Raw genomic sequence first — 48,303 nt, 5'->3', positions numbered from 1 at the left:
GTGGACCGTGACGGCGTTGAGCGTGGCCAGGTTCTGTGTAAGCCGGGTTCGGTGACACCGCACACCAAGTTCGAAGCCGAAGCCTATATCCTGACCAAGGAAGAAGGCGGCCGTCACACCCCGTTCTTCGCGAACTACCGTCCGCAGTTCTACTTCCGGACCACGGACGTGACCGGCACCGTGACCCTGGCGGAAGGCACCGAGATGGTTATGCCCGGCGACAACGTGTCGTTCGGCGTTGAGCTGATCGCCCCGATCGCGATGGAAAACGGCCTGCGTTTCGCCATCCGCGAAGGCGGCCGCACCGTCGGCGCCGGCGTCGTGTCGAAGATCGTAGAATAATCCGTAGGCCAGGCTTCAGCCCGGCACATCGGTGAACAAACGAAGGCCGCTCCATAAAGGGGCGGCCTTTTGCTATACGCGATATAGGCTACTGCGAGGTCACTGGCATTGGCTACCCAAATGAAATTCAAAGAATGGAAAAATTGGAATGGAAATATGGCGGACAGTAAGAAAAAGACTTTGCATAATTTCGGTTTTTCACATGCTGGGTTGCTACAACCTTTTCTTCAGTCACTTTGAATTGTCCGACCGTGCCTATTTGGTAAACGTTTTGCTAGTTACGTTTTGGCCGATTGCATTTGTCATCGAGACAACTTTATTTGTGAAGAAGCGTGAGATCAGGAAAGAAGAAACGCGAGCCTAATTTCGGACGTGTGACTATCTTGTCTTGGCGTAAGGTTATTTCCCCCTTGCCAAACCCCGCCAACCCCACTAATACGCGCGAGTTCTCAACAAGAACGTCAAGGCGGGGTGATTCCCGCCTTTTGGGTTCGATGAGGGTTGGCGATGCGCGTCTGTCCTCCTCTCAACCCCAACGCCTGATAAAAGGCTGTTATTATGCAAAGCCAAAATATCCGTATTCGGCTGAAGGCATTTGACTATCGCGTTCTGGATGCCAGCACGCAAGAGATCGTCAACACTGCCAAGCGGACCGGCGCGAATGTGCGCGGCCCAATCCCGCTGCCGAACAAGATCGAGAAGTTCACGGTTCTCCGTGGCCCTCACGTTGACAAGAAATCCCGCGACCAGTTCGAGATCCGCACGCACAAGCGTCTTCTCGACATCGTTGATCCGACCCCCCAGACCGTGGACGCGCTGATGAAGCTCGACCTGGCTGCTGGTGTGGACGTCGAGATCAAGCTGCAGTCGTAAGATCGGAGGGTATAGATTATGCGCTCTGGTATTATCGCAAAAAAAGTTGGCATGACCCGCCTGTTCATGGAAGACGGCAAGCAGATCCCTGTGACCGTTCTTCACCTGGACAACCTGCAGGTCGTTGCACAGCGGACCGCTGAAAAAGACGGCTACACCGCCGTTCAGCTGGGCGCTGGTGCTGCCAAGGCAAAACGCACCTCGAAGGCCATGCGCGGTCACTATGCCGCTGCCAAGGTCGAGCCCAAGCGTAAGCTGGCCGAGTTCCGCGTCTCCGAAGATGGCCTGATCGAAGTGGGTGCCGAAATCTCGGCAGAGCATTTCCTGGCCGGTCAGAAGGTTGACGTTTCGGGCACCTCGATCGGTAAAGGCTTTGCCGGTGCGATGAAGCGCCACAACTTCGGTGGTCTGCGCGCCTCGCACGGTGTTTCGATCAGCCACCGTTCGCACGGTTCGACCGGTCAGTGTCAGGACCCGGGCAAGGTGTTCAAAGGCAAGAAGATGGCCGGTCACATGGGTGCTGCCCGTGTTACCACCCAGAACCTCGAGGTTGTCAAAACCGACGCCGACCGTGGTCTGGTCTTCATCAAAGGCGCCGTTCCCGGACCGAAATCGGGCTGGGTCACCGTCAAGGACGCCGTGAAGAAGAAAGCACCGGAAGGCTTGCCTTTCCCGGCTGCTGTGAAATCGGCTGCAACCGAAGCACCTGCGGAAGAAGTATCCGCGGAAGGTGGTGAAGCATGAAACTTGATGTAATCAAACTGGACGGCGGCAAGGCCGGCGACATCGAGCTGGATGCAGACCTGTTCGGCCTCGAGCCGCGCGCGGACATCCTGCACCGTGTGGTCCGTTGGCAGCGCAACAACGCGCAGGCCGGCACCCACAAGGTCAAGACCCGCTCGGAAACCAGCTACTCGACCAAGAAGATCTATCGCCAGAAGGGCACCGGTGGTGCACGCCATGGTGACCGTAACGCACCGATCTTCCGCAAGGGTGGTATCTACAAGGGCCCGACCCCTCGTTCGCACGGCCACGACCTGCCGAAAAAGTTCCGCAAGCTTGGCCTGCGCCACGCTCTGTCGGCCAAAGCCAAAGCAGGTGAACTGGTTGTGATCGAGAACGCCGAAGCCGAAGGCAAGACCGCCGCACTGGCCAAACAGGTTGCAAACCTGGGCTGGAAACGCGCTCTGGTCATCGACGGCGCGACCGTGAACGAAGGGTTCCTGAAGGCGTCGCGCAACATCGAAGGTCTGGATATCCTGCCGTCGATGGGTGCAAACGTTTATGACATCCTCAAGCGTGACACCCTGGTGCTCACCAAAGCGGCTGTCGAAGCACTGGAGGCTCGTCTGAAATGAGCGCGAAGGCAGAACACTACGACGTGATCCGCAAGCCGATCATCACCGAAAAGTCGACCATGGCGTCCGAAAATGGCGCGGTTGTCTTTGAAGTGGCGATCGAAAGCAACAAGCCGCAGATCAAAGAGGCCGTTGAGGCGCTGTTTGGTGTGAAGGTCAAGGCAGTGAACACCACCGTGACCAAAGGCAAGGTCAAGCGGTTCCGCGGCCAGCTGGGCCGTCGGAAAGACGTCAAGAAAGCATATGTGACCCTGGAAGAGGGTAACACAATCGACGTAAGCACCGGTCTCTGATCCAACGCTTACAGCGACACTTTTCGGCCCCGGTGGATCACTCCTCCGGGGTCGATTTCGTTTCAGACGTCAAAGCTCTGGGTTTGCGCGTCAGGGCAGGGCGGTCACACGTCCTCTAGCGGCCGCTCAGGGCGGTTCTGGCGTCACCGGCACAATGGGGGGGGCCCATCAACAGCTATCGCACCCTCTGACGGCCGCTGAGCGGCCTGCTCGCGGGGCAGGGCCTGCACTGGACACAGAAAAGGCGCCCTAAGGCGCCTTTGGGTCGTTTCAATTGTATGAGTGGTTACGAGCAATATACGTGCCGGTGCGCGATATCTGCGATGTCGCAGCGGCGGATGCCGATATCGTCCAGCTCACGGTTGCTCAGACGCTGCAACTCGGTATAGGTGCGCTGATACTCAGCAGCACGTGCGCGGGCTGTTTTGATCCGTGTGATCATTTCAGCGATCCGGGTGCCGAAGTTGAAGCCGGTATGGGTCAGTGTCGCAGTTGTCATCTCTGTATTCCTTTCTCGTATCAGGGCGTATTCCCTGACGTTTCCTTTTGAGTTCCTTCATTGGACAAGGCAGAGATAGGAGCGTTTGCTATCGCTAACAACGCAGATTTTGGTCTAGCCGATATGCATCTGTTGAATGGCTATACATGTCGTGGGCCACGTCAATCACACGCCGCTTTCATTTCTCTCGCGCGTTTTATTGCGGGCGGCCATCGCCCGACCATCACGTATGCTCAGCCCCATCAGTGTCAGATTGGTCGCTCCGGCAATCAGTTCGATGATCTGTACAATATAGAAGCTGGTATCAAACGAGCCCGCGTTTGCCTTTGCGCTCAGGTAGACGGCGGCTGGAACAAGGACGATGAGCCCGTTCATAGCAATGATCGGCATCCTTTTCTTTTTGGCGAGCGCAGGGGCATCTTTTCGGCGACGCCCAAGTGTCGCCCCGGATGCACCGACAATCACCATTGCAGGCACCAGAACAAAGAGCCCGCTGACGATCATGGACTTTACTGCCGCGACGGTCTCATGGTTTGCAAATAACTCACTGTACAAAGTGGATGTCCAGAATACGAGTATCGTAAGAAAGCCTACTACTCCGGCGATGGGGTGGATGGTTCTTAACATGTTGCTACTCCCAAATGAGGGTCAGGCGACGCAGTGGTTTTCGACTGCGAGCTTGCGAAGAAGATGTGGCCGGGCCACTGCGCTTGCTGGATAGTCCGCGATCCGACGCTGGAACTCGGGATGAGTGAATGCGTCGCGAAAGCTTTGCACGTTCTGCCAGATCGCGTAGTTCACAAAGGTCGAACTGCCCGCGATACCCTGATGGAGCTGGGTCGAGATATATCCCGGTTGCGATTTCATGAAATCCGCATCATGCGCCCATGCCCGAAGCAGCGCCTTTTCGTCTTCGGCGTCCACCGTAAACAGGTTGATCAGCACCACCGGTCCTTCCTCGGTCTGCATCTGATCTGCCAGCGTGACGATCGTGTCCAACTCTTTGATACGAGCCATTTCGGTTCCCTTCGATTCTGAAATATAGCAAGCTATATAAAATTGCATAGCATGCTATTCAAGTGTAAATCCAGGACATGGACTTCGAAAAAGAAAACTCGGCCGGGTATCTGGTTAATCACATGGCACGATTGTTCGCAAAGGAGTTGCAGCAACGCATTGCGCCCTTTGGCATCGTCGTCGGGCAATTCCCAATCTTGCTGGAACTCTGGCTCAGGGACGGTGTGACGCAAAAGGATCTGCTGACCAAAATTGACGTCGAACAGGCGACATTGGCCAACACGCTTAACCGTATGGAACGTGATGGCTTGATCAAAAGAACGAAGAACCCTGCTGACGCCAGGGCTCAATTGATTTGGCTGACCGAGAAGGCCGCAGCACTTCGCAACAGCGCCTACGAGGCAGCTCAGAACGTGAATGCTGATGCATTACAGGTCTTGAATGACCCTGAGCGCGCACAATTCATGAACTATATGCGTCGAGTCATAGGCGGCATGCGCTCAAGGTGAATTGACGGAGGATCAGTTCACGGCACCGGCAGGCAAGCCATTAAACAAAAAACGCCCCCGACCGAGGTCGGAGGCGTTTCTAAGTCTTCGAAGCTGCGGGCTTAGCCGCGCTCTTCGATGATCTCTACCAGATGCGGGATCTTGCGGATCATGCCGCGCACCGAAGGAGTATCCTCCAGCTCACGGGTTCTGTGCATCTTGTTCAGGCCCAGGCCGATCAGGGTTGCGCGCTGTTCGGCGGGGCGACGGATCGGCGAACCGATCTGTTTGACGACGATGGTTTTTGCCATGACGTGCTCTCCTTATGCTTCTGCTTCAGCAGCAGCCGGTGCATCGTCCCGCTTGGGCAGGATGTCAGCAACCTTTTTGCCACGACGTGCGGCAACCGAACGCGGGCTCTGCTCTTTCTGCAGGCCGTCGATGGTGGCGCGGATCATGTTGTAGGGGTTCTGCGAGCCCAGCGACTTGGAGACAACGTCCTTGACGCCCAGCATTTCGAACACGGCACGCATCGGACCACCGGCGATGATACCGGTACCTTCAGGCGCGGCGCGCATAACCACTTTACCGGCGCCGTGACGGCCCTCGATGTCGTGGTGCAGGGTCCGACCTTCGCGCAACTGTACGCGGATCATCTGACGCTTGGCTTGCTCAGTCGCCTTGCGGATGGCTTCAGGTACTTCTTTCGCTTTACCCTTGCCAAAGCCGACGCGGCCTTTCTGATCGCCGACAACCACCAGAGCGGCGAAGCCAAAGCGCTTACCACCTTTTACGGTTTTCGACACGCGGTTGATTGCGACCAGGCGATCTGCAAATTCCGGCGTTTCTTCACGGTCGCGGCCACGGCCCCGACGGTTTTCACGTTCTGCCATTTGGCATCCCTTTTCCTCTAGAGGCGCTTGCGGCGCCAATTGCTCAATCGAAGTGAACCCGTGAATGACATTCTGGGGCTCCCCGATCATCGAGGCGGGCGGACCCGCCTTCAAAGTGCCGGTGCCGGGCTGAAGCCCGGCCTACGGCGTCGATCAGGTAGGCCGGGCTTCAGCCCGGCGCACCATCAGATCTTCAGGCCACCTTCACGCGCAGCGTCGGCGACAGCCTTCACTTTGCCGTGGAACAGGAAGCCGCCACGATCGAAATAGGCCTCTTCGACGCCTGCCTTCTTGGCACGCTCGGCGATGGCCGCGCCGACTTTCGTCGCCGCTTCGACGTTGTTCTTGCCAACAACACCCAGGTCTTTTTCCAGGGTCGAGGCCGAGGCCAGGGTCACGCCACGTACGTCGTCGATCAGCTGAACAGAGATGTTCTTGTTCGAACGGTGTACGGACAGGCGCGGACGACCCGCGTTGACCTTGCGAAGTTTGTTCCGAACGCGCAGGCGGCGCTTCAGAAACAGGGTTCTTTTGCTGTTTGCCATTGTCTGCGTCCTTACTTCTTCTTGCCTTCCTTGCGGAAGATGAACTCGCCCTTATAGCGGATACCCTTGCCTTTGTACGGCTCGGGGCGGCGCCACTCGCGGATTTTGGCCGCGGTTTCGCCCACCAGCTGCTGGTCGATACCTTCCACAACGATCTCGGTCTGCTTCGGTGCGGTGATGGTGACACCTTCCGGAGCTGTGAAATCAACATCGTGGCTATAGCCCAGGTTCAGCTTCAGGGTGTTGCCCTGCATCTGCGCCCGGTAACCAACACCCTGGATCTCCAGCTCTTTTTTGAAGCCTGTGGTCACACCGGTTACTAGGTTGGCAACCATGGTGCGGCTCATGCCCCACTGCTGGCGGGCACGCTTGGACATGCCACGAGGGTCGATCTTGACCACGTTGTCTTCAACCGACAGCGTTACGTCGTCGGTGGCGGTGAAGCTGCGGGTGCCTTTCGGACCTTTGACTTCGATGGTCTGACCCGACACAGAGGCGGTTACGCCGCTGGGCAGCTCGACCGGTTTTTTACCAATACGAGACATTGCAGACCTCCTTAGAAGACGGTGCAGAGCACTTCGCCGCCAACATTGTTGGAGCGAGCGTTTGCGTCCGACATCACACCTTTCGGAGTGCTGACAATCGACACGCCCAGACCCTGACGGACCTGTGGGATGTCATTGACGCCCATGTATACGCGGCGACCGGGTTTCGAAACCCGCTTCAGTTCGCGAATGACAGGGGTGCCTTCGTAGTATTTCAGGCTGATTTCGATGGCCGGATGACCGTTTTCACCGGTCGTCTTTTCATAGCCACGGATGTAGCCTTCGTCCGCCAGCACGTCCAGAACCCAAACACGCAGCTTTGACGCCGGAGTGGAAACGGTGGACTTGCCGCGCATTTGCGCGTTGCGGATACGGGTGAGCATATCGCCGATAGGATCATTCATATCTATGTCTCCCTTACCAGCTCGATTTCACCATGCCGGGGATCTGACCAGCAGAACCCAGCTCGCGCAGCGCGATACGGCTGACCTTCAGCTTACGATAGTAAGCGTGGGGACGACCGGTCAGCTGACAACGGTTGTGCAGACGGGTAGCCGAGCTGTTGCGCGGCAGTTTCGCCAGTTTCAGACGCGCCTTGAAGCGCTCTTCCATCGGCTTGCTCTCGTCATTCGCGATTTCTTTCAGCTCGGCACGCTTTGCGGCATATTTGGCCACCAGGCGTTCGCGCTTCTTCTCGCGTTCGATCATTGCTTTCTTAGCCATGTCTCAATCCTCCCGGCGCTTACGCGTTGAACGGCATGTTGAATGCTTTCAACAGTGCCTTTGCTTCAGCGTCGGTTTTCGCTGTGGTGGCAATTACGATATCCAGGCCCCAGACCTCGTCGACCTTGTCGAAGTCGATTTCCGGGAACACGATGTGCTCTTTCATGCCCATGGCAAAGTTGCCACGACCGTCGAAAGAAGGCTTAACACCGCGGAAGTCACGAATACGCGGCATCGCGATCGTGATCAGACGATCCAGGAATTCGTACATCCGGTCACCGCGCAGGGTCACTTTCGCACCCAGCGGCATGTCTTCACGGACGCGGAAACCCGCGATCGACTTCTTCGCCTTGGTTGCAACGGCCTGTTGACCGGCAATCGCAGTTAGGTCCTCGACAGCGGCTTTCGCTTTCTTCGAGTCTTTGACAGCCTCAGCACCACAACCGATGTTCAGAACGATTTTTTCCAGCTTGGGCAGCTGCATGTCGTTCTTGTAGCCGAACTCTTCTTTCAGAGCGGCACGGATGGTCTCGGCGTACTGCGCTTTCAGGCGCGGGGTGTAGGTTGCGTTATCAAGCATCGATCACGTCCCCTGTGGTCTTGGCGAAACGCACCTTCTTGTCACCTTCCATGCGGAAGCCAACGCGGGTTGCTTTGCCGTTCTTGTCCAGCAGTGCCAGGTTCGACAGCTCGATCGGGTTAGCCTGAGGCAGGCGACCACCTTGCGAGGTTTGCGACTGGCGGGTGTGGCGGATGGCGATGTTGATGCCATCGACAACAGCTTTACCGGCTTTGGGGTCAACCGAGGTGATAGTTCCCTCTTTGCCCTTGTCCTTGCCGGCCAGCACGACGACCTTGTCGCCTTTGCGGAGTTTAGCAGCCATGATTACAGCACCTCCGGAGCCAGCGAGATGATTTTCATGAAGTTCTTCGCGCGCAGCTCACGAACAACGGGGCCAAAGATACGGGTACCTACGGGCTCGTTGTTGTTGTTCAGGATGACGGCGGCGTTGCGATCGAAACGGATCGCGGTGCCGTCTTCGCGACGGACTTCCTTGGCGGTGCGTACGACGACGGCCTTGCGGACGTCACCTTTCTTTACGCGGCCGCGCGGGATGGCTTCCTTCACCGAGACGACAATGATGTCGCCGACGGAGGCGTATTTACGCTTGGAACCACCCAGGACCTTGATGCACTGAACTCGGCGTGCGCCAGAGTTGTCAGCGACATCCAGATTGGTCTGCATCTGGATCATGTGGTTTCTCCCGACCTGTGGGGGCTGGTCTGATTAAATCCCCCAGGGTTTCGACAAATGAAAAATCCCGGAAGCTTACGCTTCCAGAACTTCCCAACGTTTCGTCTTCGATTTCGGCGCGCATTCGATGATGCGTACAGAGTCGCCGACCTTGAAGGCGTTCTTTTCGTCATGAGCCCGGTATTTCTTGGACTTACGAACGGTTTTGTGCAGCAGCGGGTGCTTGAAACGGCGCTCGACCAGCACGGTGATGGTCTGTTCGTTGGCGTCGCTGGTCACGGTGCCTTGCAGGATACGCTTGGGCATCTGATTACTCCTCGGATGCCGCGGCAGCGGCCTTTTCGTTCAGGATGGTTTTGACGCGGGCAGCGTTGCGGCGGGCCGCTTTAATGCCAGCAGTGTTTTCCAGCTGACCGGTTGCCTGTTGAAAGCGCAGGTTAAAGCTTTCTTTCTTCAGGTTGACCAGTTCCTCGCGGAGCTGATCAGGGGTCTTGTCACGCAGTTCTTGGGCGTTCATCGCCTTTTTCCTTTGCTCAAAACACCAGAAGGCCCCGTACACGGGTCACCTTTGACCTGGTGGATGAATGATAGACATACGAATCGCCCGACAACGCCGGGAGACCGCAAGATGCCGCTCTATAGGGGGTTAGGGGTGGGGTGGCAAGGAAAATTTTAAAGAATATCGCCGCTCCGCAATATGCCTGCACACCTCCCCATCGCCAGGAGGACAGCAGGTTTCCAACAAACCAACACGTAACGAAATTCCAGGTAATTCCCCGACATTAGGGCGCAACTTGAGGCTCTATCGCGAGAGCAACAACGGACCTCAGCAAATGAATTGGTAATCCCTCTGAACTATATGGAAGTCATGTAGGAATGACTGCTCGAAGAAATCATATGTGCCGGTGGGTACGCCACGCATTTGTTCTCAGGCTCCCAAGCCAGTTTTTCCAAAGTCATTTGAGCTTTCTGGCGATGGCAGATCGTATGTATTTCCAAGGGTATTTTACAGCATGATCACGCTCTGCAATGATATGATCACGCTCTGCAATGATGCCCTCGGCAGTGGTGGCACCGCCAACGCTGCTGTGTTTTATCCGGCTTAGACCATCCATCGAAAGGCCGTGCGCCCGGGCGAGAGACACTAGAACATCGTCGCTAACCGCCTTTTGGCCGTCTTTTTCGAAGTAACCAAAGAATTCTCGAAGCTTTCTTTTGGCTTCGTCTGTCGTTGCGGTATTCAACACCTTCATGGATCCCGGCGAAAATCGATCGACCGAGGCCTGACTACCGGCGTACTCCAATACATTATGACCAACGGCCGTTGGATTTTGGACCATGTCTTCATATTTTACTTCAAAATAGTCTGTCTCTGTACGCTGCAGGAACGCGGTTAAAAAAGCGTTCTGGCGATCGCAAAGCTGTATCAACTTTATCAGGAATTCCGGATCAAAACCTTCGAGAACTTCTTCAACCGATTCAGGTTTGCTCAGATTTATTTTGTTCTCCATCCCATTGTTCATCACGTGATACAGCCCTGTCCGACTAGCGAAATACTGCGATAGCGCCTGCCCAAGAGGATTTCGAATAAGGTAAAAGCACGCCGCTTCACTGAAACGATCACGGAAACTCGCCCAGAACTTTTCGGCGTAAGGAAGCGAACGATCTTCGAGGGAGTAAGGTTCATTGAAGTAGGCTTTTGCAACGGCTGTAAGGTAGCTCTCCATGATGGTTACCGCGGTTGCTCCAGAGCCATCGCGACCATACTCAAGCTTTTCAAGCAAAAGGTCTCGATCCCAAGTTTTTTTGGGAATAGTTTGGATTTCGGCCCAGGGTTCGCCATGTTGGCCAAGGTCGCCTGCCCTGCTCAAACTGGTCTCGAACATGGTACTGCCAACCCGTTGGCTGGCAAAAACAACGCACAGCTTGCCCATTCTAGACTTCCATAAAAGACAATCCGGACATTAAGCAACCTAACGCTCGCCCTGGGTATCAGCCAAGTTTAAAAGTTCGTTCTCAAACGTCTACTGCGGTTCGGCAATGTTAGACCCACTTATAGTTGAAACTCACCGAAATCCGCTCTTCCTCGGCCAGGTTCATCGGCACCTCGTGGCGCAGCCAGCTTTCCCACAGCAGCACATCGCCCACCTGCGGCTTAATATAGATGAAGGGTTGCAAATCGCGTCGCCCGCCTTTCAGCCGTGTCGGCGCGGCCATCATACGGCCTGAGCGCGGGTCTTCCAGTTTCAGCGCACTCGCGCCTTCGGGCATCGCCACATAGGTGGTGCCGGAAATCACACTGTGCGGGTGCAGATGGCTGGAATGCATGCCACCCTCGGGCAGGATGTTGATCCACAGGTCTTCCAGCTTCAGCTCACCTTCACCCAGATCAAACTCCAGATCCTTGGCAAAAGCCGCCACATGGCTGTCCAGCGCCTTGACCAGATCGGCGAATATCGGAAACCGCCAGGGCAGGTCGGTCAGCGAGGCATAGCTGGTGTAACCGGGATAGCCGTTTTCTTCGCACCAGTCCTGCCCGGCCTCGTCATCCTCGGCGATGACAAGGCACGAGCTTTCCAACTCCTCCGCATCGATCGGGGGACCGAACTCGGACAAGGAGGCACGATAGAGGCGGGTGACGAAGAGTGATTCAATCTGTGGCATGGGGCCGTCTTAACCCAGCCGCGCGGTGAAGGCGATGGCTGTTTTGCGAGGCTCTGCCTCGCGCGACGGGGGCAGAGCCCCCTATAGAAAAACCCCCGCCGGTGTTCCGACGGGGGTCAATCTTGTCACGAGCGGGGGTGCCCCCGGATCGCTTACCAGTCTTCGCGAACCACGACGCGGGTCTTGATCGGCAGCTTCATCGCAGCCAGGCGCAGGGCCTCGCGGGCGATGTCGTCATTGACGCCGTCGATCTCGAACATCACGCGACCGGGCTTGACCTTGCAAACCCAGCGGTCGACCGAACCCTTACCTTTACCCATACGAACTTCGATCGGCTTTGCAGTGACCGGAGTGTCGGGGAAGATGCGGATCCAGACACGGCCCTGACGCTTCATGTGACGCGTCATGGCACGACGTGCAGCTTCGATCTGGCGTGCGGTTACACGCTCAGGCTCGATCGCTTTCAGGCCGTAGGTGCCAAAGTTCAGATCAGAGCCGCCCTTGGCTTCGCCCTTGATCCGGCCTTTGTGCAACTTGCGGAATTTTGTACGCTTTGGTTGAAGCATATCTTTCCCTCCTTAGCGACGACCGCCACCAGCACCACGAGGTGCAGGGCCGTCCTGGAGTTCCTGTGCTTTACGATCACGTGCCTGCGGATCGTGCTCCATGATCTCCCCTTTGAAGATCCAGACCTTGATCCCGATGATCCCGTAGGGGGTCATCGCTTCGGCATGTGCGTAATCGATGTCGGCGCGCAGCGTGTGCAGCGGCACACGGCCTTCGCGGTACCATTCGGTCCGTGCGATTTCGGCACCACCCAGACGGCCAGCGACGTTCACCCGGATACCCAGGGCGCCCATGCGCATGGCGTTCTGTACGGCACGCTTCATCGCGCGGCGGAACGAAACACGGCGTTCCAGCTGCTGAGCGATCGACTCGGCAACCAGCTGACCGTCAAGCTCGGGCTTGCGCACTTCGACGATGTTCAGGTGCAGTTCGCTGTCGGTCATCGCGGCCAGCTTCTTGCGCAGAACTTCGATGTCCGCACCTTTCTTGCCGATGATGACACCCGGACGTGCGGTGTGGATCGTAACGCGGCACTTCTTGTGCGGACGTTCGATGATCACACGGGCAACACCGGCCTGCTTGCACTCTTTCTGGATGAACTCACGGATCTTGAGGTCTTCCAGCAGAAGATCACCGTAGTCCTTGGTATCTGCGTACCAGCGGCTGTCCCAGGTGCGGTTGACCTGAAGGCGCATGCCGATCGGATTGACTTTATGTCCCATTAGGCTTGCTCCTCAACTTGACGCACCTTGATGGTGATCTCCGAGAACGGCTTCATGATCTTGCCGAAACGGCCACGCGCACGCGGGCGACCGCGCTTCATGACCAGGTTCTTGCCAACCCAGGCTTCGGCGACGATCAGCTCGTCAACGTCCAGGTTGTGGTTGTTTTCGGCATTCGCGATTGCGGACTGCAGGCACTTCTTGACGTCCTGCGCGACGCGCTTGTTCGAGAAAGTCAGGTCGGTCAGGGCCTTCTCGACTTTCTTGCCGCGGATCATTTGCGCTACCAGGTTCAGTTTCTGCGGGCTGGTGCGAAGCATGCGCGTTTTCGCCATTGCTTCGTTTTCAGCCACGCGGCGGGGGTTCTTTTCCTTGCCCATGACTTACTTCCGCTTCGCTTTTTTGTCTGCGGCGTGGCCATAATAGGTCCGTGTCGGCGAATATTCACCGAACTTCTGACCGATCATGTCTTCCGAGACGTTTACCGGGATATGCTTCTGGCCGTTGTACACACCAAAGGTCAGACCCACGAACTGGGGCAGGATGGTGGAACGACGCGACCAGATCTTGATGACTTCGTTGCGGCCCGACTCGCGCGCTGCTTCGGCTTTTTTCAGCACGTAAGCATCGACGAAAGGACCCTTCCAAACAGAGCGAGACATGGATTAACGTCCCTTCTTCTTGGCGTGCCGCGAGCGGATGATCAGCTTCTGGGACGCTTTGTTCTTGTTGCGGGTACGCTTACCCTTGGTGTCCTTACCCCACGGCGTAACCGGCGTACGGCCACCCGAGGTACGACCCTCACCACCACCATGCGGGTGATCGATCGGGTTCATAGCAACACCACGAACCGACGGACGCACGCCCTTGTGGCGCATACGACCGGCTTTACCAAGGTTCTGGTTGCTGTTGTCGGGGTTGGACACGGCACCGATGGTGGCCATGCATTCCTGACGGACCATGCGCAGCTCGCCCGAGCTCAGACGGATCTGAGCGTAACCGCCATCGCGGCCCACGAATTGCGCGTAAGTACCGGCCGCACGTGCGATCTGACCGCCTTTGCCAGGCTTCATCTCGATGTTGTGGACGATGGTACCGATGGGCATGCCCGAGAACGGCATTGCGTTGCCCGGCTTGATATCGGCCTTTGCCGACGCGATGACCTTGTCACCAACAGCCAGACGCTGCGGAGCCAGGATATACGCCTGCTCGCCGTCTTCGTATTTTACCAGTGCGATGAACGCGGTCCGGTTCGGGTCATATTCGATCCGTTCGACGGTTGCCGCGACATCAAATTTATTCCGTTTGAAGTCAACGATCCGGTAGAGACGCTTTGCGCCACCGCCGCGGCGGCGTGAAGTGATCCGTCCGGTGTTGTTCCGGCCGCCCGATTTGGTCAAACCCTCTGTAAGAGACTTGACCGGACGTCCTTTCCAAAGCTCCGAACGGTCGATCAGCACCAGCCCGCGCTGGCCCGGCGTCGTCGGCTTGTACGACTTGAGTGCCATGCTTTCTGTCTTCCGTTTAGCAAGTGCGGGGATTTCCCCGCTATGTGATAGGCCCCCGTAGGTGCCAAGGGTATAGGGCCCCGAAGGTCCCCGGTTACAAATATCAGAGGCCCCGGAACGAATCCGAGGCCGTAAGATTGGGAGCGTTTAGCAGTGTTGGGGGTGGGTGTCTATAGAAGAAACCCGAATTTCATCTTCCAAACATGCGATCGCCTCAAGCTGCAACTACTGCCAGCTTGAAAACACTTCGCGGGCCTTTTCACTCTCGGGCCGCAGGTTTTCGATCCCCCCATAGGGCACACCTTTGCCCAGTGGCAGGTGAGGATACTTTTCGATCATCTTCTGGTGCCGTTTCATCATGTCCTGAAAGGACGCGCCGGACCAGAGTGAGCCACCGATATCGGGCGTGGATTCACGAGGGTCACGCAACACGTTATAAACCGGCGCTGCAGCGCCGGGCACACCGGGCGGCGGTAAGTGCATTTTGAATTCCTGCTTAACAATCGAACGCAGAACAGGACCCTCGTAGATATAGACGTAGTCTCGGCGTGAGTTCCCCTCGCCCTCCAAAAGCAATGCGGTCTGGTCTATCCCATCTATCACACGATCGCGCGGAATATGTTCACTGCCTCCCGCGATCCGAGCCAGCGTGGTGTATAGATCTGAGACGTGAATAATGTCACCGGCATAGCTTCCGGCTTCGACGGCGGCTGGCCATCTGACAAAAGCATCAACCCGCACACCACCTTCAAGGTGTTCGGCTTTACCACCGCGATATATTAACTCCATCATCCCCGAATCCGGCGAGTATTGTTTGAATATCCCGTTATCCGCCATAAAAATGACCAGTGAGTTCTCGGATATACCGAGGTCATCAATCTTGGCCAGCAATTCGCCAAACCATGTATCTACAACTTCCAACTTGTCCGCCATGAAGCCACCATTCCGACTCGTTTGCTGATCGGAATAGGTGAAGTTCAACGGATAGAGCGGCCAATATTGCAGGAAGAAGGGAGAGTCTTCTTTCGATAACAGTTCGAGCTGTTCCAGGGCTTGGGATTGATAGCGCTCATTCATTCGCTCGTAATGCGCCTGCGTCCATTCTTCACCCGGAGCGAGGTCAACTTCTCGGGCCAATCCCCCCGCCATAGCCTCCAACCCCGTCACAAGCCCATAGGGTTTAAACAGTTGGTCAATGGCAAATTCACCGGACTGGGTAGATCGGTGCCAACCGTTTAGATTGCTCGCTGCTGCGGCTTCAGGTGTCATCAAACTCAGCTGCACTTGCTGATGGACAGAAAAAAGGCGTTATCGAACCCCTGATTGTGCGGGAACGACTGCTCAATATCTCCCTGATGCCACTTACCTACATGGGCAGTATTGTAACCGGATTGCTTTAAAACCTCGGCCAGCGTCACCTCATCTGCCGACAGTCCTTCGCCAACCAGGGCAACTTTCACTTCTTCCTGCCCGGCACGAACCGGGTGGCGACCCGTCAAAAAAGCCGTTCTCGTCGGAGTGCAAGAGGGCTCTGTGTACATGCGCATAAGAGAAAGGCTCTCTGCGGCAAAATCGTTGATTTCCGGGGTATCAAAGCCCGTCACATAGTTCATTGGCCGACTGCCCATCAGGCCGAAACTCACATCGTCTATCAGGACAAAGAATATGTTTGGTGGGCGGTCATTATTGGCAGATCGAATAGCTGCAAGCTTTGCATCGACTTCGAGATCCTGCGCGTCCCATTGATCACCGAATTGCGCCCGAAGGAATTCGTACTCGCCGTCATGTACAATCGGTTGGCCTTGTGCATGCAGAGTTGTTGCAGCGGCCAACCCGGCAAAAATGGTTCGAAAAAGCATCAAATCCCCCCAATTGACTATCGTCTCAAGGATAGCGGTTTGAGCCCACCAGTCAAACATTCAACAATTTGAAGGAGAGAGCCCCGTCAATCAAAAAAAAGGGCCCCCGCCTTCGCGGGGGCCCTTATCTCTCTCCAAAGACGGATCCGATCAGAGACCGGTAGAACGTTAATGGTGTTACCCTCTTCCAGGGTCACATTTGCTTTTTTGACGTCTTTCAGACGGCCCAGCTGGCCGCGGAACCTACCCCTCACCCATACAGCGCGCGGGCCTCGGCGAAGGACAGCAGTCGGCGGCTTTGCTCGTCCCACAGGTGCAGGCGCGCGTTGGCGAGGCTTTCGCGGATGGTCATCCGGTTGCTGTTGGCCAGCTCATCATGGTCGCGCAGCACTTCGGTCAGGCGATAGAACGGAATGCGGCTGTACAGGTGATGCACGTGGTGGATGCCGATATTGGCGGTGAACCACTGCAACACGGACGGCAAAATATAATGAGAGCTTCCGTGCAGCGCCGCTTCGTGCAACTGCCAGTCTTCATCGGCGTCCCAATGCGTGTCCTCGAACTGGTGTTGCACATAGAACAGCCATACCCCGGCGGTGGCGGCAATCAGGGTCGAGGGCAGGAAGATCAGAACCATCGGCATCAGCCCGCCAAAATAGTAAATGGCCACAAGCGCAACCAGAATGGCAAGATTGGTGGCCATGGCGCTGACCCAGAACCGGACGCTGTCGGTCAGGCCCAGTGGAAGGCGGTTCTGAAACAGGAACAGATAACCGGGGCCAAAGACGAACAGGGTGATCGGGTTTCGATACACGCGATACCAGAACCGGCTCATCGGGGTTTTTGCCTGATATTCGGCCACGGTCAGGGTGTGGATATCGCCCATCCCGCGCTTGCCCAGATTGCCGGAACTGTTGTGATGTGTGGAATGCGTGCGGCGCCAGACATCATACGGTGTCAGCGTCAGAACTCCGATCGCGCGTCCAACCCAGTCGCTGACCGTCCGGTTCTTGAAGAACGCGCCGTGCCCGCAATCATGCTGGATGGCAAACAGACGCAACAGAAAGGCCGCGTTGAGAACGGAGATCGCAAAAGCCAGCCAATAGCTGACCGACAGCGACATCCAGGACAAGGCCCAAAGCGCGAAGAAGGGGATGATACTGACGCCCAGTTCAAACGCGCTGCGCAGCTGATCGGGTTCGCGATATTTGGCAAGCGTTGTGACCCAGTCACGTGCAGCGGTAGCCCCAGGCTGTGTCCGGGTCGAAAGAGTGGTTTCAGTCATGCGCCTGCCAAGTTCTTGTTTGTGGCAATCCGGATAGACTACCGCCCGGTCATGGCAAGCGATATTTGCCAAAATCGCCATATTTCGTGCTCAATTTTCGGTCAGACCCCGGTGAAGGTGTCCTTTTGGGTTCACCTTGCGGGGCCGGTCCCGGGGCTTTGGCCGATCAGGCCAAGCGGCTGGCGATCTACAGGCTTGCCAAGGGGGATCATCGGGCCTATACGCCTGCGGTGGCTTTTTGGCCGCGAGAATCAAAACCAAGAAATGCCGTGTTTGGCCCATCACGCTTCGGGGGTCATATCCGGCTTAGGAGAAGCGAAATGAAACTGAACGAATTGCGCGACAATCCTGGCGCCGCCCCGAAACGCACCCGCGTTGGCCGTGGTCCGGGTTCCGGCAAAGGTAAAATGGGTGGCCGTGGTATCAAAGGCCAGAAATCCCGCTCGGGTGTGGCCATCAACGGCTATGAAGGCGGTCAGATGCCCTTGTACCAGCGTCTGCCCAAGCGTGGCTTCAACAAGCCCAACCGCAAGGCATTTGCCGTTATCAATCTGGGTCTGATCCAGAAATTCGTCGACGCCGGCAAGCTGGACGCCAAAGCTGCGATCACCGAGGATGCACTGGTTGCGTCCGGTCTGGTCCGTCGCAAACTGGACGGCATCCGCGTTCTGGCCAAAGGCGAGATCAGCGCCAAGGTGAACCTGGAAGTGACCGGTGCGTCGAAAGCTGCTGTCGAGGCAGTTGAAAAAGCGGGCGGTTCACTGAAAGTCACAAAAGCCGCTGCGGCAGAGTAAGCGCTTGTGAGCGGGCAAAGACCCGCTTACATAGACTTCAGAGTTTTCCAAGACGCCGTCCGAGCCGGAAAACGGTTCCGGGCGGCGTTTGCATAAGAGAGACCGACTTTATGGTATCAGCAGCAGAACAAATGGCAGCCAACACAAGCTGGGCTGCCCTTGGCAAGGCCACCGATCTGCGCAACCGCATCCTGTTCACGCTGGGTTTGCTGATCGTCTATCGTCTGGGCACCTTCATTCCGGTGCCGGGGATCGACGGAGCAGCATTGCGCGAGTTCATGGAACAAGCGGGGCAGGGCATCGGCGGCATGGTTTCGATGTTTACAGGCGGGGCGCTTGGCCGAATGGGCATCTTTGCCCTTGGCATCATGCCCTATATTTCGGCCTCGATCATCGTGCAGCTGCTGACATCGATGGTTCCCGCGCTCGAACAGCTCAAGAAAGAGGGCGAGCAGGGCCGCAAGAAGATCAACCAATACACCCGTTTCGGCACCGTGGCGCTGGCCACCGTTCAGGCCTATGGTCTGGCTGTGTCACTGGAATCGGGCGATCTGGCGACCGATCCGGGGCTGTATTTCCGCATGTCGACCATGATCACGCTGGTTGGCGGCACCATGTTCCTGATGTGGCTGGGTGAGCAGATCACCGCACGCGGCATCGGCAACGGTATCTCTCTGATCATTTTCGTCGGCATCATCGCCGAGGTCCCCGCCGCCCTGGCGCAGTTCTTCGCGTCGGGCCGTTCGGGCGCAATCAGCCCCGCCGTGATTGTTGGCGTGATCGTGATGGTGATTGCCGTCATCATGTTCGTGGTCTTCATGGAACGGGCGCTGCGAAAGATCCATATCCAGTACCCGCGCCGTCAGGCCGGGATGAAAATCTATGAAGGCGGCTCCAGCCACCTGCCGGTCAAGGTCAACCCCGCGGGCGTGATCCCGGCGATCTTTGCCAGCTCGCTGCTGCTGCTGCCGGTGACGATCTCGACCTTCTCGTCGGGCGCTGCAAACGGGCCGGTCATGTCGTGGCTGCTGGCCAATTTCGGCCCCGGACAGCCGCTGTATCTGCTGTTCTTCGCGTCGATGATCGTGTTCTTTGCGTATTTCTACACGTTCAACGTGTCGTTCAAACCGGATGATGTGGCGGACAACCTGAAAAAGCAGAACGGGTTCGTGCCCGGTATCCGCCCCGGCAAGAAAACCGCCGAGTATCTGGAATATGTGGTCAACCGCGTGCTGGTGCTGGGTTCGGCCTATCTGGCCGCCGTCTGTCTGCTGCCTGAAATCCTGCGGGGCCAATTTGCCATCCCGTTCTATTTCGGCGGCACCTCGGTTCTGATTATCGTCTCAGTGACCATGGACACGATCCAGCAGGTTCAGAGCCATCTTCTGGCGCATCAATACGAAGGGCTTATCGAAAAGTCTCAACTGCGCGGCAAAAGCAAGAAACGCGGCAGGAAGGGACCCTCTCGTCGATGAATATCATTCTGTTGGGCCCCCCGGGGGCCGGGAAAGGAACGCAGGCGCGTCACTTGGTTGAAACACGCGGCATGGTACAGCTCAGCACGGGCGACATGCTGCGCGAAGCCAAGACCTCGGGCACCGAGATGGGCCGGAAGGTTGCGGCGATCATGGATGCGGGCAAGCTGGTCACCGACGAAATCGTGATCGGCCTGATCGAAGAGAAACTGACCACCGAAACAGGCGCCGGTTTCATCTTTGACGGCTTTCCCCGCACGCTGGCGCAGGCCGATGCTCTGGCCGCTCTGCTGACCAAGCTGGGCCAGTCGCTGCACACCGTGATCGAGATGCGCGTCGATGACGACGCGCTGGTGGGCCGGATCACCGCACGCTCAACCTGCGGCGGATGTGGCGAGGTCTATAACGACAACACCAAGCCGATCCCGGCAGATGGCAAATGCACCAATTGCGGCAAGGAAAATGATTTCCAGCGCCGCGCCGATGACAACGAAGACAGCCTGCGCACGCGCCTGATGGAATACTACAAGAAGACGTCTCCGCTGATTGGCTATTACTACGCCAAGGGCGATCTGCGCCCAGTCAACGGGCTGGCGGATATCAAGGAAGTGACGGCGTCGATCGAGGCGATACTGGGTTGACCGAAAGTTGGGGCTTGACGGCCCCACCAAAAGCCCATATCGACCCCCATCCCTAAAGGGAATCAAGACCGCATGCGGGATTCGTCCCAAATGCCCCGACCACCTCGAGTAATACTGGACCCTCTGGCGTCACTGCCACGGTAAAGTGTTGTGAAAAAAGGTTCCGGAGTTACGGAACCGCAACAAAAAGGAAAGTGACACGTGGCACGTATTGCCGGCGTAAACATCCCGACTGCAAAGCGGGTTCCAATCGCCCTCACATATATCACCGGTATCGGCAACACCTCGGCCAACGCAATCTGCGAAGCCGTGGGCATTGAAGCGCACCGCCGCGTCAATGAACTGTCGGATGCCGAAGTTCTGGCCATCCGCGAACATATCGACGCCAACTACACCGTCGAAGGTGACCTGCGTCGCGAAGTTCAGATGAACGTCAAGCGTCTGATGGACCTGGGCTGCTATCGCGGTCTGCGTCACCGCCGCAACCTGCCGGTTCGCGGTCAGCGTACCCACACCAACGCTCGTACCCGCAAAGGCCCCGCAAAGGCCATTGCCGGTAAGAAGAAATAAGGGAGGGTCTGACCGATGGCACGCGATAAGACTCGCATCAAGCGCAAAGAGCGCAAGAACATCGCATCGGGCGTTGCCCATGTGAACTCGACCTTCAACAACACCAAGATCCTGATCTCGGACGTACAGGGCAACGCCATCTCGTGGTCGTCTGCCGGTACCATGGGCTTCAAGGGATCGCGGAAATCTACTCCGTATGCCGCGCAGATGGCTGCGGAAGACGCAGGCAAGAAAGCGCAGGAACATGGCGTCAAGACGCTGGAAGTCGAAGTTCAGGGCCCCGGTTCGGGTCGTGAATCGGCTCTGCGCGCACTGGCTGCCGTGGGCTTCAACATCACGTCGATCCGTGACGTGACCCCGATTGCTCACAACGGCTGCCGTCCGCCGAAGCGTCGTCGCGTCTAAGCGATCTGGAATTAAGCTGGGGCTGTGTTTTTGCACGGCCCCAGCACGTCATTTTGAACCTCGGGCGTCTGCACCTTGTTGGTCATGGGGCGCGGGCAGGAATGGAGGGATTACATGATCCACAAGAATTGGGCAGAATTGATCAAGCCGACCCAGCTGGAAGCCAAGCCGGGCAACGACCCTGCGCGTCAGGCGACCCTGGTTGCCGAACCGCTGGAACGTGGTTTTGGTCTGACCCTGGGCAACGCCCTGCGTCGCGTTTTGATGAGCTCGCTGCAAGGCGCGGCCATCACCAGCGTCCAGATCGACAACGTCCTGCACGAGTTCTCGAGCGTGGCGGGTGTGCGTGAAGACGTCACCGACATCATCCTGAACCTCAAGCAGGTTTCCCTGCGCATGGAAGTCGAAGGCCCCAAGCGCCTGTCGATCAATGCCAAAGGCCCGGCAATCGTTACGGCTGGTGACATCAGCGAAAGCGCAGGCATCGAGGTTCTGAACCGCGATCACGTCATCTGTCACCTGGACGACGGCGCCGACCTGTTCATGGAACTGACCGTCAACACCGGCAAGGGTTACGTTTCGGCTGAAAAGAACAAGCCGGAAGATGCGCCCATCGGTCTGATCCCGATCGACGCGATCTATTCGCCGGTCAAGAAAGTCGCCTATGACGTGCAGCCGACCCGCGAAGGTCAGGTTCTGGACTATGACAAGCTGACCCTGAAGATCGACACCGACGGTTCGATCACCCCCGATGACGCACTGGCCTATGCCGCGCGCATCCTGCAGGATCAGCTGTCGATCTTCGTCAACTTCGACGAGCCGGAATCGGCAAACCGTCAGGACGAGGACGATGGTCTGGAGTTCAACCCGCTGCTGCTCAAGAAAGTGGACGAGCTGGAACTGTCGGTCCGTTCGGCAAACTGCCTGAAGAACGACAACATCGTCTATATCGGCGACCTGATCCAGAAGACCGAAGCCGAGATGCTGCGCACCCCGAACTTCGGCCGCAAGTCGCTGAACGAGATCAAGGAAGTGCTGTCCGGCATGGGTCTGCACCTCGGCATGGATGTCGAGGACTGGCCGCCCGACAACATCGAAGATCTGGCAAAGAAATTCGAAGACGCGTTCTAAGTATCTTCGGCTGCGGCGGCGGGGCCAACCTGCCGTCGCAGGTTTTGTACATTTCGGACCAATGGGGTCCGAAAGCCGGTACAAAACGTACAATCCGGGCAATCCCGCCCCAAGGTGAGCCTCTGACACGCATCGGAGGCCGGACAAAGCAAAACGCGAAAGAAGGAATTGAAAAATGCGTCACGCACGTGGTTACCGCCGCCTGAACCGTACTCATGAGCACCGCAAGGCTCTGTTTGCAAACATGGCTGGCTCGCTCATCGAACATGAGCAGATCAAGACAACTCTGCCCAAGGCAAAAGAACTGCGCCCGATCATCGAAAAGCTGATTACCCTGGGCAAGCGCGGCGACCTGCACGCCCGCCGTCAGGCCGCAGCACAGCTGAAAGAAGACAAAGACGTCGCCAAGCTGTTCGAAGTTCTGGGCCCCCGCTATGCCGAGCGTCAGGGCGGTTACGTCCGCATCCTGAAAGCCGGCTTCCGCTATGGTGACATGGCTCCGATGGCGATCATCGAATTCGTCGATCGCGATGTTGATGCCAAAGGCGCCGCGGACAAAGCCCGTACTGCTGCCGAAGAAGCCGCAGCCGAAGAATAAGCACTAAGGTCATCGACCTAATGCGCCTGCCCGAGCAATCGGGCAGGCTTTTTTTGTGCCTCAGTCAGCCAATTGTCATCATGTGGATTGTCCATTAAGTTCAAACCGTTATGACAAATAAACCTGCTGCTGGATACTCGGGCAAACCGCTCTGGGCGAAACTGGGTTTCAAACCCGGATATGCGGTCCGTACGCTCAACGCTCCTGCCCATTATCCCAACCTGACTGCAGGTGCCGACGGTGTTCTGTTCGACCCTGCAGCCGATCCTGCGGATGCGGTTCACATGTTCCTGAACCATCCGGACCAGATCGCCGAATTGGCCGCTGAGCAAATCGCCCACATACGGAGCGGAGGAATGCTGTGGGTCTCCTGGGCCAAGAAATCTTCGCCCCTGCACGCAGGTGTGACCGAGGATATGCTGCGCAGTGAAATCCTGCCGCTGGGCTGGGTCGACGTGAAGGTTTGCGCGATTGACGCCGATTGGTCCGGGCTCAAGTTCCTGCGCCGCCGAAGCTGAGCGCGCGGCTTGCATTTATTGCCTTTGCCCCGCATATCCCAAGGATAATCAAATCCGGAGCCCCCATGATCCGCGCATCCTTCATCTCTCTTATGCTTGTCATGGCCCTGCCAGCATTTGCCGAAACCCGCATCCCGCAATCGCAGTCCGAAATCTCTCTGGGCTTTGCTCCGGTGGTCAAAAAGGCCTCGCCTGCGGTGGTGAATATCTACGCCAAGATCGTGCGGCAGGGGCGGGCCAGCCCGTTTTACTCGGACCCGTTCTTTCGGGATTTCTTTGGCGGCAGCTTGGGAACGCCGCAGCCGCGGGTTCAGAACTCGCTCGGTTCCGGGGTCATCCTGACTGAAGATGGCTACGTTGTTTCCAACTACCATGTTGTAGGCTCGGCGACCGAAATCAGGGTCGTGACAACCGACCGGCGCGAGTTTTCTGCCACGGTCGTACTGGGGCATGAAGAAAGCGACATTGCGATCCTGCGTCTGGAAGAGGCGCAAGACCTGCCCTATCTGACCCTGCGCGATTCCGATCAGGTCGAGGTTGGCGAACTGGCCCTTGCCATCGGCAACCCGTTCGGGGTGGGGCAAACGGTGTCCTCTGGTATCATCTCGGGCTTGGCGCGCACAGGTACTGCGACAGGCAATGCACGCGGGTATTTCATTCAGACAGATGCAGCGATCAACCCGGGCAACTCCGGTGGTGCTCTGATTGATGTGAACGGGGACCTGATCGGGATCAACACGTCAATTCTGACACGCTCGGGCGGGTCGAATGGCATCGGTTTTGCCATCCCCGCAAATCTTGTGGCCGAGTTTCTGAAACAGGCCCAGCAGGGCAATGACAGTTTTATCAGCCCCTGGGCAGGCATGACCGGTCAACATATGAGCGCGGATATTGCTGAATCCCTTGGTCTTGCCATCCCGCTGGGTGTTGTCATCTCGGACCTGCATGACCTTAGCCCGCTGCGTGAGGCGGGGCTTAAGGTGGGGGACGTCGTGACCCATGTGGACGGGGACGAAGTGAACTCGCCAGCCGAGATGAAGTTTCGCATGTCCGTAGCGGGGGTGGGGGGAACATCGGTTCTGACACGGCTGCGCGGCACCCAGAGCGAAGAGGTTGAGGTGGCACTGATCAAAGCGCCGGAAACCCCCGCCGCTGAAAAGACGACATTGGATGAAGACACTGTCCTGCCGGGGCTGGTGGTGTCCCGCGTCAATCCTGCGGTGATCTCCGATATGGGCTTGCCACTGTCCCAGACAGGTGTCGTTGTTGTTGATCCCGGCCCCTATGGTGGCCGCGCGGGTTTGCGATCGGGGGATATTCTTGAAAGCATCAATTCCAATGACATCGAACGTCCTGGGGATGTGGAGAATGCGCTGACAGATCCGGGTCGTCGTGTGCAGATGGGTCTTCTGCGCGGTGGCCGGTCAGTCTCATTGCGGTTCCGGCTGTAACCCGTGAGCGATCTGTTCGATACCGGGCCAACGGAACCCACCGCTGCGCCACACCGTCCCCTGGCGGACCGGTTGCGCCCGCAGTCACTGGCCGAGGTCATCGGTCAGGAACAGGTTCTTGGCCCGGATGCACCGCTGGGGGTCATGCTGGCGTCAGGCAGTCTGTCCAGCCTGATCTTCTGGGGGCCGCCCGGTGTCGGCAAGACAACGATCGCACGGTTGCTGGCGCAGGAAACCGATCTGCAATTCGTTCAGATCAGTGCGATTTTCACCGGTGTTCCGGATTTGAAGAAGGTTTTTGAAGCGGCCAAGATCAGGCGCCAGAACGGGCAGGGGACCTTGCTGTTCGTGGACGAGATCCACCGCTTCAACAAGGCGCAGCAGGACGGGTTTCTGCCGCATATGGAGGACGGCACGATCCTTCTGGTCGGGGCAACGACCGAGAACCCGTCCTTTGAGCTGAACGCCGCGGTTCTCAGCCGGTCGCAGGTTCTGGTGCTGGAACGGCTTGGCCTTTCCGATCTTGAACGCCTGACCCAGCGCGCCGAAAAAGAGCTGGACCGCGCGCTGCCGTTGACACCCGCAGCCCGCGATGCGTTGCAGGAAATGGCGGATGGTGACGGACGGGCGTTGCTGAACCTGATCGAACAGGTCTCGGCCTGGAAGGTGGATGCGCCACTGGACACGGACGCGCTGTCGACGCGGCTGATGCGGCGGGCGGCGAAATATGACAAGTCGGGTGATGAACATTACAACCTGATTTCAGCCCTGCACAAATCGGTGCGCGGGTCCGACCCGGACGCGGCGCTGTACTGGTTCGCGCGAATGCTGACAGGGGGCGAAGACCCGCGCTATCTGGCGCGTCGGATCACACGGATGGCGGTCGAGGATATCGGTCTGGCCGACCCGCAGGCGCAGGCCATCTGCCTGCAATCCTGGGAAACGTATGAGCGGCTCGGCTCTCCCGAAGGTGAGCTGGCGCTGGCGCAGGCGCTGGTTTATCTGGCCCTGGCCCCGAAATCCAACGGTGCCTATGTCGGCTATAAGGCAGCGATGCGGCTGGCCAAGCAATCAGGCAGTGAGCCACCGCCCAAGCATATCCTGAATGCCCCCACATCACTGATGAAGGATCAGGGATATGGTGCTGGCTATGCGTATGACCATGACGCCGAAGACGGGTTTTCTGGTCAGAACTATTTTCCCGAAACAATGAAACGCCCGGTTCTGTATCAACCGGTCGAGCGCGGATTCGAGCGTGAGCTGAAAAAGCGCCTCGATTACTTCGCCAAGCTTCGGACCCAGCGCAACAGCTAGGCTGGCTGGGAATGTATTGACCGCGCCGAGGAGTGGCGGGCGACGCTGAGCCCCCACGAACGCCAAACGTTCCTGTCTGATACCTTGACTCTTGCCGCGTTGCGCGCGAGAGACCCCCATGATTTCTGGGACACGGACAAAGACGCAATCCGGGCGGATCACCCGCGCGGCGCAAGGGGCAATGGCATGAGTGGCGTACAGATGATTACAGTCGCTGAAGGGGACGGCGATCAGCGTGTGGACCGCTGGTTGCGCCGCCTGTTCCCGCATGTCAGCCAGGGCCGCATCGAAAAGATGTGCCGCAAGGGAGAACTGCGTGTGGATGGCAGCCGGGCCAAGGCCTCGACCCGATTGGAGGTCGGGCAGGTGGTTCGTGTGCCGCCATTGCCAGGGCCTGATCACAAACCGGTTGAGGTCAAGCATCGTATCTCGGATGCGGATGCCAAGATGATCCAGTCCTGCGTGATCTACCGTGATGATCACATTCTGGCCCTGAACAAGCCGCAGGGCCTGCCGGTTCAGGGCGGCAGCGGGCAGACCCGGCATGTCGACAGCCTGTCTGAGGCGTTGCGGTTTGGGTATGACGAAAACCCGCGTCTGGTTCATCGCCTGGACAAGGACACGTCAGGTGTTCTGCTGCTGGCCCGTACGCGCGAAGCCGCGAAGGGGCTGACAGCCGCTTTCCGTCACCGCGACACGCGCAAGATTTACTGGGCGCTGGTTGCAGGCGTTCCCACGCCATATCTGGGTGAAATCAAGACGGGTCTTGTGAAAGCAGCCGGTCATGGCGCCCACGGCGAGGGTGAAAAGATGATCCCCGTCCATATGAACGAGATCGACAGCACCCCCGGTGCGAAACGGGCACATACACATTATGCGACCCTCTACCGGGTGGCCGGGCGCGCCGCTTGGGTGGCGATGGAGCCAATCACGGGCCGCACCCACCAACTGCGCGCGCATATGGCAGCGATCGGGCATCCGATCATCGGCGACGGAAAATACGGTGGCTCGGGGCAGGAAAACCTGGGTGACGGCTGGGGCGCACAATTGGGTGGGATCATCAGCAAAAAGCTGCATCTGCACGCGCGGCGACTGTCATTCCTGCATCCGATCACGCGCAAACCTGTGACCGTGACCGCGCCCTTGCCGGAACATATGAAACACAGCTGGGACACCTTCGGCTGGACCGAAGATCTGGCCGCAGACGACCCGTTTGAGGCGCTGCAATGAGCGCACCCCTGCGGTTGGTTCTGTTTGATGTCGATGGTACTCTGGTCGACAGCCAGGGCAGTATCGTTCACGCCATGACCACCAGCTTTCAGGCAGCGTCGGTACCTGTACCGACGCGAGAGGTGATCCTGTCCATTGTCGGGCTGTCCCTGCCACATGCCATCGCACGATTGGTGCCGGACCAACCTTCCTCGGTACAGAACGATCTCGTTGAAGGGTACAAGGAAGCTTATCACGCGCATCGCTTGGATTTGGGCGCTGCCAGCTCTCCACTCTATCCCGGCGCGCGAGAGGCGATTGAAGCCTTGCACGCCGTACCCGAAGTGCTTCTTGGGGTGGCAACCGGCAAATCCCAGCGCGGGCTTGATGCGTTGATCGAAGTGCATGGGCTTGAGCGCTACTTCGTCACCCGGCAGGTCGCCGACCACCATCCGTCGAAGCCGCATCCGTCCATGGTGCAGGCCGCGTTGGCCGAGACCGGTGTCGAACCCGACTGCGCGGTGATGGTTGGCGATACAAGCTATGACATGGACATGGCCGCTGCTGCCGGAGTGCGCGGCATCGGCGTGGCATGGGGGTACCATGATCGGTCTGCTTTGACCTCGGCCACCTGCATGATTGAGACCTTTGACCAGTTGCCCACTGCGCTGGCCGGGATATGGAACTGAAACATGAGTGACTGGAAACCGAAACGCTTCTGGAAAGAAAGCCGGATTACCGAGGTCGACGGTGGGTTTACGGTTGAACTGGATGGCCGCCGCGTCAAGTCCCCTGCCAAAGCGGCGTTGATCCTGCCGACCCGCGCCATGGCCGAAGCGGTTGCGGCAGAATGGGATGCCCAGCAGAAAGAGGTAGATCCGTCGACGATGCCATGCACCCGTTCGGCGAATGCGGCAATCGACAAGGTTCGGCCCCAGCACGGGGAAGTTGCCGATATGCTTGCGGATTACGGCGATTCTGATCTGCTGTGCTATCAAGCGACACATCCAACAGAGTTGCAGGAACGTCAAAGCGCCGAATGGGATCCGGCACTGGACTGGGCCGAGGCTGCGCTGTCTGCTCGCTTGCAGCCGGTTATCGGTGTGTTGCACAAGCCGCAATCTGCCGCTGCCCTGTCGGCTCTGCGCGCTCGCGTCCACGCGCTGGATGCGTTTCAACTGGCGGCGTTCCACGATCTGGTCAGCTTGTCAGGGTCATTGATTCTCGGGTTTGCGGCGGCCATGGATTGGCGCGAACCGGCCGAAATATGGCGCATTTCGAGGCTGGACGAAACCTGGCAGATCGAACAATGGGGTCACGATGACGAGGCCCATGCGGTTGCCGAAACGAAGAAAGCCGCATTTCTGCATGCTAAACGCTTCTTTGATATGTCGGTTTGATCCTTATTTTCCGATTTTTGGCCAAATGTTCAAATTGGTTGGGGTCTGATCCATCGTTTTCGATGATCCGACCCTTGACGTTTGTTTATGAATACGCCCAAACTCAGTGCCACTAAAGGGGAGACACCTTTGGAGTAACCTATCCGGCATCCACTTGCCGGGCAGAGCCGCCTCTGATGGGGCGGGAAATCAGGAAGAGGTAAAAATGAAAAAATCCGTAATCTTGGGCGCGGCAACGATTGCCGGTCTTGCTGCTGGCGCAGCCGTGGCAGGGACCGTTGACGACGTTAAAGCGCGCGGCAAGCTGAACTGTGGTGTGACCACCGGTCTGGTTGGCTTTGCTGCTCCTGACGCCAATGGCGAATGGCAGGGCTTTGACGTATCGCTGTGCCGTGCCGTTGCTGCTGCTGTTCTGGGCGATGCAAGCGCGGTAGAATTCGTTCCGACCACCGGTAAAACACGTTTTACCGCTCTGGCCTCGGGCGAGATCGACATGCTGGCGCGTAACACCACCTGGACCTTCAGCCGCGACGTCGACCTGAAGTTCGAATTTACCGGTGTGAACTACTATGACGGTCAGGGCTTTATGGTTCCCAAGGCACTGGGCGTAAGCTCGGCCAAGGAACTGGACGGCGCAACCGTTTGTATCCAGACCGGCACCACAACCGAGCTGAACCTGGCGGACTTCTTCCGTTCGAACAACATCAGCTACGAACCGGTTCCGATCGAAACCAACGCCGAGGCACAGCAGCAGTATCTGGCTGGCGCATGTGACGTATACACCACCGACGCTTCGGGTCTGGCGGCAACCCGCGCCACATTCGAAAACCCCGGTGATCACATCCTGCTGCCCGAAATCATCTCGAAAGAACCGCTGGGCCCGCTGGTCCGTCACGGCGACCACGAGTGGGGCGACGTTGTGCGCTGGACTCTGAACGCGCTGATCTCGGCTGAAGAGCTGGGCGTAACTTCGGCCAATATTGATGAACTGGCCGCTGGAACTGATAACCCGGAAATCAACCGCCTGCTGGGTACCGAAGGCACCCTGGGCGAAATGCTGGGTCTGGACGCTGACTGGGCAGCCAAGGCGATCAAAGCCGGTGGCAACTATGGCGAAGTGTTTGCCAAGAACATCGGTGAAGAAACCCCGATTGGTCTGGCACGCGGCCTGAACGCACAGTGGACCGAAGGCGGCCTGCTGTACTCGCCGCCGTTCCGCTAATATCGACGGAGAAGGGCGCAGGGCAACCTGCGCCCTTTTTCCATCCATAAGAATCACGCCCGTACGGTTTTGAGCAGGGATCAACTCTGCCGACATATTTACGGGATGCACGGGGATATACATAGGTCATGACGACTCTCACTGACCCGCCGAAGGAGCAGTTCCGGCTGTCCATGCTCCTTTATGATACGCGGTACCGATCTGCGACCATTCAGGTCATTGCAATGATCGGCTTTATGCTTCTGGCAGCCTGGATCATTTCCAATACCATCCAAAACCTCGAAGCGCTTGGAAAACCGGTTGAGTTCGGCTTTTTCGCAGAACCGGCCAGTTACGATATCAACCAGCGCTTGCTTGAATACGATTCGCGCGACAGTCACTTGCGCGCGGCCTTTATCGGCTTGCTGAACACGCTGGTTGTGGCGGTTCTTGGTTGTATCACAGCAACGATAGTCGGTGTTTTGGTTGGTGTTCTGCGCCTGTCCAACAACTGGCTGGTTGCGCGGATCATGACCGTCTATGTTGAGATGTTCCGCAACGTACCTGTGCTGCTGTGGATTGTTCTGGCCATGGCCATTCTGATCGAAAGCCTGCCAGCACCAAGGGCGTTCCGCGGAGAAAACCCAGAAGCCACGATGAATCTGTTCGATTCTGTCGCGGTGACCAATCGCGGGGTCTATATCCCGGAGTTCCTGTTCTCGCGCAGCTTGGGTGATATCCACATATTCGGCACGTCGAGCCTGCGGTTCGATATCTCGCTGGACCTGATCGCCATTCTGATCGTGCTTGGCGGCAGCATCTTTGCGATGCGCAAGGTGTCCGCCTGGGCACAAGCCAAGCAAGAGGCATCCGGTGATCGTCCGACTATCTGGCACATCCAGCTGGGTATTCTGTTTGTGCCGATGATTGTCCTTCTCACCATCTTGGGGTTTCACCTTGGTTTCCCTGAGCTGAAAGGCTTCAACTTTACCGGTGGCACACATTTGCGTAACTCGTTGATCGCGCTGTGGCTGGCCTTGTCGCTTTACACGGCGGCCTTCATCGCCGAGATCGTTCGTGCGGGTATCTTGGCCATCTCAAAAGGCCAAACCGAAGCCGCATCGGCGCTGGGTCTGCGCCCGGGCCGGACCATGCGCCTTGTGATCCTGCCGCAGGCATTGCGGGTGATCATTCCGCCCATGATCTCGAATTATCTGAACCTGACCAAGAACTCGTCACTGGCGATCGCGGTCGGATATATGGACATCACGGGGACTCTTGGCGGCATCACCATGAACCAGACCGGTCGCGAGCTGGAATGTGTTCTGCTGTTGATGCTGGTCTATCTGTCCATCTCGCTGAGCATCTCGGCGGTGATGAACTGGTACAACAACCGTGTAAAACTGGTGGAGCGGTAATATGAGTGATGTTTCATTTGTCCGCACGGAAATGCTGCCCGAGCAGGCACCGCCTGCTTCCGAGGTCGGTGCGCTGGGATGGGTCAAGCACAACCTGTTCTCAAGTTGGTTTAACACGATCCTGACGGTGGTTTCGCTTTATGCGATCTACTACGTGCTGTCAGGTGTTCTGCCATGGATTTTCCAGTCCGTGTGGAATGCCGACTCTCTCAACGAGTGCCGCGAGATCATGATGGCCACCTGGGGGTCGACCCATGGGCACGCCTGCTGGGCGGTTATCAATGACCGTTGGTTACAGTTGCTGTTCGGCTTCTATCCAAGCCATCTGTACTGGAGACCGATCCTAGCGCTGGTTCTGTTGCTGGTCGCATTGGCGCCGGTTCTGTATTCGGACCGCGTCCCAACCAAGATGCTGATCTTCACGGCAATCTACCCGTTCCTGATGCCGTTCCTGATGTGGGGCGGAACCATCTGGGGGCCAATCTCGGCCGCGCTTGGGTTTGTCGTCGGTTGGTTTGCGTATTCGGTTCTCAGCAAACAGGTGAGTGAACTGGTGGGTATGATCGGTGCGGTCGTTGCCGCAGTGATCTGGTGGCTGGTGCTATCCAGCTATTTCACGGGCGCGTTGGACTCGGTTCTGCCGATTGGCATCGAAGCTGTCGAAAGCCGTCAGTTCGGTGGTTTCATGCTGGCGATCCTGCTGGGCGTTGTGGCCATTGGTGTCTCACTTCCGATCGGTATCGTTCTGGCGCTGGGGCGTCAGTCGGACCTGCTGATCGTCAAATACCTGTGCGTGGGCTTTATCGAGTTCATTCGCGGTGTGCCGCTGATCACCTTGTTGTTCGTGGCGTCGCTTCTTCTGAACCTGTTCCTGCCGCCAGGCACCAACTTTGACATCATCTTGCGGGTGATGATCATGATGACCCTGTTCTCGGCGGCCTACATGGCCGAGGTGATCCGGGGTGGTCTGGCTGCCCTGCCACGAGGACAGTACGAAGGCGCCGACAGTCTGGGCCTGAACTACTGGCAGGCGCAAAGGCTGATCATCATGCCGCAAGCCCTGAAAATCTCAATTCCGGGCATCGTGAGCACATTCATCGGGATCTTCAAGGATACGACGCTGGTGTCGATTATTGGGTTGTTCGACGTGATCGGATTGGCATCTGCTATCCGCGCCGACACAGCCTGGAACGGCATCTATTGGGAACTGTTCGCGTTCATCGCGTTCCTGTTCTTCATCGTCTGCTTCTCTATGTCCCGTTATTCCATGTATCTGGAGCGCAAGCTTCAGACTGGCCACCGTTAAGGAGTTCAACACATGTCTGAACTTGCAATTGACCGCGAAATCGACCGTTCCAAAATGCAGGTGAGCGACGAGGTCGCCATCGAAATCACCAACATGAACAAGTGGTACGGTTCCTTTCACGTGCTGCGCGACATCAATCTGACCGTCAATCAGGGCGAGCGGATTGTTATTGCGGGTCCGTCCGGGTCAGGGAAATCTACCCTGATCCGCTGCCTGAACGCGCTGGAGGAACACCAGCAGGGCACGATCATCGTGGATGGGACCGAGCTGTCGAATGACCTCAAAAACATCGACAAGATCCGGTCCGAGGTTGGCATGGTGTTCCAGCACTTCAACCTGTTCCCGCACCTGACCATTTTGGAGAACTGCACGCTGGCCCCGATCTGGGTGCGCAAGACGCCCAAGAAAGAGGCCGAAGAGCGCGCGATGCATTTCCTTGAAAAGGTGAAAATCCCCGAGCAGGCCGACAAGTATCCTGGTCAGCTTTCGGGTGGTCAGCAGCAGCGTGTGGCAATTGCCCGCTCGCTGTGCATGATGCCGCGGATCATGTTGTTCGATGAACCGACATCGGCGTTGGACCCCGAGATGATCAAAGAGGTGCTCGACACCATGATCGAGCTTGCCGAGGAAGGCATGACCATGCTGTGCGTGACGCACGAGATGGGCTTTGCCCGTCAGGTTGCCAACCGTGTGATCTTTATGGATGCGGGCCAGATCGTGGAACAGAACGAACCGGAAGAGTTCTTCAATAATCCGCAAAGTGAGCGGACGAAACTGTTCCTCAGCCAGATTCTGGGACACTGAACGGCTCAAAATGGTGGAAAGGCGGGGTTTTGCCCCGCCTTTTTCTATTCCAGCAACTCTCGCGCGGTGGTGAAGCCCAGCACGGTGCCCATATGCCATCGCACGTCCGACCAGCTGTCGGCGTTGAATGTCATCACAGTGGTTGCACAAGTCGGATAATCGAAAAAGCGCATGTGATCCGGTGGCCGTTGCACAAGGCGGTTGGCGAATTCGGCGATTCCGGGGTTATGGCCCAGCATCAACACAGTCGGTTCCGTAGCGCTAGCCAACTCGAGCAACATGTCTTCGGCGTCGGCGTGGTAGAGCGCATTGTGAAAGCGGACCTTATCGGCCGTTAACCCCATCCGGTCCCATGTCTCGCGGGTGCGGGTTGACGTCGAGCTTAACACTTCATCCGGCAACCAGCCGTTATCTTGCAGCCATTCGCCAATGGCCGGGGCTGACCTGCGCCCACGCTTGCTCAGGGGGCGTTCATGATCGCCAAGTCCTGGGTTATCCCAGCTGGATTTGGCGTGACGCGTCAGGATCAGAGTGCGGGTCATGACGGGTGAAAAGCCCTCATATGATGGGCTGATTGTTCGGGGTCGCGCCCTGCGCCCGCGCTGAGCGGGCAGGCGAGGCGGGCCAGACAGCCGCCTGTCATGCAGGTTTGACCCTCAGTGGTATCAAGATGGTCGTGGCAGGCTGCAAGGTCATAGAAGTTTTGCGCGTTCAGCGCGCCGACAGGGCAGGCCGTCGTGCACGGGGCGGCGCAGGTGTTACAGGGGGAAACGCCGGGTGTCTCTGGGATGGCAAACTCATGGGTGAAATGCAGTGCGCCGCGATATGAGATCATCATACCGACCGTGTCATGTACCAAAGCCCCCACCGGGCTGCTGAAGGTGCGTCCCGATTTCAGGGCCCAGTCGATGAAAGGCGCATAGGGTGGACCACCAAAGGGGAAATAGGCCTGTGCACCGAACGCATGCGCCATCTGGCCGACGATTCTGGTTGACCAGCGGTCTACTGGATCAGGCCCCCGCCATTCCGGCGAGGCTTTCAGAGCAGGCCAGAAATCAGAACCCGCGCCCAGCAAAATTAACGTGCCAGTGTCAAGTTGCCGGGCTGCCACGCGATGAGGATGCAGCGTGCCCATGACAATCAACCCCGCCTGACGCGCCGCATGTTCCACGCGGCCATAGGTTTCCGCATCTGGAACAGAGGAAGGTTGCGCAAGGTCTGTCATCTTCCCTCGGCTGTTGCTGCGATCAGTCTGGCCGTATCAGCGACCCGGCGCCATGTTCCGTGAACAGTTCAAGCAAAACCGCATTTGGCGCGCGCCCGTCAAGTATCACGACGGCCCGAACGCCGCTGTGCAGGGCATCGAGGGCAGTTTCGGTCTTGGGGATCATACCGCCCGCGATGGTGCCTTCGCGGGTCATCTCGCGGATCTGGCCGGCTTTCAGCTCGGTCACCACATCGCCCGCCGCGTTCTTGACGCCCGAGACATCTGTCAGCAACAGAAGGCGGTCAGCTTTCAATGCCGAGGCAATCGCCCCGGCAGCCGTATCGCCGTTCACGTTAAACGTTTCACCCTCACGGCCCGCGCCCAGAGGCGCGATGACCGGGATCACATCATGTGAGAACAGATCATGCAGGATTTTCGGGTTCATCTCGGAAGGGGTGCCGACATAACCCAGAGACGCATCCGTCTGGTCGCAGATCATCAGGTTTGCATCCTTGCCCGACAAACCCACGGCCGAGCCGCCCTGACCATTGATCGCCTGAACGATGCGCTTGTTCACCAGGCCAGACAGAACCATCTCGACAACTTCGACGGTTGCCGTGTCGGTCACGCGCTTGCCGTTCATAAAGTCGGACTGGATATCCAGCTTGTCCAGCATCGCGTTGATCATTGGACCACCGCCATGCACAACAACCGGGTTCACGCCGACCTGCCGCATCAAGACGACATCGCGGGCAAAGCTCTCCATCGCCTCGTCACTGCCCATGGCATGCCCGCCCAGCTTTATGACGACGATGGCCCCATCATAGCGCTGCAGATAGGGCAATGCGCTGTTCAGGGTTGCTGCGGTGGCGATCCAGTCCCGGTTCATGTCACGTGTCTTCATTGCTAAGGTCCCTCTGACCGTCCGTGTTAGGGCCTTTGCACCGCGCTGCCAAGGGCGAAGCTATTCCAGATGCGCAATGATCGAGCGCAGGGTCGGAATCCCGTCGCCTTTTTCGGACGAGGTCAGGACGATTTCCGGGAATGCTGCGGGATGTTTGGACAAAGCCGCACGGGTTTGTTCCAGAACCTTCTCGCGCTCGTTGGCCTTGACCTTGTCGGCCTTAGTAAGGACGCATTGAAAGGTCACGGCACTGGTATCCAGCAATTTCATGATTTCAGCGTCGACCGGTTTTACCCCGTGGCGCGCATCAATCAGGACAAAGGCACGGCGCAGCGTCTGACGACCGCTCAGGTATTGCTTGAGTAGCTTCTGCCATTTTTCCACCACGTTAACCGGTGCATTGGCATACCCATAGCCCGGCAGGTCCACCAGATAGAGGTCTGGGCCTTGCGTGAAGAAGTTGATTTCTTGCGTACGGCCAGGTGTGTTAGAGGCACGCGCCAAACCCTTTGTTCCGGTTAGCGCATTGATCAGGCTGGATTTGCCGACATTCGAGCGACCGGCAAAACAAACCTCCAGACGGTCAGGGGCGGGCAGGCCCGTCATGGCGACCACGCCTTTGACAAATTCAGACGGGCCGGCAAACAGCTTGCGACCGCGTTCTTTGGCGAAGTCATCCGGCTCTTCGGCCAGCGGAAACGGAAGCGTGGTCATAGCACCTCCAGCGTATCATTCAGGCAGATTTCACCACCCTGAATTACTTCTGCATAGACACCGAAATCCTGATGATCCCAGCTGTTCAGCGCGCCCAGAGTATCCGCGTCGCGTTCGCCGGTTTCCGGATTTGCAGTGGTGGCCAGACAGCGAATGATACGCTCGCGCACCCGGAGCACGGTTTCGCCAATGCGAAGGTTACGGCCCAGCCAGTCGAATTCATTCCACTCAGGCAGGCCTTCGAACCAGATGTTCCCGCGCCATCGCGCCGCAGACAAAGACTGGCCCAGCTTTTGTTCAACAGCGCGATGAGACGCCATGTTGCACAGGCTGATTGACGGGAAATCGGTATCGGTCATACCGCGCCCGGGCACCCGGACAATTCGGGTGGACGCAGCGCGATCCGAGGGCATAAGCGGTTTTACCCAGTCCAGGAAAACCGATTCCTCTGTGTCCGGATGAAAGCTCAGATCCGGGCGGTCCGGGTGGCGCAACGTGACCTGCTCGCCGTCCAGTTTCGCCCAAATCGCCATCAGCTTGGGGGCTTTTGAACCGCGGCTGAAATTTACACATGGGGCCCATTCCGTTCCGTCGGTCTTGGCCGCTTCATGGGCAACGGCCCAAACGCGATCCCCGGGCATGGTCTGCCCGGGGTTGAGGGTAATCTGGCTCAGGGCTTCGCGCCCATGGCTTTTGATCGGGTGACGCCAAAGGCCTGAAACTGTTCCGCTCATTTCTTGTCCGTGTTCGGCAATCGCTTAAATCCGGATTTGATGTTTCCGAACACGTCCGGCGTATAGCCCTGACTGCGCATAATCAGATACTGTTGGGTAAAGGTGATCGTGTTGTTCGCAATCCAGTACACGACCAGACCGCTGGCAAAGCCGCCCAGCATGAACATGAAGACCCAGGGCATCCACGCGAAGATCATCGCTTGTGTGGCATCGGTTGGTGCCGGGTTCAGTTTCTGTTGCAGCCACATCGAGATCCCCAGCAGCAGCGGCAGAATACCGATAAAGATCAGCGCCATCAGGGTGTCCGGTTGCGGGCCAGCCCAGGGCAGCAAGCCAAAGAGGTTCATGATCGAGGTCGGGTCAGGTGCGCTCAGGTCCTGGAAGGGGCCGAACCACGGTGCCTGACGCAGTTCGATTGTGACGAAGATCACCTTGTACAGTGAAAAGAAGATCGGGATCTGCAACAGGATCGGCAAACAACCGGCAGCGGGGTTCACCTTTTCCTTCTTGTACAGCTCCATCATGCCCTGCTGCATCTTCTGACGGTCGTCGCCCGCGGCTTCCTTCAGGGCTTCCATCTGCGGCTGCAGTTCCTTCATCTTCGCCATCGAGACGTAGGATTTGAAGGCCAGCGGGAACAGGATTGCCTTGATGATCAACGTCAGGCCGATAATGGACCAACCCATATTGCCGATCAGCGCATGAATGTTGTGCAGCAGCCAGAAAATAGGCTTGGTCAGGAAGAAGAACCAGCCCCAGTCGATGCTGTCGATGAATTTCTGCACACCGTCAGCCTGGTATTCGCGGATGGTCTCCCACTCTTTTGCGCCGGCAAACAGCTGCGTTGTCACCTGCTCGGTCGCACCCGGCGCCACGGTCAGCGTCGGAAGTACCGTTTCTGTCTGGTAAATCTTGCGACGCGAGTCGTATTTGGCAGCCGCCTTGAACGCAGAACCGGGTTCCGGGATCAGCGTGGTCATCCAGAAGTGATCAGTGAACCCGATCCAGCCGTTTTCCTTGACTTGAAACACCTCGGCCTGAGCGCGCTCGTCCGGGTCGATATCGAAATCACGAACGTCACCATAATCCACTTCGGTCAGAGTGCCGTCGGCCATACCGATCACACCCTCATGCAGAATGAAGAAGTTCTTCAGGTCCGGCAAGTCCCCGTCTTCGCCAATGCCGTGGCGCGCAAGAATGCCATAAGGTGCCAATCCAATTTCAACCCCGGTGGCGTTTTCGACAAATTGCGTGACTGTGAACATGTAGTTCTCGTCAACCGCTATGGTGCGGCGGAACGTCAGACCATTGCCGTTTTCCCAGGCCAGCGTCACAGGTGTGTCAACACCCAGGGTTTCGCCCTGCTCAAGCGTCCAGATGGTATTTGGTCCGGGAACATCTGCACCGGTCAGGCCCGCGCCAGGAGCCCAGCCATAGAGGGCGTAATAGGCGGATTGCGATCCGACTGGCGACAACAACTCGACAATCGGAGAATCCTCGGCCAGCGAGACCTTGTAGTCTTTCAATGACAGCTCGTCGATCCGACCGCCAGCAAGGGACAGGCTACCGGTCAGGCGGCGCGTGTCGATATTGATGCGGGGCGCTTCGGCCTCGGGTTCAGCTTCGGTAGCTGCCGCGGTTGCCTCTCCGACAGTACTGGTGTCGGCCGCACTGGGCGCCTGAACCTCACTGCCTTCGACGCTGGTTACTTCAACCTGATCCGTGGTTGTCGTCTGTTCCGGAGGGGGAAACAGCACGAACCAGACCAGGATCACGAGAAAGCTGAGCGCGGTTGCGAGGATGAGGTTCTTGTTCTGATCGTCCATCGGGGACAGCCACCTTGAGCAGTGAAAGACACCCGCAGGGTTCAACAGAGTGCAGACCCAAAGGTCAAGCGGAATCGCCCGTCATTTCGTCACGGAGGGGTCTTCTTTGTCGCGATTTCCGGTTCCCTACCGCGTTTTCCGCCCGATTTTGGGAACACCGTCGACCTTGTTGCGGTAAGACGTGATCCAATCCTTGGTTTTTTCGAATGGCATGGGCTTGCCGATGCCAAACCCCTGAACATGATCGCAACCCAGTTGGGCCATCAGAGCGTGCTCACCCGGCGTTTCGACACCTTCGGCCAGAGTTTCCAGATGCAAACGTTCTGCCATCATCAGAATGGCGCTGGCAAGCTGTTGCTGGCTTGGGTCCAGATCCGCTTTGGCAACAAATGACCTGTCGATCTTGATGCGCGATACGTTGAACCGTTTGATAGAACCGATCGAGGCATGTCCTGTCCCGAAATCGTCCAGATCAATACAGCACCCCATTGCGGCAAGCCCGGTGACGTTGCGGGTGATGACATCGTCGGGCCGTCTGGAGAACACGGTCTCCAACACCTCGACCGCCAGCCTGTCAGGGGTCAGATCGAATTGATCCAGTTCCCATTTCAGACGGTCGATCAGGCCCGGATTGCGCAGTTCGTCAGATGAAAAGTTGATTCCGATGCGCGGCACCGACAGCATGGACCGATCCCAGTCGCGCATTGCGGAAAAGGAATGATGCCGCATGGCCTGACCCAACCGGTCCATCAGTTCGGCCTGTTCGGCAAAGGGCAGGAACACATTGGGGGCAAGAACCCCTTTTTTCGGATGTTCCCAGCGGGCCAGAGCCTCAAACCCGCTGATACGCCCGGTATCGGTTGAGATCTGGGGTTGAAACCATGGACGGATCTCACCGCTGTCCAGCGCCGCTTCGAATTCTTTGCGCAAGTTGATCCTGACCTGTGCCCGTCTGCGCGTCTGAGAGGAAAAAGCGCGAATCGTGGATGGCCCGTTTTGTTGTGCCTCCAAAAGGGCGTTATTTGCGGCCTCCTGCCAATCGATTGCAGAGCCGTCAGTGATATTGCTGCTCAGGCAAAAGCCAATGGAACAGGACATATACACGCCGGTGCCATTCAGCATGATGGGATCTTCTACGGCGTTTTGCATACGGCCCGACATCTGAATACAAGCTTCCAAATCCAGTTGCCGTGCCGGGTGCAGAACAACCATCATCCTGTTTCCACCCATCCGGGTTGCGCAATCATTTGAGCGGATCATGGACAAAACGCGCGAGCAGAATTGCTGTGCAACGTGGTTTGCCGCCGCCTGTCCGTGCAGATCAAGCAATTGCGAAAAGTCATCCAGAACCACTGCGAAACAGGCCGAGTTTTCCCCCTTCAGGCGGGCGACGGCAAATACCTTCTGCAAAACTGTTTCAAACTGGTCCTTTGACAGCAGACCACCTGGACGCCAAAGCCCCTTACGCGACGGATTGGCTGCGAACGCATTGATGCCTGCGACGATCAGAGGCAAAATCAGGGCCAGTGCAAACAGGGCCTGTTCTCCCCCAATCCAGAATGCACTCAGACAAAGCGCCGGAACAAAGGCCAGCGCGGCTGGGCCGCCCAGAACGGTTTTCAAAGAATGGACAAAACGGTCGGTAAGGGGATGGTTCCGCATCAGCTTTCTGGCCTTGGGCATGATCTGCACAAGGTAAAGCCTATGAAACCAGTCTGAGTCAGTCGTTAACGCAGAAGCGGAATCTCATCCAAATTCCCGGAATTTTCGTTGGAATTTAGCGAAAGGTTAATGAAATCAAATAGCTTTCCATCCAGAAGGTGCGATGGCCGCGCATTTGTTAACGCTCGGAACATAACCTGTCGCCGACCCGGGCTGTTCTTTTCCCATTGATCCAGAATCTGTTTGACCTGCTGGCGCTGCAACCCATCCTGACTGCCGCACAGGTCACAGGGAATGATCGGGTATTGCATCGCCTTTGCAAATTTCTCGCAATCGGCTTCGGCGACATGGGCGAGCGGGCGGAATACAAAAAGATCGCCTTCTTCGTTCACCAGTTTCGGCGGCATCGTGGCAAGACGACCGCCGTGGAACAGGTTCATAAAAAACGTCTCAAGGATATCGTCGCGGTGGTGCCCCAGAACGACCGCCGAGCATCCCTCCTCGCGCGCGATGCGATAGAGGTTGCCACGGCGCAAACGGGAACACAGGGCGCAAAAGGTCCGGCCCTGCGGGACCTTGTCCATCACAACGGAATATGTGTCCTGATATTCGACCCGATGCGGTACGTCCATTCGACCCAGAAACTCGGGCAGGACCGTGGCCGGAAAGCCCGGCTGGCCCTGATCCAGATTGCAGGCCAGCAGATCGACAGGCAACAGGCCCCGCCATTTGAGCTCGTAGAGAACAGCCAGCAATGTATAGCTGTCCTTGCCACCCGAAAGACAGACCAGCCAGCGTGGAGGCTTGCCATCCTTGTCGTGGGCGGACGGATCCACCATCCCGTATTGCTCGATCGCTTCACGGGTCTGGCGCACAATACGTTTACGCAGCTTCTTGAACTCGGTTGTCGAGGGCGCGCCGGCAAACAGCGGGTGGATATCGTCTGCATCATCAAACATGCGCCGTGGTTACAGCGGACCGAAGGCCCGGGCAAGGCGTAGAAGCAGGATCAACCGCGTTTGGAGCGTAGTTGCACCCGTGTTACCCTGCGCGTATTTTTCAGGAGGTATATTATGGACTACTTCTTTTCCGTCCGCGCCCGCAGCGGCGATCACTATTCAAACAAGATGGGTGCCGCGCGATATCTGGCTATCCCGGGAAATGTCGGGCAACCGGCACGGCAGCATGAAATACCGCAGTCTCAATGGATAAGCCGGATCCAGGCCGAAGCCGGGGCGACGGCTACCGAGAATGGGCATATTGTCGTCTTCGTGCACGGGTTCAATACCGAGCAATATCAGATGCTGGAACGTCACCGCAAAATACGCACCGGTCTTGAGGCGCATGGCTTTAACGGTGTGGTCATCAGCTATGATTGGCCAAGCGATGGATCGGTTCTGGGCTATAACGTTGACCGGGCTGACGCGCGGCGCGCGGCAGAAAAATTGTTCAGTCACGGGATCACGCGGCTGTCCCGGATGCAGACCGCGGATTGCCGGTATAACGTCCATGTTCTGGCGCATTCCATGGGCACGTTCTTGGTGCGCGAAGCCATGGATTATGCCGATGACGACCATGAAACCGCGCAACACAGCTGGATGACCAGCCAGATCGCGTTTGTCGCGGCGGATGTATCCGCGAAATCGTTCCGCGACGGCAGTTCCAAGACGTCCTCTCTGATGCGACGTTGTACCAGGCTGACATGCTATTACAGCCCCTTTGACGAGGTTTTGTCGATTTCAGAGGTCAAGCGGGTCGGAGTATCGCGCCGACTGGGCCGTGTCGGAATGCCAAACGACCGGCCTGAGAAAGTGGTTAATCTGTATTGCGGGTCTTATTTCAAGAATACCCGCGATGAATACGGGGATGGGCCTTCTGCGACACACAATTGGTATTTTGATTCGCCCCGGTTTTTCGAAGACCTGCACCATACGTTGATGGGGAAACTGGACCGAGAGGTCATTCCGACCCGCAGCTTCACCGACCGCGGCAACCTGGCGTTGATTTAAGGGTCGGTATTGTCGGGCACCGGATCGTAACCGTCACCGCCCCAGGGGTGGCATCGGCATATCCGGTGTGCAGCCAGCCACGATCCCCGGATCGCGCCATGTTTTTCCAATGCTTCCAGTGCATAGGCCGAGCATGTGGGCTGATAGCGGCAGTTGAAACCAACCCAGGGGCTGAAAATCAGCCGGTACGCGCGAACGGGCAGGGCGACGATATGGGACAGAAAGGTCATTTGCGATCCGCATGCACTTTGCGAAGCGCATACCGCAAGTCGCTCAGCAGGACGTCATAAGGAAGATCGGCGGTTACATCAGCCCGCCCGATCAGCACATAGTCCCAACCTTCAAGACCGGACACAGGCAAGACGGCCCGTGCGACTTCTCTCAGGCGGCGCTTGGCACGATTGCGGGCCACGGCGTTGCCGACTTTCTTTGAGCAGGTAAAGCCAACGCGCAGCCCCACCGCTTCATCCGGAGCGCGTCTGCGGGCCTGCACCATCATCGAAGACGTTCCCTGCCTGCGCGCGCGGGCGGCTTTCAGGAAATCGGCTCTTTTTTTCAGGATCGTCAGGGATGTGGGTAGACAAACAGAAGCCGCCGGGGGCGTATTCCCGGGGTGGTTCTTACCATCCTCAGGGGCCTCCGGCGGCGTCATGTTCATACCCTGATCGGTGGGCGGTTTTACGCGCTCAGCGATTTGCGGCCGCGGGCGCGGCGTGCGTTCAGGATCTTGCGGCCGGCTTTGGTGGCCATGCGCGCGCGGAAACCGTGGCGGCGTTTGCGAACCAGGTTCGAAGGCTGATAGGTGCGTTTCATCGCTCCGTCTCCAATCTATAGCGGTCGGGTGCGGCGCGGATTCGCCTGGCCCTAGTGTTCGAAGCCCGTCCTCTACTGCCAAGCGAAGTGTAAGTCAAACCCCAACGGTCCGGTTTTCGCGGCTTTTGCAACAATTCTGTAAACCGGATGCAGAAAAGGTTTCAAATCGGTCGATTATCGTCTGAAACTGTCACGTTCGCGGCCACATAGATCAAGGCCCCGTGAACCCCCTGTTGCCAAAAGCGCAAGCAGCGCATGTTGGGCGTAAGATGAAGCAAGAAGAACCGGAAGGCCAGATGTCCGAAACAAGCCACGCTCCACGAAACGGGTTGGCGCGTCATATCCCCTTGCTGGTGATTCTCGGTGTCGCCGCGGTGGGGTTTTTCACGCTGGGTGATTACCTGACTTTCGAAACCCTGCGAGACAACCGCGAAGCGTTGCTGGCGTGGCGGGACGCAAACTATTGGGCCATGGTGGCCGGGTTCGTCGCCGTCTATATCGTAATCGTCGCGTTTTCGCTGCCCGGGGCTGCTGTCGCCTCGATGACCGGCGGGTTCCTGTTTGGACTGTTTGCCGGAACGGTGTTCAATGTATTTTCGGCCACTATTGGCGCATCGGCCATCTTTTTGGCCGCCCGCTGGGGGTTGGGCAATGCTTTGACGGCCCGGCTGGATGCCTCAAAGGGGACGATTGGGAAGCTGAAAGACAGGTTGCGCGAGAACGAAATCTCGGTGCTGTTCCTGCTGCGGCTTGTCCCGGTTGTGCCGTTCTTTGTGGCCAATCTGGTGCCTGCGCTGGTGGGCGTCAAATTTCGCAATTTTCTGATCACGACGGCGCTGGGCATTGTTCCGGGGGGTATCGTTTATACCTGGATCGGTGTTGGGCTGGGCGGTGTGTTCGACCGTGGCGAAACACCGGACGTTTCTTTGTTGTGGGAACCCTTCGTCATTGGCCCCATTGTCGGCTTGTGTGTGCTGGCTGCTTTGCCGATTGTCATCAAGTCCCTGCGTGGCGGAAAGGACGCCTGACCCATGCAACACCTCAAGACAGATATCCTGGTCATTGGGGCCGGGTCCGGTGGGTTATCGGTTGCGGCCGGTGCCAGCCAGATGGGTGCGAAGGTGATCCTTCTGGAAGGGCACAAGATGGGTGGCGACTGCCTGAACTTCGGCTGCGTCCCGTCGAAAGCGCTGATCGCAAGCGGCAAAGCGGCCTTTGGTCAGGCGCATTCCGCCGCGTTTGGCGTGGCCGATGTAAACCCTCAGATCGACTATGCGGCGGCGAAGGATCATGTGCGGGATGTGATTGCCCAGATCGAACCGATGGACAGCCAGGAGCGCTTCGAAAGTTTGGGTGTCCAGGTGATCCGCGAATATGGCAGCTTTATCTCCCCGACCAAAGTGCAGGCCGGAGATCATGTCATCACCGCGCGCCGGATCGTGATTGCGACCGGGTCGTCGCCAATGGTTCCGCCAATCCCTGGTCTGGACACTGTACGTTATCAAACAAACGAAACCATCTTCGACCTGCGCGAGCGTCCGGAACACCTGCTGATCATTGGCGGTGGTCCGGTGGGTATGGAAATGGCGCAGGCTCATGTCCGTTTGGGCAGTAAAGTAACAGTCGTTGAAGGGCAGAAGGCGTTGGGCAAAGACGACCCCGAGGCCGCGTCCATTGTGCTGGAGGCTTTGCGCAGTGAAGGTGTCGTGATCCACGAAAACGCCGTGGTGGCCCAGATTCGCGGAAAGGATGGCGTTGTGGAGGTCGTGACCGAGAACGGCGATATTCACCGGGGCTCTCACCTTTTGATCGCCGCAGGGCGCAAAGCCAATATCGAGCGTCTGAACCTGACTGCGGCGGGAATTGACCGCACCAGAAACGGAATCAAGACGGATGACAGCTTGCGGACGTCAAACCGACGGGTCTATGCGATTGGCGATGTCGTGGGGGGGCTGCAATTCACCCATGTTGCCGGGTATCATGCGGGTATCATCATTCGATCCGCCTTGTTCAGCCTGCCCACCAGGGCGAAAACGGCGCATATCCCATGGGCAACGTTCACCGATCCTGAACTGGCGCAGGTTGGTCTGACCGAAGCTCAGGCCCGCGACCGGCATGGCGACAGGCTGGAGGTTGCGCGCTTTGATTATCACCACAATGACCGCGCTTTGGCCGAGCGCAAAACCAAAGGGTTCATAAAGGTCATGGTGGTGAAGGGCAGGCCCGTCGGCGCCACGATTGTGGGCCATCAGGCGGGCGAGTTGATAAACATGTGGTCGCTGGCTTTGGCCAATAATCTGAAGATGGGGCAGATAGCTGCTACGGTTTCACCCTATCCGACAATCGGAGAGCTTAACAAACGCGTTGCTGGCGCTTATTTCTCTCCAAGGCTGTTTGAGAATCAGACAGTTAAACGTGTGGTCAGGTTTGTTCAGCGTTGGATTCCCTGACCTGTAAAGGAGCGTAAATTGAACTCGCTGTCGGGCCGATTTCTGATCCTGACGACGGTCTTCGTTATGTTGGCCGAAATCCTGATCTTTGTCCCGTCGATTGCCCGGTTCCGCGAGGATTTCCTACTGAACCGTCTGGAACGCGCTCAGATCGCATCGCTGGCTTTGTTGGCAGATGATATGCTGGCCGAAGATCTTGAGGCGGAATTGCTGGCGAATGCCGGTGTCTACAACGTTGTGTTGCGTCGGGATGAAGTCCGCCAACTCATGCTGTCGTCTCCGATTCCAGAGGCAATCACCAAAACATTTGATCTACGGGATGCCGGTCCATGGATTTTGATCCGGGATGCGGTGAGCCGGATATTCATACCTGAAAATGAAGTCATTCGTATCATTGGCGAGCCGGTCAAGGGCGCGGGGCTGCTGATCGAGGTCACCATCGACAGCGCTCCCCTGCGTATGGCGATGGTTGATTACGGCCTGCGCATTCTGGGGCTGTCCTTTGTCATCTCGATCATCACGGCGTCCTTACTGTTCCTTGCGGTGCGCGTGGTTCTTGTTCGGCCCATCAAAAGCGTGGTTGGATATATGCAGCGCTATGCCAGCGCACCCGAGGATGCGCGCGGCATCATCTCTCCGAATTCCAGAGTGACAGAATTGCGCGAGGCGGAAGAAGCGCTGAAGATGCTGCAAACGGAACTGACGCAGGCTCTCAAACAGCGCGAGCGGTTGGCGCAACTGGGTGAGGCGGTTGCAAAGGTCAGCCATGACCTGCGCAACATTCTGACATCGGCGCAGCTGTTCACGGACAGGATCGAATCCAGTGATGACCCGCTGGTCCGGCGAATGGCTCCGAAGTTGGTGAATTCGATCACCCGTGCTGTATCGCTGTGTGAAAGCACATTGGCATTCGGCCGTGCAGAAGAACCTGCGCCCACCTTGACGATGGTGCCCCTACGGACAATTGCGGCTGACGTCGCCACCAGCGAACAGCTGGCAGTCGCAGGGGGCTGCGTCGAGATCGTGAACGAAGTGCCGGAAGATCTGATCGCCCGCGCCGACCCCGAGCAGTTGTTTCGTGTCATCATGAACCTCGTGCGTAACGCAAGACAGGCGTTGGAAGCCTCGGGTAAGCCGGGTCACATCACCATCGTCGGGTGTGAATATCAGGATGCCTGGTGTCTTGAAATTCGCGACACCGGGCCGGGTCTTCCGCCAAAAGCACGTGAAAACCTGTTCACACCGTTTCAGGGTGGGGTCCGCAAAGGAGGCTCTGGCCTGGGCCTTGCAATCTCTCAGGAACTGGTGCGCGGGCATGGCGGTAACCTGACACTGAAAGAGACCGGACCCGAAGGAACGATCTTTGAAATCAGGCTTCCGCGTGGAGACATGACTTTTTGATTTTTTTTTGAAGAATCGGCTTGCACGTCTTTGACCACAGGTCTAAACAGCGCCTCACCAACGCGGACCGATAGCTCAGCTGGATAGAGTACTTGACTACGAATCAAGGGGTCGGGGGTTCGAATCCTCCTCGGTCCGCCACTTGGTGATTTGTAGGGCGACACATAGTTCTGCCACCAGCGACAGAACCTTGCCATTTTCGCCTCACTTCCTTCATCCAGCACCTAAACCGATTTCATTGATCCTGACTTCCTTTTGGGAATATCAGGGCTGATTTGCAGATCAGACGCCGAAGGCGCCTGTTCCTGCTGATCTGCCACGTGGCGAACGCGGATGGGGGCGAGGCAATGCTATTCGACAATAGTGGTGCGGCCCGCAGGCGTAGCCGAGGACACGGTTTTGTCTAATAGGGTTGCCCGAGGGGGAAGGCAGCGCCTTACCCCTGATGGCCAGGAGTATCTGGTGCCGCAAAGCCCGCTGGCTCATATTCGCAAGCGGGGCAATCAACTACGCCTCCGTCTGAAGGCGCTAGCCCGAAACTTCGGAAATACGCATAGGGTCTGATTCAGCCTTTTTTAGTTGTCCGCATCGTTTTCGAGCTTCGAACTATAGGCGGTCACCATCGAGTGGATAGGTTGCCGCATTCACATTGGTCCGTTCGCAGCCCGAAGCGAACATGGTTGATCTGCGACTCAAGCAGGCGGCGGACCCTTGCCGCGGTCGCATAGATATAGCCATTGATCATGGCTCAGCAGTTAACGGATCCGTAGAACTCAGCTTGGCAAAACGAATGACGCCGCAACTCTAAGAGCGAATTGTAAACACTGGCGTTTCATCTAGGTGTTCAGTCCCGGCATTTGGTGGATCGGATTTAGGATGAATCGATCTGGCTCTAAAGTCCAGATCTTGCAG

62 protein-coding genes, 1 tRNA gene and 1 pseudogene are annotated in these 48,303 nt (G+C 57.5%); 28 read left to right on the top strand and 36 right to left on the bottom strand.

Annotated features, from left to right (window positions below):
* From AC2FLO_RS00860 to AC2FLO_RS00840, 5 genes are all read left to right on the top strand, one after another.
* Positions 1 to 342: EF-Tu C-terminal domain-related protein (locus AC2FLO_RS00860; RefSeq protein WP_496753135.1), on the top strand; the 342-nt coding region annotated here is incomplete at its 5' end.
* Between the two features lie 558 nt (positions 343 to 900).
* On the top strand, positions 901 to 1,215 hold the full coding sequence (gene rpsJ / locus AC2FLO_RS00855; protein ID WP_008756422.1) for a 30S ribosomal protein S10: 315 nt from the start codon (positions 901 to 903) through the stop codon (positions 1,213 to 1,215).
* Positions 1,216 to 1,233: 18 nt separating this feature from the next.
* On the top strand, positions 1,234 to 1,959 hold the full coding sequence (gene rplC, locus AC2FLO_RS00850) for a 50S ribosomal protein L3 (protein ID WP_171638102.1): 726 nt from the start codon (positions 1,234 to 1,236) through the stop codon (positions 1,957 to 1,959).
* Positions 1,956 to 2,573: a 50S ribosomal protein L4 gene (gene rplD / locus AC2FLO_RS00845; RefSeq protein WP_171638100.1), complete on the top strand. Its 618-nt coding sequence runs from the start codon at positions 1,956 to 1,958 to the stop codon at positions 2,571 to 2,573. The genes rplC and rplD overlap by 4 nt, the downstream gene beginning before the upstream one ends.
* Entirely contained in the window at positions 2,570 to 2,866 is a 297-nt protein-coding gene (locus tag AC2FLO_RS00840; protein ID WP_170609990.1) for a 50S ribosomal protein L23, read from the top strand. The genes rplD and AC2FLO_RS00840 overlap by 4 nt, the downstream gene beginning before the upstream one ends.
* 286 nt (positions 2,867 to 3,152) lie before the next feature.
* Here AC2FLO_RS00840 and AC2FLO_RS00835 read toward each other — a convergent pair whose 3' ends face one another.
* The 3 genes from AC2FLO_RS00835 to AC2FLO_RS00825 all read right to left on the bottom strand — a co-directional run bounded on the left by AC2FLO_RS00835 (position 3,153) and on the right by AC2FLO_RS00825 (position 4,382).
* Positions 3,153 to 3,365 carry a DUF1127 domain-containing protein gene (locus AC2FLO_RS00835; protein WP_496754726.1) on the bottom strand — a complete coding sequence of 71 codons (213 nt, stop codon included), beginning with the start codon at positions 3,363 to 3,365 and terminating at the stop codon, positions 3,153 to 3,155.
* A 165-nt stretch (positions 3,366 to 3,530) separates the two neighbouring features.
* Positions 3,531 to 3,992 carry a hypothetical protein gene (locus AC2FLO_RS00830; protein WP_480586714.1) on the bottom strand — a complete coding sequence of 154 codons (462 nt, stop codon included), beginning with the start codon at positions 3,990 to 3,992 and terminating at the stop codon, positions 3,531 to 3,533.
* 21 nt (positions 3,993 to 4,013) lie between these two features.
* Entirely contained in the window at positions 4,014 to 4,382 is a 369-nt protein-coding gene (locus AC2FLO_RS00825; protein WP_171638091.1) for an antibiotic biosynthesis monooxygenase family protein, read from the bottom strand.
* 77 nt (positions 4,383 to 4,459) lie between these two features.
* Between AC2FLO_RS00825 and AC2FLO_RS00820 the strand changes: the two genes are divergently transcribed.
* Positions 4,460 to 4,891: a MarR family winged helix-turn-helix transcriptional regulator gene (locus AC2FLO_RS00820; RefSeq protein ID WP_496754724.1), complete on the top strand. Its 432-nt coding sequence runs from the start codon at positions 4,460 to 4,462 to the stop codon at positions 4,889 to 4,891.
* A 101-nt stretch (positions 4,892 to 4,992) separates the two neighbouring features.
* Here the strand turns inward: AC2FLO_RS00820 and rpmD are convergent, their stop codons facing one another.
* The 22 genes and pseudogenes from rpmD to AC2FLO_RS00710 form a co-directional block, all read right to left on the bottom strand.
* Positions 4,993 to 5,181: a 50S ribosomal protein L30 gene (rpmD, locus tag AC2FLO_RS00815; protein WP_480559524.1), complete on the bottom strand. Its 189-nt coding sequence runs from the start codon at positions 5,179 to 5,181 to the stop codon at positions 4,993 to 4,995.
* A gap of 12 nt (positions 5,182 to 5,193) precedes the next feature.
* Complete coding sequence (gene rpsE / locus AC2FLO_RS00810) at positions 5,194 to 5,763, bottom strand: 30S ribosomal protein S5 (RefSeq protein ID WP_209505839.1); 570 nt, start codon at positions 5,761 to 5,763, stop codon at positions 5,194 to 5,196.
* A 185-nt stretch (positions 5,764 to 5,948) separates the two neighbouring features.
* The gene (gene rplR / locus AC2FLO_RS00805; RefSeq protein WP_010437103.1) at positions 5,949 to 6,308 is read right to left on the bottom strand and encodes a 50S ribosomal protein L18; all 360 of its coding nucleotides are present in this window, start codon (positions 6,306 to 6,308) and stop codon (positions 5,949 to 5,951) included.
* Positions 6,309 to 6,319: 11 nt separating this feature from the next.
* Positions 6,320 to 6,853, bottom strand: coding sequence for a 50S ribosomal protein L6 (rplF, locus tag AC2FLO_RS00800; protein WP_170467582.1), 534 nt, complete (start codon positions 6,851 to 6,853; stop codon positions 6,320 to 6,322).
* An 11-nt stretch (positions 6,854 to 6,864) separates the two neighbouring features.
* On the bottom strand, positions 6,865 to 7,257 hold the full coding sequence (gene rpsH / locus AC2FLO_RS00795) for a 30S ribosomal protein S8 (protein ID WP_209505841.1): 393 nt from the start codon (positions 7,255 to 7,257) through the stop codon (positions 6,865 to 6,867).
* A gap of 13 nt (positions 7,258 to 7,270) precedes the next feature.
* Positions 7,271 to 7,576, bottom strand: a complete 306-nt coding sequence (rpsN, locus tag AC2FLO_RS00790) for a 30S ribosomal protein S14 (protein WP_010437098.1) — start codon at positions 7,574 to 7,576, stop codon at positions 7,271 to 7,273.
* Positions 7,577 to 7,595: 19 nt separating this feature from the next.
* The gene (rplE, locus tag AC2FLO_RS00785; protein ID WP_209505843.1) at positions 7,596 to 8,156 is read right to left on the bottom strand and encodes a 50S ribosomal protein L5; all 561 of its coding nucleotides are present in this window, start codon (positions 8,154 to 8,156) and stop codon (positions 7,596 to 7,598) included.
* Positions 8,149 to 8,460 carry a 50S ribosomal protein L24 gene (rplX, locus tag AC2FLO_RS00780; RefSeq protein WP_010437096.1) on the bottom strand — a complete coding sequence of 104 codons (312 nt, stop codon included), beginning with the start codon at positions 8,458 to 8,460 and terminating at the stop codon, positions 8,149 to 8,151. The genes rplE and rplX overlap by 8 nt, the downstream gene beginning before the upstream one ends.
* Positions 8,461 to 8,462: 2 nt before the next feature.
* Entirely contained in the window at positions 8,463 to 8,831 is a 369-nt protein-coding gene (gene rplN, locus AC2FLO_RS00775) for a 50S ribosomal protein L14 (RefSeq protein WP_005621870.1), read from the bottom strand.
* 75 nt (positions 8,832 to 8,906) lie between these two features.
* Positions 8,907 to 9,137, bottom strand: coding sequence for a 30S ribosomal protein S17 (gene rpsQ, locus AC2FLO_RS00770; RefSeq protein ID WP_209505845.1), 231 nt, complete (start codon positions 9,135 to 9,137; stop codon positions 8,907 to 8,909).
* Between the two features lie 4 nt (positions 9,138 to 9,141).
* Positions 9,142 to 9,348, bottom strand: a complete 207-nt coding sequence (gene rpmC / locus AC2FLO_RS00765) for a 50S ribosomal protein L29 (protein ID WP_209505847.1) — start codon at positions 9,346 to 9,348, stop codon at positions 9,142 to 9,144.
* Between the two features lie 439 nt (positions 9,349 to 9,787).
* A complete protein-coding gene (locus AC2FLO_RS00760; RefSeq protein WP_496754722.1) occupies positions 9,788 to 10,765 on the bottom strand; it encodes a Stf0 family sulfotransferase in 978 nt (325 codons plus the stop codon).
* 109 nt (positions 10,766 to 10,874) lie between these two features.
* Positions 10,875 to 11,495, bottom strand: coding sequence for a 2OG-Fe(II) oxygenase family protein (locus AC2FLO_RS00755; RefSeq protein ID WP_496754720.1), 621 nt, complete (start codon positions 11,493 to 11,495; stop codon positions 10,875 to 10,877).
* A gap of 152 nt (positions 11,496 to 11,647) precedes the next feature.
* On the bottom strand, positions 11,648 to 12,061 hold the full coding sequence (gene rplP, locus AC2FLO_RS00750) for a 50S ribosomal protein L16 (protein ID WP_267364819.1): 414 nt from the start codon (positions 12,059 to 12,061) through the stop codon (positions 11,648 to 11,650).
* A gap of 12 nt (positions 12,062 to 12,073) precedes the next feature.
* Positions 12,074 to 12,784, bottom strand: coding sequence for a 30S ribosomal protein S3 (gene rpsC, locus AC2FLO_RS00745; RefSeq protein ID WP_209505853.1), 711 nt, complete (start codon positions 12,782 to 12,784; stop codon positions 12,074 to 12,076).
* On the bottom strand, positions 12,784 to 13,164 hold the full coding sequence (gene rplV / locus AC2FLO_RS00740) for a 50S ribosomal protein L22 (protein ID WP_039538267.1): 381 nt from the start codon (positions 13,162 to 13,164) through the stop codon (positions 12,784 to 12,786). Before rplV ends, rpsC begins: the two co-directional genes overlap by 1 nt.
* A 3-nt stretch (positions 13,165 to 13,167) precedes the next feature.
* A complete protein-coding gene (gene rpsS / locus AC2FLO_RS00735) occupies positions 13,168 to 13,446 on the bottom strand; it encodes a 30S ribosomal protein S19 (protein ID WP_005980699.1) in 279 nt (92 codons plus the stop codon).
* Between the two features lie 3 nt (positions 13,447 to 13,449).
* On the bottom strand, positions 13,450 to 14,292 hold the full coding sequence (gene rplB, locus AC2FLO_RS00730) for a 50S ribosomal protein L2 (RefSeq protein WP_170531634.1): 843 nt from the start codon (positions 14,290 to 14,292) through the stop codon (positions 13,450 to 13,452).
* A 225-nt stretch (positions 14,293 to 14,517) separates the two neighbouring features.
* Positions 14,518 to 15,561 carry a sulfatase-like hydrolase/transferase gene (locus tag AC2FLO_RS00725; protein WP_496754718.1) on the bottom strand — a complete coding sequence of 348 codons (1,044 nt, stop codon included), beginning with the start codon at positions 15,559 to 15,561 and terminating at the stop codon, positions 14,518 to 14,520.
* A gap of 5 nt (positions 15,562 to 15,566) precedes the next feature.
* Positions 15,567 to 16,151, bottom strand: a complete 585-nt coding sequence (locus AC2FLO_RS00720; protein ID WP_496811607.1) for a sulfatase-like hydrolase/transferase — start codon at positions 16,149 to 16,151, stop codon at positions 15,567 to 15,569.
* Between the two features lie 164 nt (positions 16,152 to 16,315).
* Positions 16,316 to 16,396: pseudogene (locus AC2FLO_RS00715) on the bottom strand (50S ribosomal protein L23); the annotation flags it as partial.
* A 5-nt stretch (positions 16,397 to 16,401) separates the two neighbouring features.
* Positions 16,402 to 17,436 carry a fatty acid desaturase gene (locus tag AC2FLO_RS00710; RefSeq protein WP_496754714.1) on the bottom strand — a complete coding sequence of 345 codons (1,035 nt, stop codon included), beginning with the start codon at positions 17,434 to 17,436 and terminating at the stop codon, positions 16,402 to 16,404.
* Positions 17,437 to 17,756: 320 nt separating this feature from the next.
* Here AC2FLO_RS00710 and rplO point away from each other — a divergent pair, with 320 nt between their 5' ends.
* The 17 genes from rplO (at position 17,757) to AC2FLO_RS00625 (ending at position 33,671) form a co-directional block, all read left to right on the top strand.
* Entirely contained in the window at positions 17,757 to 18,230 is a 474-nt protein-coding gene (rplO, locus tag AC2FLO_RS00705; protein WP_209505859.1) for a 50S ribosomal protein L15, read from the top strand.
* 110 nt (positions 18,231 to 18,340) lie between these two features.
* Positions 18,341 to 19,705: a preprotein translocase subunit SecY gene (gene secY, locus AC2FLO_RS00700; RefSeq protein WP_480508517.1), complete on the top strand. Its 1,365-nt coding sequence runs from the start codon at positions 18,341 to 18,343 to the stop codon at positions 19,703 to 19,705.
* Positions 19,702 to 20,346, top strand: coding sequence for an adenylate kinase (locus AC2FLO_RS00695; RefSeq protein WP_209505861.1), 645 nt, complete (start codon positions 19,702 to 19,704; stop codon positions 20,344 to 20,346). The genes secY and AC2FLO_RS00695 overlap by 4 nt, the downstream gene beginning before the upstream one ends.
* A gap of 201 nt (positions 20,347 to 20,547) precedes the next feature.
* A complete protein-coding gene (rpsM, locus tag AC2FLO_RS00690) occupies positions 20,548 to 20,916 on the top strand; it encodes a 30S ribosomal protein S13 (protein WP_209505862.1) in 369 nt (122 codons plus the stop codon).
* A gap of 15 nt (positions 20,917 to 20,931) precedes the next feature.
* Positions 20,932 to 21,321: a 30S ribosomal protein S11 gene (gene rpsK, locus AC2FLO_RS00685; protein ID WP_170462414.1), complete on the top strand. Its 390-nt coding sequence runs from the start codon at positions 20,932 to 20,934 to the stop codon at positions 21,319 to 21,321.
* Positions 21,322 to 21,435: 114 nt separating this feature from the next.
* Positions 21,436 to 22,452 carry a DNA-directed RNA polymerase subunit alpha gene (locus AC2FLO_RS00680; protein ID WP_480484769.1) on the top strand — a complete coding sequence of 339 codons (1,017 nt, stop codon included), beginning with the start codon at positions 21,436 to 21,438 and terminating at the stop codon, positions 22,450 to 22,452.
* Between the two features lie 175 nt (positions 22,453 to 22,627).
* Entirely contained in the window at positions 22,628 to 23,050 is a 423-nt protein-coding gene (gene rplQ / locus AC2FLO_RS00675) for a 50S ribosomal protein L17 (protein ID WP_267363765.1), read from the top strand.
* Between the two features lie 110 nt (positions 23,051 to 23,160).
* Complete coding sequence (locus tag AC2FLO_RS00670) at positions 23,161 to 23,568, top strand: hypothetical protein (protein WP_496754711.1); 408 nt, start codon at positions 23,161 to 23,163, stop codon at positions 23,566 to 23,568.
* A 65-nt stretch (positions 23,569 to 23,633) separates the two neighbouring features.
* Positions 23,634 to 25,019 (top strand): trypsin-like peptidase domain-containing protein, encoded by a 1,386-nt coding sequence (locus AC2FLO_RS00665; RefSeq protein WP_496754709.1) that lies wholly within the window; start codon positions 23,634 to 23,636, stop codon positions 25,017 to 25,019.
* A gap of 3 nt (positions 25,020 to 25,022) precedes the next feature.
* Positions 25,023 to 26,333 (top strand): replication-associated recombination protein A, encoded by a 1,311-nt coding sequence (locus tag AC2FLO_RS00660; protein WP_480484766.1) that lies wholly within the window; start codon positions 25,023 to 25,025, stop codon positions 26,331 to 26,333.
* A gap of 186 nt (positions 26,334 to 26,519) precedes the next feature.
* Entirely contained in the window at positions 26,520 to 27,563 is a 1,044-nt protein-coding gene (locus AC2FLO_RS00655; protein WP_209505873.1) for an RluA family pseudouridine synthase, read from the top strand.
* Positions 27,560 to 28,231 carry an HAD-IA family hydrolase gene (locus AC2FLO_RS00650; RefSeq protein ID WP_209505876.1) on the top strand — a complete coding sequence of 224 codons (672 nt, stop codon included), beginning with the start codon at positions 27,560 to 27,562 and terminating at the stop codon, positions 28,229 to 28,231. The genes AC2FLO_RS00655 and AC2FLO_RS00650 overlap by 4 nt, the downstream gene beginning before the upstream one ends.
* Positions 28,232 to 28,234: 3 nt before the next feature.
* The gene (locus tag AC2FLO_RS00645) at positions 28,235 to 28,942 is read left to right on the top strand and encodes an ATP12 family chaperone protein (RefSeq protein ID WP_496754707.1); all 708 of its coding nucleotides are present in this window, start codon (positions 28,235 to 28,237) and stop codon (positions 28,940 to 28,942) included.
* A 205-nt stretch (positions 28,943 to 29,147) separates the two neighbouring features.
* Entirely contained in the window at positions 29,148 to 30,164 is a 1,017-nt protein-coding gene (locus AC2FLO_RS00640; RefSeq protein WP_209598866.1) for an amino acid ABC transporter substrate-binding protein, read from the top strand.
* A 128-nt stretch (positions 30,165 to 30,292) separates the two neighbouring features.
* The gene (locus AC2FLO_RS00635; RefSeq protein WP_480586684.1) at positions 30,293 to 31,561 is read left to right on the top strand and encodes an amino acid ABC transporter permease; all 1,269 of its coding nucleotides are present in this window, start codon (positions 30,293 to 30,295) and stop codon (positions 31,559 to 31,561) included.
* 1 nt (position 31,562) lies between these two features.
* Positions 31,563 to 32,867 (top strand): amino acid ABC transporter permease, encoded by a 1,305-nt coding sequence (locus tag AC2FLO_RS00630; RefSeq protein WP_480586682.1) that lies wholly within the window; start codon positions 31,563 to 31,565, stop codon positions 32,865 to 32,867.
* Between the two features lie 12 nt (positions 32,868 to 32,879).
* A complete protein-coding gene (locus AC2FLO_RS00625; protein ID WP_480484762.1) occupies positions 32,880 to 33,671 on the top strand; it encodes an amino acid ABC transporter ATP-binding protein in 792 nt (263 codons plus the stop codon).
* Between the two features lie 44 nt (positions 33,672 to 33,715).
* Here AC2FLO_RS00625 and AC2FLO_RS00620 read toward each other — a convergent pair whose 3' ends face one another.
* The 8 genes from AC2FLO_RS00620 to ttcA all read right to left on the bottom strand — a co-directional run bounded on the left by AC2FLO_RS00620 (position 33,716) and on the right by ttcA (position 41,677).
* A complete protein-coding gene (locus tag AC2FLO_RS00620; RefSeq protein ID WP_496754705.1) occupies positions 33,716 to 34,213 on the bottom strand; it encodes a SixA phosphatase family protein in 498 nt (165 codons plus the stop codon).
* Complete coding sequence (locus AC2FLO_RS00615) at positions 34,210 to 34,896, bottom strand: ferredoxin (protein WP_496754703.1); 687 nt, start codon at positions 34,894 to 34,896, stop codon at positions 34,210 to 34,212. The genes AC2FLO_RS00620 and AC2FLO_RS00615 overlap by 4 nt, the downstream gene beginning before the upstream one ends.
* 22 nt (positions 34,897 to 34,918) lie before the next feature.
* Positions 34,919 to 35,782: an acetylglutamate kinase gene (gene argB / locus AC2FLO_RS00610; protein ID WP_496754701.1), complete on the bottom strand. Its 864-nt coding sequence runs from the start codon at positions 35,780 to 35,782 to the stop codon at positions 34,919 to 34,921.
* Between the two features lie 60 nt (positions 35,783 to 35,842).
* The gene (gene yihA / locus AC2FLO_RS00605) at positions 35,843 to 36,496 is read right to left on the bottom strand and encodes a ribosome biogenesis GTP-binding protein YihA/YsxC (protein ID WP_480547311.1); all 654 of its coding nucleotides are present in this window, start codon (positions 36,494 to 36,496) and stop codon (positions 35,843 to 35,845) included.
* Positions 36,493 to 37,230 carry an MOSC domain-containing protein gene (locus tag AC2FLO_RS00600; protein ID WP_496754699.1) on the bottom strand — a complete coding sequence of 246 codons (738 nt, stop codon included), beginning with the start codon at positions 37,228 to 37,230 and terminating at the stop codon, positions 36,493 to 36,495. The genes yihA and AC2FLO_RS00600 overlap by 4 nt, the downstream gene beginning before the upstream one ends.
* Positions 37,227 to 39,056: a membrane protein insertase YidC gene (gene yidC, locus AC2FLO_RS00595; protein ID WP_496754697.1), complete on the bottom strand. Its 1,830-nt coding sequence runs from the start codon at positions 39,054 to 39,056 to the stop codon at positions 37,227 to 37,229. The genes AC2FLO_RS00600 and yidC overlap by 4 nt, the downstream gene beginning before the upstream one ends.
* Positions 39,057 to 39,182: 126 nt before the next feature.
* On the bottom strand, positions 39,183 to 40,718 hold the full coding sequence (locus AC2FLO_RS00590) for a putative bifunctional diguanylate cyclase/phosphodiesterase (RefSeq protein ID WP_496806577.1): 1,536 nt from the start codon (positions 40,716 to 40,718) through the stop codon (positions 39,183 to 39,185).
* Between the two features lie 65 nt (positions 40,719 to 40,783).
* Complete coding sequence (gene ttcA, locus AC2FLO_RS00585) at positions 40,784 to 41,677, bottom strand: tRNA 2-thiocytidine(32) synthetase TtcA (protein WP_496754694.1); 894 nt, start codon at positions 41,675 to 41,677, stop codon at positions 40,784 to 40,786.
* Positions 41,678 to 41,791: 114 nt separating this feature from the next.
* Between ttcA and AC2FLO_RS00580 the strand changes: the two genes are divergently transcribed.
* The gene (locus AC2FLO_RS00580) at positions 41,792 to 42,727 is read left to right on the top strand and encodes an alpha/beta fold hydrolase (protein WP_496754692.1); all 936 of its coding nucleotides are present in this window, start codon (positions 41,792 to 41,794) and stop codon (positions 42,725 to 42,727) included.
* Here the strand turns inward: AC2FLO_RS00580 and yidD are convergent.
* From yidD to rpmH, 3 genes are read right to left on the bottom strand one after another with little or no spacing between them, the layout of a single operon-like run.
* The gene (yidD, locus tag AC2FLO_RS00575; RefSeq protein ID WP_209505895.1) at positions 42,724 to 42,957 is read right to left on the bottom strand and encodes a membrane protein insertion efficiency factor YidD; all 234 of its coding nucleotides are present in this window, start codon (positions 42,955 to 42,957) and stop codon (positions 42,724 to 42,726) included. The two genes, AC2FLO_RS00580 and yidD, sit on opposite strands and share 4 nt — an antisense overlap.
* A complete protein-coding gene (gene rnpA / locus AC2FLO_RS00570; RefSeq protein WP_267366122.1) occupies positions 42,954 to 43,379 on the bottom strand; it encodes a ribonuclease P protein component in 426 nt (141 codons plus the stop codon). The genes yidD and rnpA overlap by 4 nt, the downstream gene beginning before the upstream one ends.
* Before the next feature lie 26 nt (positions 43,380 to 43,405).
* Positions 43,406 to 43,540, bottom strand: coding sequence for a 50S ribosomal protein L34 (gene rpmH / locus AC2FLO_RS00565; protein ID WP_005980833.1), 135 nt, complete (start codon positions 43,538 to 43,540; stop codon positions 43,406 to 43,408).
* Positions 43,541 to 43,809: 269 nt separating this feature from the next.
* Here rpmH and AC2FLO_RS00560 point away from each other — a divergent pair, with 269 nt between their 5' ends.
* The 4 genes from AC2FLO_RS00560 (at position 43,810) to AC2FLO_RS00545 (ending at position 47,532) form a co-directional block, all read left to right on the top strand.
* Positions 43,810 to 44,568, top strand: coding sequence for a TVP38/TMEM64 family protein (locus tag AC2FLO_RS00560; RefSeq protein ID WP_496754691.1), 759 nt, complete (start codon positions 43,810 to 43,812; stop codon positions 44,566 to 44,568).
* Between the two features lie 3 nt (positions 44,569 to 44,571).
* Entirely contained in the window at positions 44,572 to 45,990 is a 1,419-nt protein-coding gene (locus AC2FLO_RS00555; protein ID WP_496754689.1) for a dihydrolipoyl dehydrogenase family protein, read from the top strand.
* 18 nt (positions 45,991 to 46,008) lie between these two features.
* On the top strand, positions 46,009 to 47,391 hold the full coding sequence (locus tag AC2FLO_RS00550) for an ATP-binding protein (RefSeq protein ID WP_496754688.1): 1,383 nt from the start codon (positions 46,009 to 46,011) through the stop codon (positions 47,389 to 47,391).
* Between the two features lie 64 nt (positions 47,392 to 47,455).
* Positions 47,456 to 47,532: transfer RNA gene (locus tag AC2FLO_RS00545), tRNA-Arg, on the top strand.
* The last annotated feature ends 771 nt before the right edge of the window (positions 47,533 to 48,303 follow it).

The organism is Ruegeria sp. TASC047 (genome assembly GCF_059612445.1).
The sequence above is the reverse complement of the archived record's forward strand: the minus strand, read 5'-3'. Positions and strand labels throughout refer to the sequence as shown.

Bases quoted from the DNA above. Each gene is read 5' to 3' on its own strand.
- rpsE (WP_209505839.1), bottom strand. From the start codon at position 5,763: ATGGCAGAACGTGAAAACCGTCGGGGCCGTGGCCGCGACCGTGAAGAA.
- rpsH (WP_209505841.1), bottom strand. From the start codon at position 7,257: ATGAATGATCCTATCGGCGATATGCTCACCCGTATCCGCAACGCGCAA.
- AC2FLO_RS00695 (WP_209505861.1), top strand. From the start codon at position 19,702: ATGAATATCATTCTGTTGGGCCCCCCGGGGGCCGGGAAAGGAACGCAG.
- AC2FLO_RS00720 (WP_496811607.1), bottom strand. From the start codon at position 16,151: ATGCTTTTTCGAACCATTTTTGCCGGGTTGGCCGCTGCAACAACTCTG.
- AC2FLO_RS00645 (WP_496754707.1), top strand. From the start codon at position 28,235: ATGAGTGACTGGAAACCGAAACGCTTCTGGAAAGAAAGCCGGATTACC.
- AC2FLO_RS00760 (WP_496754722.1), bottom strand. From the start codon at position 10,765: ATGGGCAAGCTGTGCGTTGTTTTTGCCAGCCAACGGGTTGGCAGTACC.
- rplX (WP_010437096.1), bottom strand. From the start codon at position 8,460: ATGGCTGCTAAACTCCGCAAAGGCGACAAGGTCGTCGTGCTGGCCGGC.
- AC2FLO_RS00840 (WP_170609990.1), top strand. From the start codon at position 2,570: ATGAGCGCGAAGGCAGAACACTACGACGTGATCCGCAAGCCGATCATC.
- AC2FLO_RS00655 (WP_209505873.1), top strand. From the start codon at position 26,520: ATGAGTGGCGTACAGATGATTACAGTCGCTGAAGGGGACGGCGATCAG.
- AC2FLO_RS00835 (WP_496754726.1), bottom strand. From the start codon at position 3,365: ATGACAACTGCGACACTGACCCATACCGGCTTCAACTTCGGCACCCGG.
- rnpA (WP_267366122.1), bottom strand. From the start codon at position 43,379: ATGACGCCGCCGGAGGCCCCTGAGGATGGTAAGAACCACCCCGGGAAT.
- yihA (WP_480547311.1), bottom strand. From the start codon at position 36,496: ATGACCACGCTTCCGTTTCCGCTGGCCGAAGAGCCGGATGACTTCGCC.
- rplO (WP_209505859.1), top strand. From the start codon at position 17,757: ATGAAACTGAACGAATTGCGCGACAATCCTGGCGCCGCCCCGAAACGC.
- rpsS (WP_005980699.1), bottom strand. From the start codon at position 13,446: ATGTCTCGCTCTGTTTGGAAGGGTCCTTTCGTCGATGCTTACGTGCTG.
- rpmD (WP_480559524.1), bottom strand. From the start codon at position 5,181: ATGGCAAAAACCATCGTCGTCAAACAGATCGGTTCGCCGATCCGTCGC.
- AC2FLO_RS00680 (WP_480484769.1), top strand. From the start codon at position 21,436: ATGATCCACAAGAATTGGGCAGAATTGATCAAGCCGACCCAGCTGGAA.
- AC2FLO_RS00620 (WP_496754705.1), bottom strand. From the start codon at position 34,213: ATGACCCGCACTCTGATCCTGACGCGTCACGCCAAATCCAGCTGGGAT.
- AC2FLO_RS00820 (WP_496754724.1), top strand. From the start codon at position 4,460: ATGGACTTCGAAAAAGAAAACTCGGCCGGGTATCTGGTTAATCACATG.
- AC2FLO_RS00710 (WP_496754714.1), bottom strand. From the start codon at position 17,436: ATGACTGAAACCACTCTTTCGACCCGGACACAGCCTGGGGCTACCGCT.
- AC2FLO_RS00635 (WP_480586684.1), top strand. From the start codon at position 30,293: ATGACGACTCTCACTGACCCGCCGAAGGAGCAGTTCCGGCTGTCCATG.
- rplR (WP_010437103.1), bottom strand. From the start codon at position 6,308: ATGGCAAACAGCAAAAGAACCCTGTTTCTGAAGCGCCGCCTGCGCGTT.
- rplQ (WP_267363765.1), top strand. From the start codon at position 22,628: ATGCGTCACGCACGTGGTTACCGCCGCCTGAACCGTACTCATGAGCAC.
- rplB (WP_170531634.1), bottom strand. From the start codon at position 14,292: ATGGCACTCAAGTCGTACAAGCCGACGACGCCGGGCCAGCGCGGGCTG.
- AC2FLO_RS00755 (WP_496754720.1), bottom strand. From the start codon at position 11,495: ATGCCACAGATTGAATCACTCTTCGTCACCCGCCTCTATCGTGCCTCC.
- rpsJ (WP_008756422.1), top strand. From the start codon at position 901: ATGCAAAGCCAAAATATCCGTATTCGGCTGAAGGCATTTGACTATCGC.
- rplN (WP_005621870.1), bottom strand. From the start codon at position 8,831: ATGATCCAGATGCAGACCAATCTGGATGTCGCTGACAACTCTGGCGCA.
- AC2FLO_RS00665 (WP_496754709.1), top strand. From the start codon at position 23,634: ATGATCCGCGCATCCTTCATCTCTCTTATGCTTGTCATGGCCCTGCCA.
- rpsK (WP_170462414.1), top strand. From the start codon at position 20,932: ATGGCACGCGATAAGACTCGCATCAAGCGCAAAGAGCGCAAGAACATC.
- rplC (WP_171638102.1), top strand. From the start codon at position 1,234: ATGCGCTCTGGTATTATCGCAAAAAAAGTTGGCATGACCCGCCTGTTC.
- AC2FLO_RS00625 (WP_480484762.1), top strand. From the start codon at position 32,880: ATGTCTGAACTTGCAATTGACCGCGAAATCGACCGTTCCAAAATGCAG.
- rpsN (WP_010437098.1), bottom strand. From the start codon at position 7,576: ATGGCTAAGAAAGCAATGATCGAACGCGAGAAGAAGCGCGAACGCCTG.
- AC2FLO_RS00640 (WP_209598866.1), top strand. From the start codon at position 29,148: ATGAAAAAATCCGTAATCTTGGGCGCGGCAACGATTGCCGGTCTTGCT.
- AC2FLO_RS00600 (WP_496754699.1), bottom strand. From the start codon at position 37,230: ATGAGCGGAACAGTTTCAGGCCTTTGGCGTCACCCGATCAAAAGCCAT.
- AC2FLO_RS00615 (WP_496754703.1), bottom strand. From the start codon at position 34,896: ATGACAGACCTTGCGCAACCTTCCTCTGTTCCAGATGCGGAAACCTAT.
- rplE (WP_209505843.1), bottom strand. From the start codon at position 8,156: ATGCTTGATAACGCAACCTACACCCCGCGCCTGAAAGCGCAGTACGCC.
- rplP (WP_267364819.1), bottom strand. From the start codon at position 12,061: ATGCTTCAACCAAAGCGTACAAAATTCCGCAAGTTGCACAAAGGCCGG.
- AC2FLO_RS00830 (WP_480586714.1), bottom strand. From the start codon at position 3,992: ATGTTAAGAACCATCCACCCCATCGCCGGAGTAGTAGGCTTTCTTACG.
- secY (WP_480508517.1), top strand. From the start codon at position 18,341: ATGGTATCAGCAGCAGAACAAATGGCAGCCAACACAAGCTGGGCTGCC.
- AC2FLO_RS00825 (WP_171638091.1), bottom strand. From the start codon at position 4,382: ATGGCTCGTATCAAAGAGTTGGACACGATCGTCACGCTGGCAGATCAG.
- AC2FLO_RS00590 (WP_496806577.1), bottom strand. From the start codon at position 40,718: ATGCGGAACCATCCCCTTACCGACCGTTTTGTCCATTCTTTGAAAACC.
- AC2FLO_RS00555 (WP_496754689.1), top strand. From the start codon at position 44,572: ATGCAACACCTCAAGACAGATATCCTGGTCATTGGGGCCGGGTCCGGT.
- rplD (WP_171638100.1), top strand. From the start codon at position 1,956: ATGAAACTTGATGTAATCAAACTGGACGGCGGCAAGGCCGGCGACATC.
- rpmC (WP_209505847.1), bottom strand. From the start codon at position 9,348: ATGAACGCCCAAGAACTGCGTGACAAGACCCCTGATCAGCTCCGCGAG.
- ttcA (WP_496754694.1), bottom strand. From the start codon at position 41,677: ATGTTTGATGATGCAGACGATATCCACCCGCTGTTTGCCGGCGCGCCC.
- AC2FLO_RS00630 (WP_480586682.1), top strand. From the start codon at position 31,563: ATGAGTGATGTTTCATTTGTCCGCACGGAAATGCTGCCCGAGCAGGCA.
- rpsC (WP_209505853.1), bottom strand. From the start codon at position 12,784: ATGGGACATAAAGTCAATCCGATCGGCATGCGCCTTCAGGTCAACCGC.
- AC2FLO_RS00725 (WP_496754718.1), bottom strand. From the start codon at position 15,561: ATGACACCTGAAGCCGCAGCAGCGAGCAATCTAAACGGTTGGCACCGA.
- AC2FLO_RS00560 (WP_496754691.1), top strand. From the start codon at position 43,810: ATGAAGCAAGAAGAACCGGAAGGCCAGATGTCCGAAACAAGCCACGCT.
- rplV (WP_039538267.1), bottom strand. From the start codon at position 13,164: ATGGGCAAGGAAAAGAACCCCCGCCGCGTGGCTGAAAACGAAGCAATG.
- rpmH (WP_005980833.1), bottom strand. From the start codon at position 43,540: ATGAAACGCACCTATCAGCCTTCGAACCTGGTTCGCAAACGCCGCCAC.
- rpsQ (WP_209505845.1), bottom strand. From the start codon at position 9,137: ATGCCCAAGCGTATCCTGCAAGGCACCGTGACCAGCGACGCCAACGAA.
- AC2FLO_RS00670 (WP_496754711.1), top strand. From the start codon at position 23,161: ATGACAAATAAACCTGCTGCTGGATACTCGGGCAAACCGCTCTGGGCG.
- rplF (WP_170467582.1), bottom strand. From the start codon at position 6,853: ATGTCTCGTATTGGTAAAAAACCGGTCGAGCTGCCCAGCGGCGTAACC.
- argB (WP_496754701.1), bottom strand. From the start codon at position 35,782: ATGAAGACACGTGACATGAACCGGGACTGGATCGCCACCGCAGCAACC.
- yidC (WP_496754697.1), bottom strand. From the start codon at position 39,056: ATGGACGATCAGAACAAGAACCTCATCCTCGCAACCGCGCTCAGCTTT.
- AC2FLO_RS00650 (WP_209505876.1), top strand. From the start codon at position 27,560: ATGAGCGCACCCCTGCGGTTGGTTCTGTTTGATGTCGATGGTACTCTG.
- yidD (WP_209505895.1), bottom strand. From the start codon at position 42,957: ATGACCTTTCTGTCCCATATCGTCGCCCTGCCCGTTCGCGCGTACCGG.
- AC2FLO_RS00580 (WP_496754692.1), top strand. From the start codon at position 41,792: ATGGACTACTTCTTTTCCGTCCGCGCCCGCAGCGGCGATCACTATTCA.